This is a genomic window from Acinetobacter sp. V91_7 (assembly GCF_031799075.1).
In the GTDB taxonomy this organism is placed as follows: Bacteria; Pseudomonadota; Gammaproteobacteria; order Pseudomonadales; family Moraxellaceae; genus Acinetobacter; species Acinetobacter calcoaceticus.
In genome coordinates this window covers 403,699-461,369 of the sequence record NZ_JAVQNT010000043.1, presented here as the reverse complement: position 1 = coordinate 461,369, position 57,671 = coordinate 403,699, and the positions used below count along the sequence as shown (strand labels likewise).

General features: G+C 37.7%; 59 protein-coding genes (2 of these 59 only partly in view). 36 read left to right on the top strand and 23 right to left on the bottom strand.

Features of this window, described 5'->3' with window-relative positions; genetic code table 11:
* The 14 genes from putP to RMB03_RS17015 form a co-directional block, all read right to left on the bottom strand.
* On the bottom strand, positions 1-1,233 hold the 5' portion of the coding sequence (putP, locus tag RMB03_RS17080) for a sodium/proline symporter PutP (RefSeq protein ID WP_151744073.1). 258 nt of this gene lie to the left of the window's left edge; the window shows 1,233 of its 1,491 coding nt (coding positions 1-1,233); it begins with the start codon at positions 1,231-1,233; its stop codon lies off the left edge, out of view.
* A gap of 399 nt (positions 1,234-1,632) precedes the next feature.
* Positions 1,633-2,340, bottom strand: coding sequence for a Sir2 family NAD-dependent protein deacetylase (locus RMB03_RS17075; RefSeq protein ID WP_311077012.1), 708 nt, complete (start codon positions 2,338-2,340; stop codon positions 1,633-1,635).
* 99 nt (positions 2,341-2,439) lie between these two features.
* A complete protein-coding gene (gene gcvH / locus RMB03_RS17070; RefSeq protein WP_003651425.1) occupies positions 2,440-2,814 on the bottom strand; it encodes a glycine cleavage system protein GcvH in 375 nt (124 codons plus the stop codon).
* A 37-nt stretch (positions 2,815-2,851) separates the two neighbouring features.
* Entirely contained in the window at positions 2,852-3,877 is a 1,026-nt protein-coding gene (locus RMB03_RS17065) for an AraC family transcriptional regulator (protein ID WP_004642603.1), read from the bottom strand.
* A gap of 107 nt (positions 3,878-3,984) precedes the next feature.
* Positions 3,985-4,425: a MaoC family dehydratase gene (locus RMB03_RS17060; RefSeq protein WP_003651428.1), complete on the bottom strand. Its 441-nt coding sequence runs from the start codon at positions 4,423-4,425 to the stop codon at positions 3,985-3,987.
* Complete coding sequence (locus tag RMB03_RS17055; protein ID WP_005041140.1) at positions 4,425-6,272, bottom strand: ABC transporter ATP-binding protein; 1,848 nt, start codon at positions 6,270-6,272, stop codon at positions 4,425-4,427. Before RMB03_RS17055 ends, RMB03_RS17060 begins: the two co-directional genes overlap by 1 nt.
* Before the next feature lie 367 nt (positions 6,273-6,639).
* A complete protein-coding gene (locus RMB03_RS17050) occupies positions 6,640-7,176 on the bottom strand; it encodes a DUF2058 domain-containing protein (protein ID WP_056479590.1) in 537 nt (178 codons plus the stop codon).
* Between the two features lie 3 nt (positions 7,177-7,179).
* Positions 7,180-7,860, bottom strand: a complete 681-nt coding sequence (locus RMB03_RS17045) for a YoaK family protein (RefSeq protein WP_311077011.1) — start codon at positions 7,858-7,860, stop codon at positions 7,180-7,182.
* Between the two features lie 5 nt (positions 7,861-7,865).
* On the bottom strand, positions 7,866-9,068 hold the full coding sequence (gene sstT / locus RMB03_RS17040) for a serine/threonine transporter SstT (protein WP_311077010.1): 1,203 nt from the start codon (positions 9,066-9,068) through the stop codon (positions 7,866-7,868).
* 412 nt (positions 9,069-9,480) lie between these two features.
* Positions 9,481-9,792: a metalloregulator ArsR/SmtB family transcription factor gene (locus RMB03_RS17035; RefSeq protein ID WP_002121379.1), complete on the bottom strand. Its 312-nt coding sequence runs from the start codon at positions 9,790-9,792 to the stop codon at positions 9,481-9,483.
* Between the two features lie 466 nt (positions 9,793-10,258).
* Positions 10,259-10,822 (bottom strand): TetR/AcrR family transcriptional regulator, encoded by a 564-nt coding sequence (locus tag RMB03_RS17030; protein ID WP_017389486.1) that lies wholly within the window; start codon positions 10,820-10,822, stop codon positions 10,259-10,261.
* A 373-nt stretch (positions 10,823-11,195) separates the two neighbouring features.
* Positions 11,196-12,359: a cupin domain-containing protein gene (locus RMB03_RS17025; protein ID WP_311077009.1), complete on the bottom strand. Its 1,164-nt coding sequence runs from the start codon at positions 12,357-12,359 to the stop codon at positions 11,196-11,198.
* Positions 12,360-12,390: 31 nt separating this feature from the next.
* Positions 12,391-12,984, bottom strand: coding sequence for a Maf family protein (locus RMB03_RS17020; protein ID WP_311077008.1), 594 nt, complete (start codon positions 12,982-12,984; stop codon positions 12,391-12,393).
* Entirely contained in the window at positions 12,984-13,367 is a 384-nt protein-coding gene (locus RMB03_RS17015; RefSeq protein ID WP_003651438.1) for a DUF2237 family protein, read from the bottom strand. Before RMB03_RS17015 ends, RMB03_RS17020 begins: the two co-directional genes overlap by 1 nt.
* Positions 13,368-13,505: 138 nt before the next feature.
* On the opposite strand from RMB03_RS17015, the gene RMB03_RS17010 reads away from it, so the two are divergent.
* The 3 genes from RMB03_RS17010 (at position 13,506) to fba (ending at position 16,222) form a co-directional block, all read left to right on the top strand.
* Entirely contained in the window at positions 13,506-14,693 is a 1,188-nt protein-coding gene (locus RMB03_RS17010; RefSeq protein WP_311077007.1) for a phosphoglycerate kinase, read from the top strand.
* A gap of 124 nt (positions 14,694-14,817) precedes the next feature.
* On the top strand, positions 14,818-15,063 hold the full coding sequence (locus RMB03_RS17005; protein ID WP_311077006.1) for a hypothetical protein: 246 nt from the start codon (positions 14,818-14,820) through the stop codon (positions 15,061-15,063).
* Positions 15,064-15,184: 121 nt separating this feature from the next.
* Complete coding sequence (gene fba / locus RMB03_RS17000; RefSeq protein WP_003651441.1) at positions 15,185-16,222, top strand: class II fructose-bisphosphate aldolase; 1,038 nt, start codon at positions 15,185-15,187, stop codon at positions 16,220-16,222.
* A gap of 118 nt (positions 16,223-16,340) precedes the next feature.
* Here fba and RMB03_RS16995 read toward each other — a convergent pair whose 3' ends face one another.
* Together RMB03_RS16995 and RMB03_RS16990 are read right to left on the bottom strand one after the other, a co-directional pair.
* The gene (locus tag RMB03_RS16995) at positions 16,341-17,651 is read right to left on the bottom strand and encodes a peptidylprolyl isomerase (RefSeq protein WP_005041126.1); all 1,311 of its coding nucleotides are present in this window, start codon (positions 17,649-17,651) and stop codon (positions 16,341-16,343) included.
* On the bottom strand, positions 17,651-20,089 hold the full coding sequence (locus RMB03_RS16990) for an LPS-assembly protein LptD (RefSeq protein WP_231763541.1): 2,439 nt from the start codon (positions 20,087-20,089) through the stop codon (positions 17,651-17,653). The genes RMB03_RS16995 and RMB03_RS16990 overlap by 1 nt, the downstream gene beginning before the upstream one ends.
* 120 nt (positions 20,090-20,209) lie before the next feature.
* On the opposite strand from RMB03_RS16990, the gene RMB03_RS16985 reads away from it, so the two are divergent.
* From RMB03_RS16985 to pyrF, 28 genes are all read left to right on the top strand, one after another.
* Positions 20,210-21,223, top strand: a complete 1,014-nt coding sequence (locus tag RMB03_RS16985; RefSeq protein WP_311077005.1) for a phosphotransferase — start codon at positions 20,210-20,212, stop codon at positions 21,221-21,223.
* Entirely contained in the window at positions 21,223-21,912 is a 690-nt protein-coding gene (gene murU / locus RMB03_RS16980) for an N-acetylmuramate alpha-1-phosphate uridylyltransferase MurU (protein ID WP_017389492.1), read from the top strand. The genes RMB03_RS16985 and murU overlap by 1 nt, the downstream gene beginning before the upstream one ends.
* 87 nt (positions 21,913-21,999) lie before the next feature.
* Positions 22,000-22,632 (top strand): 16S rRNA (guanine(527)-N(7))-methyltransferase RsmG, encoded by a 633-nt coding sequence (rsmG, locus tag RMB03_RS16975; RefSeq protein WP_003651451.1) that lies wholly within the window; start codon positions 22,000-22,002, stop codon positions 22,630-22,632.
* A gap of 21 nt (positions 22,633-22,653) precedes the next feature.
* Positions 22,654-23,436 carry a ParA family protein gene (locus RMB03_RS16970; protein WP_003651453.1) on the top strand — a complete coding sequence of 261 codons (783 nt, stop codon included), beginning with the start codon at positions 22,654-22,656 and terminating at the stop codon, positions 23,434-23,436.
* Positions 23,433-24,320 (top strand): ParB/RepB/Spo0J family partition protein, encoded by an 888-nt coding sequence (locus RMB03_RS16965; protein ID WP_056479611.1) that lies wholly within the window; start codon positions 23,433-23,435, stop codon positions 24,318-24,320. The genes RMB03_RS16970 and RMB03_RS16965 overlap by 4 nt, the downstream gene beginning before the upstream one ends.
* Before the next feature lie 50 nt (positions 24,321-24,370).
* A complete protein-coding gene (locus tag RMB03_RS16960; protein WP_005041113.1) occupies positions 24,371-25,006 on the top strand; it encodes a MotA/TolQ/ExbB proton channel family protein in 636 nt (211 codons plus the stop codon).
* A gap of 14 nt (positions 25,007-25,020) precedes the next feature.
* Entirely contained in the window at positions 25,021-25,449 is a 429-nt protein-coding gene (locus tag RMB03_RS16955; protein WP_004642621.1) for a biopolymer transporter ExbD, read from the top strand.
* Positions 25,446-27,173, top strand: a complete 1,728-nt coding sequence (gene msbA / locus RMB03_RS16950; RefSeq protein WP_311077004.1) for a lipid A export permease/ATP-binding protein MsbA — start codon at positions 25,446-25,448, stop codon at positions 27,171-27,173. The genes RMB03_RS16955 and msbA overlap by 4 nt, the downstream gene beginning before the upstream one ends.
* 2 nt (positions 27,174-27,175) lie before the next feature.
* On the top strand, positions 27,176-28,186 hold the full coding sequence (gene lpxK, locus RMB03_RS16945; RefSeq protein WP_311077003.1) for a tetraacyldisaccharide 4'-kinase: 1,011 nt from the start codon (positions 27,176-27,178) through the stop codon (positions 28,184-28,186).
* A gap of 9 nt (positions 28,187-28,195) precedes the next feature.
* Entirely contained in the window at positions 28,196-28,957 is a 762-nt protein-coding gene (kdsB, locus tag RMB03_RS16940) for a 3-deoxy-manno-octulosonate cytidylyltransferase (RefSeq protein ID WP_311077002.1), read from the top strand.
* 13 nt (positions 28,958-28,970) lie between these two features.
* Positions 28,971-29,951, top strand: coding sequence for a DNA polymerase III subunit delta' (locus RMB03_RS16935; RefSeq protein WP_311077001.1), 981 nt, complete (start codon positions 28,971-28,973; stop codon positions 29,949-29,951).
* Between the two features lie 10 nt (positions 29,952-29,961).
* Positions 29,962-30,303: a PilZ domain-containing protein gene (locus RMB03_RS16930; protein WP_003651467.1), complete on the top strand. Its 342-nt coding sequence runs from the start codon at positions 29,962-29,964 to the stop codon at positions 30,301-30,303.
* A gap of 17 nt (positions 30,304-30,320) precedes the next feature.
* Complete coding sequence (locus RMB03_RS16925) at positions 30,321-31,094, top strand: TatD family hydrolase (protein ID WP_311077000.1); 774 nt, start codon at positions 30,321-30,323, stop codon at positions 31,092-31,094.
* Positions 31,095-31,130: 36 nt separating this feature from the next.
* On the top strand, positions 31,131-31,739 hold the full coding sequence (locus RMB03_RS16920) for a TetR/AcrR family transcriptional regulator (protein WP_004642629.1): 609 nt from the start codon (positions 31,131-31,133) through the stop codon (positions 31,737-31,739).
* A 9-nt stretch (positions 31,740-31,748) separates the two neighbouring features.
* Positions 31,749-32,303, top strand: a complete 555-nt coding sequence (locus RMB03_RS16915; RefSeq protein WP_004642630.1) for a type II secretion system protein — start codon at positions 31,749-31,751, stop codon at positions 32,301-32,303.
* Positions 32,293-32,673 carry a type II secretion system minor pseudopilin GspI gene (gene gspI, locus RMB03_RS16910; protein WP_004792732.1) on the top strand — a complete coding sequence of 127 codons (381 nt, stop codon included), beginning with the start codon at positions 32,293-32,295 and terminating at the stop codon, positions 32,671-32,673. The genes RMB03_RS16915 and gspI overlap by 11 nt, the downstream gene beginning before the upstream one ends.
* The gene (gspJ, locus tag RMB03_RS16905) at positions 32,673-33,488 is read left to right on the top strand and encodes a type II secretion system minor pseudopilin GspJ (RefSeq protein WP_311076999.1); all 816 of its coding nucleotides are present in this window, start codon (positions 32,673-32,675) and stop codon (positions 33,486-33,488) included. The genes gspI and gspJ overlap by 1 nt, the downstream gene beginning before the upstream one ends.
* A complete protein-coding gene (gene gspK, locus RMB03_RS16900) occupies positions 33,488-34,447 on the top strand; it encodes a type II secretion system minor pseudopilin GspK (protein WP_311076998.1) in 960 nt (319 codons plus the stop codon). The genes gspJ and gspK overlap by 1 nt, the downstream gene beginning before the upstream one ends.
* 229 nt (positions 34,448-34,676) lie before the next feature.
* On the top strand, positions 34,677-35,273 hold the full coding sequence (locus RMB03_RS16895) for a 6-carboxytetrahydropterin synthase (RefSeq protein WP_003651480.1): 597 nt from the start codon (positions 34,677-34,679) through the stop codon (positions 35,271-35,273).
* 49 nt (positions 35,274-35,322) lie between these two features.
* Positions 35,323-36,036, top strand: coding sequence for a uracil-DNA glycosylase (ung, locus tag RMB03_RS16890; RefSeq protein ID WP_311076997.1), 714 nt, complete (start codon positions 35,323-35,325; stop codon positions 36,034-36,036).
* Positions 36,033-37,157: an enoyl-CoA hydratase/isomerase family protein gene (locus tag RMB03_RS16885; protein WP_003651483.1), complete on the top strand. Its 1,125-nt coding sequence runs from the start codon at positions 36,033-36,035 to the stop codon at positions 37,155-37,157. The genes ung and RMB03_RS16885 overlap by 4 nt, the downstream gene beginning before the upstream one ends.
* Before the next feature lie 5 nt (positions 37,158-37,162).
* Positions 37,163-37,666, top strand: a complete 504-nt coding sequence (tadA, locus tag RMB03_RS16880) for a tRNA adenosine(34) deaminase TadA (RefSeq protein ID WP_004642637.1) — start codon at positions 37,163-37,165, stop codon at positions 37,664-37,666.
* Between the two features lie 70 nt (positions 37,667-37,736).
* The gene (locus RMB03_RS16875) at positions 37,737-38,177 is read left to right on the top strand and encodes an SRPBCC family protein (protein ID WP_311076996.1); all 441 of its coding nucleotides are present in this window, start codon (positions 37,737-37,739) and stop codon (positions 38,175-38,177) included.
* A gap of 10 nt (positions 38,178-38,187) precedes the next feature.
* Entirely contained in the window at positions 38,188-38,868 is a 681-nt protein-coding gene (gene cmk, locus RMB03_RS16870) for a (d)CMP kinase (RefSeq protein ID WP_045432697.1), read from the top strand.
* A 111-nt stretch (positions 38,869-38,979) separates the two neighbouring features.
* Positions 38,980-40,653, top strand: coding sequence for a 30S ribosomal protein S1 (rpsA, locus tag RMB03_RS16865; protein ID WP_005041073.1), 1,674 nt, complete (start codon positions 38,980-38,982; stop codon positions 40,651-40,653).
* A gap of 156 nt (positions 40,654-40,809) precedes the next feature.
* Complete coding sequence (locus RMB03_RS16860) at positions 40,810-41,112, top strand: integration host factor subunit beta (RefSeq protein ID WP_003651488.1); 303 nt, start codon at positions 40,810-40,812, stop codon at positions 41,110-41,112.
* Between the two features lie 25 nt (positions 41,113-41,137).
* Positions 41,138-41,503, top strand: coding sequence for a lipopolysaccharide assembly protein LapA domain-containing protein (locus RMB03_RS16855; RefSeq protein ID WP_005041071.1), 366 nt, complete (start codon positions 41,138-41,140; stop codon positions 41,501-41,503).
* A 185-nt stretch (positions 41,504-41,688) separates the two neighbouring features.
* The gene (pyrF, locus tag RMB03_RS16850) at positions 41,689-42,387 is read left to right on the top strand and encodes an orotidine-5'-phosphate decarboxylase (RefSeq protein ID WP_198495923.1); all 699 of its coding nucleotides are present in this window, start codon (positions 41,689-41,691) and stop codon (positions 42,385-42,387) included.
* Here pyrF and RMB03_RS16845 read toward each other — a convergent pair.
* Together RMB03_RS16845 and RMB03_RS16840 are read right to left on the bottom strand one after the other, a co-directional pair.
* On the bottom strand, positions 42,384-43,295 hold the full coding sequence (locus RMB03_RS16845) for a lysine exporter LysO family protein (protein WP_311076995.1): 912 nt from the start codon (positions 43,293-43,295) through the stop codon (positions 42,384-42,386). The genes pyrF and RMB03_RS16845 overlap by 4 nt on opposite strands.
* Positions 43,296-43,344: 49 nt before the next feature.
* A complete protein-coding gene (locus tag RMB03_RS16840; RefSeq protein ID WP_311076994.1) occupies positions 43,345-44,892 on the bottom strand; it encodes an NAD(P)/FAD-dependent oxidoreductase in 1,548 nt (515 codons plus the stop codon).
* A 121-nt stretch (positions 44,893-45,013) separates the two neighbouring features.
* Here RMB03_RS16840 and RMB03_RS16835 point away from each other — a divergent pair, with 121 nt between their 5' ends.
* The 4 genes from RMB03_RS16835 to RMB03_RS16820 all read left to right on the top strand — a co-directional run bounded on the left by RMB03_RS16835 (position 45,014) and on the right by RMB03_RS16820 (position 50,365).
* Entirely contained in the window at positions 45,014-46,036 is a 1,023-nt protein-coding gene (locus RMB03_RS16835) for a helix-turn-helix domain-containing protein (RefSeq protein WP_311076993.1), read from the top strand.
* Positions 46,037-46,113: 77 nt separating this feature from the next.
* A complete protein-coding gene (gene zapE / locus RMB03_RS16830; RefSeq protein ID WP_311076992.1) occupies positions 46,114-47,256 on the top strand; it encodes a cell division protein ZapE in 1,143 nt (380 codons plus the stop codon).
* Between the two features lie 367 nt (positions 47,257-47,623).
* Positions 47,624-49,789: a malate synthase G gene (locus tag RMB03_RS16825; protein WP_005041060.1), complete on the top strand. Its 2,166-nt coding sequence runs from the start codon at positions 47,624-47,626 to the stop codon at positions 49,787-49,789.
* A gap of 99 nt (positions 49,790-49,888) precedes the next feature.
* Entirely contained in the window at positions 49,889-50,365 is a 477-nt protein-coding gene (locus RMB03_RS16820; RefSeq protein ID WP_311076991.1) for a GNAT family N-acetyltransferase, read from the top strand.
* Between the two features lie 39 nt (positions 50,366-50,404).
* Here RMB03_RS16820 and RMB03_RS16815 read toward each other — a convergent pair whose 3' ends face one another.
* The 5 genes from RMB03_RS16815 to RMB03_RS16795 all read right to left on the bottom strand — a co-directional run bounded on the left by RMB03_RS16815 (position 50,405) and on the right by RMB03_RS16795 (position 55,733).
* Positions 50,405-50,818: a biopolymer transporter ExbD gene (locus RMB03_RS16815; protein ID WP_311076990.1), complete on the bottom strand. Its 414-nt coding sequence runs from the start codon at positions 50,816-50,818 to the stop codon at positions 50,405-50,407.
* Positions 50,819-50,837: 19 nt separating this feature from the next.
* Positions 50,838-51,260, bottom strand: coding sequence for a biopolymer transporter ExbD (locus RMB03_RS16810; protein WP_311076989.1), 423 nt, complete (start codon positions 51,258-51,260; stop codon positions 50,838-50,840).
* Between the two features lie 15 nt (positions 51,261-51,275).
* On the bottom strand, positions 51,276-52,154 hold the full coding sequence (locus RMB03_RS16805; protein WP_005041052.1) for a MotA/TolQ/ExbB proton channel family protein: 879 nt from the start codon (positions 52,152-52,154) through the stop codon (positions 51,276-51,278).
* 40 nt (positions 52,155-52,194) lie between these two features.
* Positions 52,195-52,908, bottom strand: coding sequence for an energy transducer TonB (locus RMB03_RS16800; protein ID WP_311076988.1), 714 nt, complete (start codon positions 52,906-52,908; stop codon positions 52,195-52,197).
* Positions 52,909-53,018: 110 nt separating this feature from the next.
* Complete coding sequence (locus RMB03_RS16795) at positions 53,019-55,733, bottom strand: TonB-dependent receptor (protein WP_056479662.1); 2,715 nt, start codon at positions 55,731-55,733, stop codon at positions 53,019-53,021.
* Between the two features lie 782 nt (positions 55,734-56,515).
* Here RMB03_RS16795 and RMB03_RS16790 point away from each other — a divergent pair.
* Positions 56,516-57,671 carry the 5' portion of an ABC transporter substrate-binding protein gene (locus RMB03_RS16790; protein WP_005041044.1) on the top strand. The gene runs 623 nt beyond the window's last position, so 1,156 of the gene's 1,779 nt are visible here — the first part of the coding sequence; the start codon lies at positions 56,516-56,518; its stop codon lies beyond the right edge, outside the window.

The following is a 57,671-nucleotide window of genomic DNA, read 5'->3' as shown; positions in this document are numbered from 1 at the left end:
CGCTGCACCGAAGCCAGCCCATGCATAAGCAACAAGACCAAGAACCTTACTATCTGGGTTACCTGCAAGAATAATTGCAAGAACAGCAATAACAAGAACCATTACACGGCCAACCCATACCAGCTCTTTTTGAGATGCATTTTTACGAAGGAAACCTTTGTATAAATCTTCAGTTAGAGCACTTGAACATACCAAAAGTTGACAGCTTAACGTGCTCATAACAGCAGCTAAAATTGCAGCCAAAATGATACCAACAATCCATGGATTGAATAAAATTTTAGTCAATTCCATAAATACAGTTTCAGGGTTTTTGCTCACAACTGCCGCTAATTCAGGGTGTTGCTCAAAATAAGCAATACCGAAGAAACCAGCACCTACAGCACCCATTAAGCATAAAATCATCCATGTCATACCGATACGACGAGCAGCAGGAATAGATTTTACTGAATCTGCTGCCATGAAACGTACAAGGATGTGTGGTTGACCAAAGTAACCAAGGCCCCATGCCATGGAGGATAAAACTGCTACCACACCAAAATCTGAGATGAGATTAAATGCATGCGGACGTGCAGTTTCAATGAGAGTAACAAAATGAGTTGTGTCCCCGATCGCAAGGTAAGTCACGATTGGCGTTAATATCAGGGCAAAAATCATCAATCCAGCTTGGAATGTATCAGTCCAGCTAATTGCTAAGAATCCACCGATACAAACATAACTGATGGTTGCAATAGCACTAAGCCAAATTGCAGTGTTGTATGACATACCGAATAAATTTTCAAATAAACGGGCGCCCGCCACCATGCCTGAAGCACAGTAAATAGCGAAGAAAACCAAGATGATAACGGCAGAGAAAATACGAAGTACTTTTTTCTGGTCATCAAAACGGCTTGTAAAATAATCTGGCAAAGTTAATGCATTGTTTTGAATTTCAGTATGAACGCGTAATCGACCAGCAACCAGTAGCCAGTTAAGCCAAGCACCGATAATAAGACCAATTGCAATCCACGCTTCAGATAGACCAGAAAGATAAATTGCTCCTGGTAAGCCCATGAGTAGCCAGCCACTCATGTCTGATGCGCCTGCGGATAACGCAGTAACGAAACTGCCTAAACTACGACCACCAAGAATATAATCTGAGAAGTCGCTTGTAGCACGGTAGGCAAATAAGCCAATAAGTACCATTGCTACGATGTACACCATAAACATGATGAGGGTGGGATCAAAATAACTCATGATGGATGTGTGTCCTTATATCCATAATCCGTGATTGTAACCTAATCCAGGTCGCTGTTTTCTTGTACGGCATTCAAGAGGTTGAGATTCAACCACAAAAGAATTTTTTTGCTCTGTTGTTTTTATATTGTATTTTTTGTAGTTTTGTGTAAATAAATATAATTGAAATTATAAATTTAAAAATATATTATTAATCATGTATTTATGATTTTTTAATATTTTATTTTTTTGAATTATCTTGAGAGAAATAAGTTTTTAAAAAAATAACTCTATATTTGGTTACAAAGTGAATGGAGAATAAAATTTTATTGCACGAAATTAGAACAAAGCTAGAAAATTTTGTCCCAAAAATAATAATTTTTATTCAAATTAAATTTATTTAGTACTTAAAAATAGCAGTCAATTGGTTAAATTCTTAAAAAGTTCATGCATTCCTTGAGTAGCTGACATCTTTAACAATTCATATTGTTGGGGAACACGCACATGATCTGCTTTGGGATCTATATAATAAGCTTTACATTGATCTGTAATTTCATGCACTAATCCTGCAACCGGATATACGCTTAATGTCGACCCGATTACAATAAAAACATCTGCACTTTGCACTAATCTAATTGCTTCTTCATAAGCCGGTACAGCTTCACCAAACCAGACTACATGTGGGCGAAGGGGATATCCATCTGGGCAAAGGTCGTGTTCTAAGTCTAATTTCCAACCCTTAATCTCATAAAACTGAGTTGTGAATTGTGCCTTTGGCCCCGAGCTTTTTGCTAACCGAATGTTTCCATGCAAATGTAAAACGTTGGAACTTCCTGCGCGTTCATGCAAATCATCAATGTTTTGAGTAATAACTTGTACTTCAAAATAGTCTTGTAGCTTGGAAATATATTGATGGGCTGAATTAGGTTGCGATTCTAAAATATTTTTGCGTCTTTCATTATAAAAGCGTTGAACTAAAGAAGGGTTCTTTTGCCATGCTTCAGCTGTGGCAACTTGCTGAATGTCATAATTTTCCCATAGACCATTACTGTCACGAAAAGTGCTAATTCCACTTTCGGCACTCATACCCGCGCCAGAGAATACAACAAGTTTTGTCATATAGGTCACCGAATCAGATAACTGATTTTAAATTAACTGCATAAACAAAGAAAAAAACCAGTCTAAATCTAAACTGGTTTTTATTAAATCTTGAAAACTATACCTATCTTATAGGCCAGCTTCATATTCCGCATTTGTTAAAAGTTTTTCAACATCTGCAATATTGTCTGGTTTGATTTTATAAATCCAGCCTTTGCCGTATGGATCATCATTTACAAAATCAGGATCATCTTCAAGGTCAGTATTTACTTCTACTACAGTGCCTGAAACAGGAGCATGGATGTCTGAAGCAGTTTTCACTGATTCAACAACTCCAGCTTGTTCGCCAGCTGTAACTTGACTACCAACTTCAGGAGTTTCGACATACACCAAATCGCCAAGCTCATCTTGTGCGTGGTCAGTAATCCCTGTAATAACAAGATCACCTTCAATTTTTACCCACTCATGTGTACGTGCATACTTCAGTTCCGAAGGGTGATTCATGGTAACTCCTTAAGCTTGTGTCCAATAGTTTTAAACATTATAAGTATGGGTCTTTACGCCAGTTGCTTGGGCTGCGGCCACTCCAGCGTTTAAAAGCACGGCTAAAATTTGCAACGTCCGAATAGCCAAGTTCATCTGCAATCTGTTCAAGACTATAATCTGTACGCGAAAGCAAAGATGTTGCATGTCGATAGCGTACTTCATCAACTAATGTAGAAAAGGAAGTTCCTTCTGCTGCCAATTGACGTTTAAGTGTGCGGTCCGACATATGTAGGCATTCTGCTACATTTTCTATGCTTAAATAATGTTGTTCAGAATTACTTAAAATATCACGAACTCGCATTGCTAAACGTCGGCGCTCACCCAAAGCGGAAAGTTCAGCTTCACATTGGTTAATCGCAACTTGACTTGCAATAGGGTCGGCGTTGACTAATTTAAGTCCTAAATATTTTTTATCAAAACTTGAAATTAAATGTGGTTGGTTAAAGCGAATTGTGCTGCTTAGTTTATTTTTATATTTGTCAAAACCTTCTGGCTCTGGAAAATCTAAGTCTACATCCCCAGCTAAATCTTCAATGCCAGTCATAGCTTTTGCCATGCTCATGATACCAATGGTTAAACCTAAAACGATTTCTGTACGTAAAGGCTCAAGTTCAATATCACACTGTAATTGTAAGGTCGCCTTGGGTCCAAATGTTGAGAAATATAATTGTAAAAAGGGCAAGCGTAGCTGAATAAAGCGTGCTGCAAGAGCAATTGCTTCTGTAATATCTTTGGCTGTCATAATTGCATAGCCAATGAAACCATGAATTGAAATACGCATTTGAGTACCAAGATGGTAACCCAAAGTCGTTTCACCAGTTAGTTTAAGAGCGTGTTTAACCAGTTCATTTGCTACTGGTGTAGAAATACGATAGTCAGGGTCAGCCAGTTGCTCGCTTGTAAGATGAAATGGAGCAAATAATGTTTCATCGTTGTATCCCCAACGTGAAACGACATCTAATAGCAATAGGCCATAGACACCCGGAATACCCTGATCTTGACGAGCTGAGGTAATTTTCATATGCGTTCCATTGCTCTCATCAATTTTTCACATGCATTTCTTACACATCTTGTCATGAAATATAATCTGAGTTTATAAAAACTGTTAGACAATCATATCAACCATTTTTAAACATTCTTTTTAAAGACAACAATTTTTGTTGTTGAAATAAGTAAGACATCCCCATGTTGATTTAAGGCTTGTGTAACGTAACTTACAATACCACGATCTAATTTTGTTTTGGATGGGGTGATAGCTGAAATTTCTGTTTCAACATGAATTCTATCACCCGGTCGAGTGGGGCGTGGCCACCGCAAACTAGATTCTGAACCTATCAAACCTCCATGAATAGGCATGCATTCGGTCCATAAACGCATAGTGATGGCAGAAGTGTGCCAACCACTGGCAGCAATCCCTTGAAAAATAGGATCATGCTTAGCTTGCTCTTCATCTATATGAAATGGTTGAGGGTCATAGGAGTTTGCAAATTTTTTGATTTCATCTAAGGTGATTTCATATTCACGACTAATAAAACGATCACCAATTTTCAAATCTTCTAAATAAAGCATTAATCTTGACCCTGTAAAACTTTTTGTTCAATTAGGAAGCCGCCTGTTTGACGTTTCCATAATTGTGCATATATTCCATTTTGCGCAATTAACTCTTCATGTGTTCCTTGCTCAGCAATTTGGCCTTCATCAAGAACAATTAAACGATCCATTTGTGCAATAGTAGATAATCGGTGTGCAATTGCAATAACAGTTTTATCAACCATAAGGTCATTTAAACTTGACTGGATAGCTGCTTCAACTTCTGAATCTAATGCACTAGTGGCTTCATCTAAAATGAGAATAGGGGCATCTTTTAAAAATACACGTGCAATAGCAATACGTTGTCTTTGACCACCAGAAAGTTTTACACCACGTTCACCTACTTGAGCGTCATATCCATTACGACCCTTTAAATCTACCAATTGAGGTATAAATTCGGCGGCTTTTGCTTTCTTTACAGCATTTTTCATATCGGCATCAGATGCATCTGGACGTCCATACTTAATATTTTCAGCGACTGAGCGATGTAATAAAGACGTATCTTGTGTTACCAAGGCAATATTAGCTCTTAGACTATCTTGAGTCACATCTTCAATATTTTGCCCATCAATTAAAATTGCACCTTGTTTAAGATGATAAAAATGTAAAAGCAACTGAATAAGCGTAGATTTGCCTGCTCCAGAACGTCCAACAATTCCTATCTTTTCACCAGCTTTAATTTTTAAGTTGAAGTGATTAATCACATTTTTATTGTTATAAGCAAAGCTAACATCTTTAAATACAATCTCACCTTGGCTTACTTCAAGTGTTTTTGCATCAGGTTTGTCTTGAATATTAATTTTTTTACCTAATGTTTGCATACCATCTTGAATGGTTCCAACATTTTCAAATAATGCGGACATATGCCACATCATAAACTCAGCCATACTATTAAGTTTTAAAATCATGGCAGTAGTCGCTGCAATTACACCTAATGCTGCTAAACCTTGAGTCCATAGCCAAACTGAGGTACCAATAACGCCAATAAATAAGACGGCTGATAGCATGTTGATACTTATTTCAAAAAGAGTGCCTAAACGCATCTGAGCATAGACTGTTGTCATAAACTCTTTCATTGATGCTTTTGCATATTGGCTCTCACGTCCAGCATGAGCAAATAATTTAACTGTTTGAATGTTGGTGTAAGCGTCGGTAACGCGACCAGTCATAATTGATCTAGCGTCGGCTTGCTGCTGAGATACTTTACTTAAACGTGGAATAAAGAACCACGCACTTAATAAGAATAAGGTTAACCAAACTAAAAGTGGTATTAGCAAAATTGTTGAAATTGAGCCCAGAACAATACTAACGGTAATAAAGTAAATAGCGACGTAAGCCAACATATCGCCCAAAATAATCCAGAATTCACGAATGGCTAGAGCCGTTTGCATAACTTTTGCAGAAAGTCGACCAGCAAAGTCGTTATGAAAAAAATCTAAGCTTTGTTTCAATAAAAGATTATGGAAACGCCAACGCAAACGCATTGGAAAAGTACTATATAAAATCTGATGTTTTACAATAGATTGAATATTTACAAAAAAGATATTGGTAAATAAAACACCAATTAAGAGTAGTAAATCAGTCGTGTGCTGACTTAAAAAACTTTCAGGGCGACTACTACTTAACCAATCTACGAGTTGTCCAATCTTTGAAAAAAGTAAGGCTTCAAAGCTTGCTGCACCTGCTGTAAAAAGAATAAGTAAGAATAAGTAAGGGCGTAAGCCTTCCGTTGCTTGCCAGACAAATGGAAAAAAACGAGTTGGTAAAGGTTCATCCAGACCTTTTGTTGGGTAGGGATCTACAAGTTTTTCAAACCACTTCAGCATGAATTACTACCTTTAAGACAAAAGCCACTTAATTAAGTCTTTGCAATTAAATTTACAAAAAAGTCAGTTAGATCAAGATCACTTCGGTTTTCGATCTTTTGAATATGCGCAAATACACATGAACTGATTATGTTGTACGTCATTCATTAGTACATGACGTAAATTTGGATGCCTGAAGAAATCTTCAAGAATGTCGCGAAGACTTAAAAAATTATGATTTATTATATCGGGATTAATAGATAAAGTGGTGAAGGAATTTATTCTTTAAGTATTTTTTCTTACTATTTTGAACATTTGTTAAATTAATACTTTTTAATCCCATTCGAAAAAGGCCTTTATATTTGCATCATAAAGGCCCTTGTATGTGTTACCACATTAAATCATCAGGAATAACATAGGCTGCATAAGGATCTTCTTCATTTGTGGTTTGTTCATTGGACTCCGCATTGTTCAATAAAATAAACCCTTTCATCTTCTGATCAATTTTTTCAGCTAATGCTTTAGGTAAGTAAGCATATTGATTTTGATCTTTAGCAATGAGCAAACTGCCTGAAACAAGGGCATTATATATTTGCTGAGAAATATATACCTTCTTGATTTTACCCTCATCAATAAATTGATAAACACTATCACCATCAGTATTTGAAATTTTATGATGCTTAATCATTTGAATGATTGATGCTTTTAGGGCTTTTTCCTCAAGTTGTTGTTGTTTTTCTAAGTTTAAAGCCTGGTCTTTAGCTAACTTTTCTTGTTGAGCTTTTTCAATATTTGCTTTGATTTCGGGCTCATTGCTTTGACCGATACGTTGTTCGTGATGAGCTTGTTTTGTTAATTTTTTTGCTTTTTTATTATCCACTAACCCTGCTTTTAGTAGCTGGGCTTGTAAGGCATTTTTAACCATGACTTAATCCTTATGTGAAGTTGAAGGGCTATAGAAGTAAACTACCCAGTAAGAAATACTTAAGACTAAGCTTAAAGTTGCTGGCAATAAAAATGCTTGTAACTTTAAATGTGGATATACCAGCGCGGCAAGAATTCCACCAAGCAGAAAACCTGCAAAAATAAGTAAGTGTAAAACTATACGCCGGTTTTCTACAGGTAAGCCTCTGGCTTTATATCCAAGTGCTAAACCAATATCTGTTAAAACGCCAGATAGATGGGTAGTTCGAATAATGGTTCCTTTATAATGGCTCACCATTGCATTTTGAAGGCCCATTGCTGTACAAGCCCATAATAATCCATAGCGTGGAAAATAAGGAAGTAATATCCAACAAAGAAAAATGAATAAAGCAACAAGACTCAAGGGTAAGCCATAGCGACGACCTAGTCGAAAATGGCTACTCCCTAAAATAAAACCACTATAAAATGAACCGCAAACATAACAAATGATCACCAGAAGCAGGAAAATGATATGTTCTGGTTGCCACTCTACCAAACTCATAGCTAGCATACTAACGTTGCCAGTCATATGTGAAATAGATTGATGCAAAAGGGTAATTAGCCCTAATACATTAATCATTCCAGCATTGAATGCCAGTAAAAAGGCCCCAAGTTGGAACCAGTTTGGTAGACGCTGAAATGGCATTTTGTTTAGGAAGTTTGTTTAGAACGAATATCTACAGCTGCGGTAAATAAAACGTCCGTAGAAGAGTTAAGAGCTGTTTCTGTAGAGTCTTGCAATACACTGATAATCATACCAATAGCCACTACTTGCATAGCAATTTCAGTTGAAATGCCAAATAAACTACAAGCTACTGGAATTAGAAGTAAAGAACCACCAGCTACACCAGAAGCACCGCAAGCTGAAATTGTAGCAACAACTGATAAGATGAGCATTGTTGCAAAATCAACATGAATTCCAAGCGTATGTACAGTTGCTAGTGTGAGTACAGTAATTGTCACTGCTGCACCAGCCATATTTACTGTCGCACCTAATGGAATAGAGACGCTTGCTGTTGATGGATTAACGCCTAAGCGCTCTGCCAGATCTAAGTTAACAGGAATATTGGCTGCTGAGCTTCGTGTAAAGAAAGCAGTAATCCCACTTTCTTTAAGACATTTAAATACGAGAGGGTATGGATTCCCACGTATAGTAAGTGCAACAAGAATTGGATTGATAACTAAAGCAACAAAGAACATCGTACCTAACAGTACTACTAATAATTGCGCATAACTTTCAAGCGTTGCGAGACCAGCATCTGCAAAAGTCACTGCAACCAAACCGAAAATACCGACAGGTGCAAAAGCAATTACTTTATGAATAATAGCACTAACAGCATGTGCAACATCCTGCATGACTTGTTTTGTGGTGTCTGAGCTATGGCGCATCGCTAAACCAAGGCCAATTGCCCACGCTAAAATACCAATAAAGTTTGCTTCACTAATGGCTTGAACAGGGTTGGCAATAAAGCTTAAAAGCAAGTTTTTCAGAATGTCAGCTAAACTTCCTGGTACTTGCAAATCATTGTGCGAAACAGTGTTGAGGAATAAAGTACTAGGAAAAGAAAGACTAACAATCATAGCTGTGAAAGCAGCAAGCAACATACCTACCACATATAAAATCATGATTGGACGTAAATTCGCACTATGACCCACCTGAAAGTTGGCAATAGAAGAAAGTACTAATACAAATACTAAAATAGGGGCAACAGACTTTAATGCTTTAATAAAAAGCTCACCAAATAAACTTAAATATGGCGTAATGTCTGGAAATAGTAATGCAACGCCAATACCTAAAATAATGGCGATAATAATCTTGGCTACCAAGCTTAATCGAGAAAGGAATTCAAGCATATAAAGACCTTATTAACCTATTCATGGCTAAAGGTTGAACAAGCGGAGTATTTTATACTTAAGTTATGGGAATCTTAAGCTTTTTTATGCAAACTAGAGGTTTTTATAGTAGATGGTAATATTAAGTCATTGTTTTAGTTTTGGTTAATTTTTAATTTTAACTTTTTTTATTGGAGGCTTTGCTTGTTAATTGTTCATCAAGAAAACGAATTATATCAAAAAGTGGTGAAAGTGCCGAAAGAACTCAAAAAGAAATGAATTGATAACAAAATAAATGGTATCGGTGAGGCTTTGGAAAAGCTACGCGAATTTTCAAAACTTTGTGCTTGGACTAAACTCTAAGCTTTCAAGCTGAAAAATCGCATATTTCAGGAAGTTACTAATATTATTATAAATTTATAATTTAAAGATATTATTTACTTGCACAGTACAGTTGGTGAAGCGTATTTAAAATTGAATGCATATTGTCATCCTTAATAGAATAAAAAATTTGCTTACCATCACGACGAGTTGATACAACATCACTTTTACGTAACATCATAAGTTGTTGTGAAAGAGTGGGCTGTGTAATTTGGGTCTTCTCTTCAATCTGTGAGACATTTAGCTCCTCGTAAGCTAAGTGACATAAAATTAATAAACGATCTGTATTAGCCAAAGATTTTAGAATTCCCACGACTGAATCAGCCGCATTTTTCATTTCTTCAATTTGGAGTCCATCTTTCATACTTTATACCTATATCAATATAGCGGGCATAGTATAGATTGATCTTGCAGAAATGAATGTAGCAAAACTAATCAATCCAATTGTTTTTGTTGAAAAGCAATATAAGGGGAACTGATAAATAAGTAGTATTTTTAATTAAAAACAGTTGTTTGTATTTCTTTTGTGTTTAAAGTGTTGCATTGTGTTATAAGTTTAATTGTTAAGTATAAGTGAATTGAAGCCAGCATCAAATAAGCCTTATTTCATTCCGATAAATAGTTAAATCTAATTTATCTTTGAATGAAACAAAAAAAATGATTGAGTTTTTATTTTTTAAATATATAATCTGTTTTGTACAGACAGGTCTGTATATTTTGGTTTAGTAAGGTCGAAAAAAACGTCTAATTTTGAACCAAAATGACTTTCAGACGCAGCGTGATAGATAAGAAGAATATTAATATAAGAAGAAGAATGTCACGCTTTATTTTTAAGCAGCTCTTTCAAAGTCGATTAATTTTTCAACTCGATTCCAATAATCATAAATTTTTATTGAGCCATGCTCGACCTGAGCTTGAATGGTCATACCTTCCAATATATTAACGAGTAGTAAAGATAAAGGACCAGGTTCTTTTACATCATATTGGTTGAGAAGGTCTTGCATGAGTTGAGTCAACCAAGCTTTATACAAAGTGGCAGGTTGATGTGTTGACGGATATTGTTTTAAAACCTCTTCCAAAGCTTTTTGAAACATACAGCCATTAAAATCTTCACTATTAAACCAGTCGGAATACCATAAAAATACTGCTTTAATTCTCGCAAGAGGGTCTAACTCATCATGTTTTGATAAGGCCGAGGTAAGAGAGTTCTGTAAAAGCGTGTTTCGTAGAAGTAGACATTCCTCAATTAATTTTTCTTTTGATGGAAAATGCTTGTAGAAAGTCATTTTTGCAACGCCAGATTCATTAATGATGCGATCCACACCTATAGAATTGTAGCTATACGAGTTAAAAAGTCTTAATGCGGTGTTAATAATGTCATCTTTCTTCGACATATTTTTAGCCTCTCACAAATGAATTGCTATTAGCTTGTGAACTGTGATCTGTATTAATGAAAATCTGGATCTTTAATTTTACAAGGTATTCTTTGTTATTGATAGAAAAAAGATATTATTTTTTTAAACTGTAACGTTTAAATTTTAAGGCAAAAGTAAGTAAGAAATATGTCGTTTTTTAATCATGACGCTTTTCTATTTTTAATTCTCATTTCAAGATTTCTTTAAAGTTTAATAATCTTAACTACATACTATTTAAGATTTTTTTAGATAAATTTAACGAATAATAATTGAATGTATTTTTGAGTTTGCTTGCTAATTTAAAAAAGTAGGTTTTCCACTTTCATGAAAAAACCTACTTTTATTAAAACATTTACTCTGCAGGGGGTAACAGCATCAGAATAGATTCATTTAATAAGTGAGCAACGTTTTCTAGTGTTTCGTCATCATTAAATTGGCTATCAAATGGCAGGCTCTCTCCATTGGCAATCGCTTTTAATTTTTGCACAAAGGGTTCAGCTATAAATAGGACTTCACCATTTCCCCAAAAGTTTAGGATTCCGTTTTGTTCTGTATAAAGTAGTCGAGACGCTGGCTCTAAAAGAACTTCGTATCCTTCGTGTAAAATTTCTTTTAAGTCATCTGCTTCGATTTCATCAGCTTCTGGAATATTATCCGGATATTTAGGTTCACTCATATAAGACATGATAGCGGCATCAAGTGCTGATGAGTCTTGTAATTGAGCTAGAACTAAGTCTTTTAGGTGGCTCAGTTCAGTTGCATTAATTTCACCAATTTGGCTAATCTGTTTGCGCGCAATATCTACAACAGGATTTTGTAGGAGTGTGTTTGCTGAAAATTGATCACTAATACGTTCCATCATTCCTGCAACGTTTGGCATGCGAAAGCCAAATGAGAAAGTTAAGCAATCATCTTCGGCAACGCCATAATGTGCCATTCCAGGCGGAACGTATAGTAAATCACCTGGTGTTAGAACTTCATCAAACTGCACGTCTATTTCTGGTAAAAGTTTTAATGGTTGATTAGGTGCAAATGCAGTATTTACATCGCACATTTGTCCTAATTGCCAACGTCTGTGTCCGTGACCTTGAACTAGAAACACATCATAAAAATCAAAATGTTTTCCAACCGAACCGCCTTTAGGTGCATAAGACACCATAATATCGTCACGGCGCCATTGAGGAATAAAAGGAAATTTTTTCCAAAGTTCAGAAAGGTCAAAAGAGTAGTGGTCTACCGCCTGTACTAAAAGCGTCCATAATTTTGGTAGCTTTTGAAAGTCGCCTTTGGTTAGAGGTGAAGACTTGACGTGCCATTCATTTGGATTTCTATCTTTTTGGCGAAGGAGTCGGGCACTCGCATGTTCTTCCAAAGCAAGTTCTTGCACATCTTGGGGCCCTAAAAGACCTACAATCTCTGGCAATCCGCTACGTACCAGCAAAGGTTTTTTCTGCCAATATTCTGCTAAAAATTGTTCGGCAGTAATACCGCCTAAAACTGCTAAAGGTTCTGTCATGGAAATAACCTATTTATAAAAATATCTAAAATTAAGGAATTTGTAGACCAAGCTGCCTTAAAATATGGCAAAGTTGAATCATGGGTAAACCCATAAGAGTCGTCTGGTCTTGGCCTGTCATTTTTTCGAACAAACTAATTCCCAAACTTTCACACTTAAAGCTACCAGCACAATGAAGTGGTTGATCTAATACAATATATCGTTCAATTTCGGCTTGATTCAAGGTTCGGAATTTAACTTGATAATGTTCAACAAGCGTTTGTTCAAAATTCCCGTCAAGCCATTGCACGCTGAGGGCGGTACTGAAGTAGACAGTTCGACCTGAATTTTCTGCTAACTGTAATTTGGCATTTTCAATGCTCATCGGTTTACCAATAAAGTCATTGGGAGCATGTTCTCGCCATGCGACTTGATCGGAACCAATAATAATTGCATATGGATTTTGTGCAGCAATCACTTGGGCTTTTGTGAAAGCCAGCCTTTTCGCAAGTTCATCGGCATGGGTTTCATTGCGAGGGCTCTCATCAATATCAGGACTCACACAGATATAGTTAATCCCTAAGCGATCCATTAAGGCTTTGCGTGTTTGACTGCTTGATGCCAAAATAATTTGTGGCTGTACCATTACACTGCAAATTCCATTAAAACGTCTAAAGGCACATAGCTTAATACAGCTTGATGACAGGCATGTATTTTAATGGGAGGGGCTTGACCCGCTTGATAAGCTTCTACCCAACGAGTTACACAGATACACCAGAAATCACCGGGCTTTAGGCCAGGGAAATCTACTTCTGGTAAAGGGGTAATAAGATCATTCCCAATTTTTTGTGAAAAATTTAAGAAATCAGAGGTCATTTGCGCACATACAGTATGCTGACCAAGGTCTGTGACTGCTGTGTGGCAAAAGCCATTTCTAAAATAGCCGGTAATAGGGTCGAAACAACAACTTGCTAAAGGTTCCCCTAAAACATTTAAACGATTGATTTGTGGATCTGGATGAATAGACATAATGGATGAAATATCAAATGACTATCTCTATCATAATCAAAACTCGGGCTTTCTACAGCTTTTATGCAAAAAAACTAACCTTTTTTGATGTAATCATTTAAAATTGGCGCGTTTTTAAAATCATAAAGAGAGCTTTACATGAATTTTCAGCGTATGACTGACCTTAACTTAACAGGTAAACGTGTCCTTATTCGTGAAGATTTAAACGTTCCTGTCAAGAATGGTGTGATTACTAGCGATGCTCGCTTGCGCGCGGCATTACCAACTATTAAAGCTGCTTTAGAAAAAGGTGCAGCTGTGATGGTGTTTTCGCATCTAGGTCGTCCTGTTGAAGGTGAACCAAAGCCAGAACAATCACTTGCGCCAGTTGCTGCTTATTTAACAGAAGTATTGGGCCAAGAAGTTAAATTGTTAACAGATTACCTTGATGGCGTAGAAGTTGAAGCTGGTCAAGTCGTACTGCTTGAGAATGTGCGCTTTAACCATGGTGAAAAGAAAAATAATCCAGACCTTGCACAAAAATATGCTGCATTATGCGATGTATTTGTTATGGATGCATTTGGTACTGCTCACCGTGCAGAAGCATCTACTGAAGGTGTAGCTCGTTTTGCTCCTGTTGCAGCAGCTGGTCCTTTATTGGCAGCTGAATTAGATGCACTTGGCCGTGCAATGCAAACTCCTGAAAAACCAATGGTTGCAATTGTTGCAGGTTCTAAAGTTTCAACTAAACTTGATGTTTTAAACTCACTTTCTAGTATTTGTGATCAACTTATCGTTGGTGGCGGTATTGCAAATACATTCTTGGCAGCTGCTGGTTTTAATGTTGGTAAATCATTATACGAAGCTGATTTGGTTGAAACTGCAAAACAAATTGCTACGAAAGTAAGTGTTCCACTGCCTACAGATGTTGTGGTTGCCGATGCATCGCAAATTAATTTTGACGATTTCTTAGGTTCGTTAGCAGCAGCGCAAGCAGTTGTGAAGAAAGTAGAAGATGTAACATCAAATGATATGATTTTAGATGTTGGTCCGGAAACAGCTAAAGCATTTGCAAATATTTTAACAACATCAAAAACGATTCTTTGGAATGGTCCTGTAGGCGTATTTGAAGTTGATCAGTTTGGTGAGGGTACTAAAGCACTTTCTTTAGCTGTTGCTCAATCTGCTGGTTTCTCGATTGCTGGTGGTGGAGATACTTTAGCCGCGATTGATAAATATAACGTTGCTGATCAAATTGGTTATATTTCTACTGGTGGCGGTGCATTCCTTGAGTTTGTTGAAGGCAAGACTTTGCCAGCAGTCGCTGTTTTACTTGAGCGTGCTTAATACTGCTATATAAAAATAAGAAGGGATTGGGTTACCAGTCCCTTTTTTCATGGATAGGTCATTAAACTGTCATATATCTGCAATAAAATAGCGAGCATTAAATCACCAACTGTGGATAATAGTGATGAATTTAAAGCTTACATTTGCTGCTTTGTTAATTGTACCGATGATGTTGAATGCTTGTGCTAAGAAAGATGAAGCATCTCAGGCTGGACAAGAATCGGCAGCTTCTACTGCTGTTTCTGAAAAAGTAACACCTGAGCAACAAGCAGCAATTGATGCGATTGATAAGCCAGTTTTAGATGAAAAGAATACCGATGTGGTTGAAGGTAGTGCACCAAGTGAGGCTGCTGCTTCAGAAACACATTAATTTGTTGTTTTTTGTTAAAAAATCCCTGCATATGCGGGGATTTTTTTTGAAATACTGTGATTTGTTGCTGAATTGAAATAAATGAAAGGGTAGAATAACCCGCACTACCTGGGAGGATATTATGGCACTCATTTCAATGCGCCAGCTCTTGGATCACGCTGCTGAACATAACTACGGCGTACCAGCATTTAACGTAAATAACTTAGAACAAATGCGCGCAATCATGCTTGCCGCGGATGCAACCAATTCACCTGTAATTGTTCAAGCATCAGCTGGAGCTCGCAAATATGCAGGCGCTCCATTCTTACGCCATCTTATTTTGGCTGCAATTGAAGAATGGCCACATATTCCAGTGGTAATGCACCAAGACCATGGTACAAGCCCTGATATTTGTCAGCGTTCAATTCAGCTTGGCTTTAGCTCAGTGATGATGGACGGTTCATTAGGTGTAGATGGTAAAACACCTACATCTTATGAATACAATGTTGATGTAACTCGTAATGTTGTTGCTTTGGCACACGCATGTGGTGTTTCTGTCGAAGGTGAGATTGGCTGTTTAGGTAGCCTTGAAACTGGTATGGCTGGTGAAGAAGATGGTGTGGGTGCGGAAGGTGTACTTGACCACTCACAACTTTTAACTTCTGTTGAAGAAGCGACTCAGTTCGTTGCTGATACAAATGTTGATGCACTAGCAATTGCAGTTGGTACTTCACACGGTGCGTATAAATTTACGCGTCCACCTACAGGCGATATCTTGGCAATTGACCGCATTAAAGAAATTCATGCGGCATTACCAAATACTCACCTTGTAATGCATGGTTCGAGTTCTGTTCCGCAAGAATGGTTAAAGGTAATCAATGAGTTCGGCGGTAATATCGGCGAAACTTATGGTGTACCTGTTGAGCAGCTTGTAGAAGCAATTAAACACGGCGTACGTAAAATCAACATTGATACTGATTTGCGTTTAGCTTCAACTGGTGCGATTCGTCAGTTTATGGCTGAGAATCCATCTGAGTTTGATCCACGCAAATACTTTGCTAAAACAGTTGATACAATGAAGCAAATTTGTATCGATCGTTACGAAGCGTTTGGTACAGCTGGAAATGCTGACAAGATCCGCCCAATTTCTTTAGAGAAAATGGTTGATCGTTATAAATAATTCCCGTTAGGGTTTAATTTATAGAAACCGGTTATTTATATAACCGGTTTTTTATTAGTTAAATTTTATTCATAAAAAAACCTGTGATAAACACAGGTTTTGATGACGATAAAAGAACTTATTTCTGTAAGTTCTTTTTGTCTAGACTTGGATCTTTTATTTCTACATATGCATTTGCACGTACTTCACGCAACCAGCTATCGATTTCAGTGTTAAATTGGCGTTCACCTAAAATTTGACGTGCCATGCGCTCTTGATATTCGTGAGTCATATCTTTTTCACGTTTTTCAGTTACTTGTAAGATATGCCAACCGAATTGAGTCTGGAATGGTTCGCTGATTTCACCTACAGGAATTTCCTGCATTTTCTTATCAAATTCAGGCACCATCATACCAGGAGTTACCCAGCCTAAGCTACCGCCATCGCGCGCTGAACCCGTATCATTAGAATAGGTAGCTGCAAGTGTTGCAAAATCATCGCCAGCTTTTAAGCGTTTATAGATGTTGTCAATAATTTGCTTGGCATTTTCAAGGCTGACCACTTCAGATGGTTGAATGAGAATGTGGCGAGTTTGAAATTGAGGTACTAAAGCTTTTTGCTCATTTTGTTTGCGCTCAATAAGCTTTAAAACATGTACACCATCACGTACTGAAATTAAGTCGGTTGTTTGGCCGTCTTGTAATGGAGTAATACGTGCTGCAAGTTCAGCAGGAATGTCTGAAAGTGGACGGAACCCCATGTCAGCACCATCAACTTTTACATTTGCAGTTGAAAGTTTTTTCAATGCGTTTATATCATTACTTTGTGCAAGCTTTGAACGTACTTCTTGAGCCACAGATTGAACTTCCTGTGGATTATCACCGGCAATACGCATATGGATTACATGTGCTTGGTTGCCTAAAGCAGCTTGTCCCTGAGGTGATTTTAAAAAGTTTTCTACATCTTGATCACTAATTTTAATACGAGACATGACTTGTTGTTGGCGCAAACGACTAATTGCTAAATCTTCAGCGATTCGACCGCGTAAACTTTCATAAGTCCCTGGTGCCATAGCATCTAACTTTTGCTGGAAGGCTTCTAAACTTTTAGTTCCAGATTGACTTGCTACTTTTAATACAGCTTCATTTAAGCTTTTTTCATCAGGTTTGATACCATATTTCTTAACTTGCTCAAGTTGTGCCTGACGCAAGATTAATTGATCTAACACCTGAAATTGTAAATATTGCTGAGGTGGAACCTCTTTTTTTTGTGCTTGTAGTTCGTGAGCAGCTTCTGCCATCCCTTGTTGAAGATCGCTTTTTAAAATTACGCTATTGTCCACAATTGCCACAACTTCATCAGCGGGTTGGGCAAAACTATGCATTGATGAAGAGATTAGGGCAGCAAGGGTAGTTGCTTTAAAAAACTGTTTAAGATGCTTTGTCTTCATTAACGTTGTGTCCAAGATTGATTAATTTTGTTAAAACCTAAAACGCGATTTTCAAGTAAAGACGCGAGTTTATTGTTTAAACCACCTAAACCTTTTAGTGTAATTTCGGCCATAATGGCACGTTTTTCACTAACATCTGGAGATTTTGGATCATCTAGGTCGTTGTAGTATGAGCGGCCATAGACTGAAATACCCCAGCAACATGATTCATAGTTAACGCCTAATAAAAGTTCACGCGCAACATCGTTATCCATGTCGTATTGTACGTGGCCCATAATACGCCAATTGTCTTTAATTGGTTGTATAAACGATGCAACAACCTGATCGTAGGTATCTTGACGGCCAGCAATATCTTTACGATAGAAATAGCCTAAGTTATATAGATTTCCTTTATCTCCAGTATAATAAACCTGAAAATCACGCTGAGCGTTGTCACCATTCGACATCCATGCTGAGTTGGCTGCGATAGTGAAGTTTTGATTTAACTGGCTTGTTAAACTTACAACCGGACCAGTATTGCGTTCGGTATCAATCTCGTCTTGTTGCTTTAATGTCACACGACGATCTTCAAAATAATAACTTTGACCAACACTTGCACGTAAACGTTCTAAGCCTACTGTGTCAAAAAGACTGTAGCTTACGCCAAGTGATAGAAAGTTGTTGTCTTCAAGACGGTCATGTCCGTAGAAGCGGTAAGGGTTAAATAATTGATCGTAACTTACTGATGCTGAAGTTGAGTCAAAGTTTGGATAGTTGTCTTGGTTTTTGTATGGAGCATATGCATAAAATGCACGAGGGGTAAGCGTTTGTAAGTACTTGCCCTCACGTTCAAAATTCAGTCCAGTATCTAACGTAAATTGAGGTACAACTACTGATTTATTTTCAGAACCGCCATCTAGACCTTGAGATGCGATACTGTCTTTATCATAGAATGTTTGAATAGAACGTACGGAAACTTCGGGGATCACAAATGCTGCTGGTGTGCGATAGTTGTAGCGTGTTGCAAACTGGTTGTAGATACGTGTACCACTACTTTCCTGAGCAGAATCATCAGTAATTGATTTCTTGAAGTATGCAGTATCATTATTGAATTCGTATTGTAAGCCTAATGGATTGCCTGTGACATAATTCAATAAGAATTGTGGTAAACGCGCATAAGGCTTATCGACATCCGCAATTTCCGGATCAAGTGTCTGGAAATCTTCGACTTTAAGTTGAGCTTTTAAACCCGGAATACCATGTTGATAGTTAAGTTCCCATGCTCTACGTAAGTTTAGGTCTGTTTTAGAGTTAGGGCTGCTATCTAAATCTGAAAAATAGTCTTTATCTGAAGCGTAGTTATATTCAAGATTAGTTGACCATTGATCGTTGATATCCCAGTTATGTAAGAAATGGAAATCTTTACGATCTTTATCATCGTATTCTTTGTCAGATGGCAACATGCCACCCCACATTTCACCCGCACCAAAACCATCGGTTAAATATCTAAAGTCACCTTTTAGCATTGCACCGCGGTCTGCTAAATAACGCGGAGTCAGTGTTAGATCATAGTTAGGTGCAAGGTTTAAATAAACTGGAACAGAAAGCTCAATACCACCATCGTTTGAGAAACCAAACTGTGGGTTGAGAATACCTGTAGTTCGGCGATCATCAATCGGGAAGTTAAAGTAAGGAACTGCTAGAACAGGAACGTCTTTAACATACAGTTTTGTCCCGCGAGTTACACCACGCCCAGTTTCTTGATTTAACTCAATTTTATTTGCCTGAATTTTCCAACCCGGTTTTTGGCCTGGCGGGCAAGTCGTATAGGTTGCATCGTTAAGAACCATAACATTTGGTGATGTTCTTTCGATTTTTCCTGCATGACCATGGGCATGTTGTTGTTCAGAAATATAAAAACTGTTGTCTAAATTACCAGTCTGATTTTTTAGGTTGTAATTAATTTCGTCACTCTGTGAAAGTAACCCGCCTTGAGCGAGTTGTACTCGGCCTTGTGCATGTGCAAAGGTTTGGGTCTTATCAATCGTAACCTTGTCAGCACGAACTGTGCGTCCTTCCTGATCAATAACCACGTCGCCTTCTAAAACAGAGTCACCGGCAGGATTATAATGTCCATAATTTGCCGTAACGACAGAAGTCGTTTTGTCGGCATCTAGTGCTTTGGTATTCGGGTTAATCGGTGTAACCCATGTACCCTGGCAAAATGCCGAGCTTAAATATTTATTGTCACGAAGCTGTGCCTCAGGTGCCGATTTATCAACATAATACTGTTGAAAGAATTCTTGACCCGGGTAGGCTTCTTTGATGCTCGCTTTAAGTTGATTATTGTCTATATTGGAGACAACATCAGCTGACTCAGCATAACTTGATTGTATGGAGCCACATAAGAGCGTAAAAATAGCTGTCGCTAAAGGATTAAATTTAAACTGATGCTTCATTGTCTCATTAACCAAGTATGCTAATTCACAATTAATTATTGTCGCATCATAGAGAAAAAGTTTATAAGTGGCTACACTTAACCCTTCAAAAATCTCAGCTTGTTTTAGATTTTATTGCAAATGAATACACAACGTGAACAATTGATATATACATGGCTTACATCTGTTCTTGAAAATGATCAATTTAAGATCGCTTTTTTGGCAGGTGATGCAAGCTTCCGCCGTTATGCGCGTATCCAGTTACAAAATAAAACGTATATGCTCATGGATGCCCCTCCAGAAAAAGAAGACTGTGTTCCGTTTGTGACCATTGACGAATTTTTTGCAGGCCATGGGGTACGCGTCCCTCAGATCGTCGCGAAAGATTTAGCTCAAGGTTTTCTGTTATTGGAAGATTTTGGTGATGTGCTGTTGTCGACATTATTAAATGATGAAACAGTCGATAAATATTATGAACAAAGCTTTAAACAGCTGATTCATTTGCAGTCTGTGAATGGTCAGGAGCAGTTTCCAGCATATTCCTATGAGAAATTGTTAACTGAAATGAAGCTGTTGACTGACTGGATGCTGCCATCTTTGCAGATTACTCCGAATGCGAACCAGCAACAGGTAATTGATGATGCTTTCGATGTGTTAGCAAAAACTGCATTGGCTCAGCCGCAAGTGATTGTACATCGTGATTTTCACAGTCGTAATTTGATGAAGATTGCAAATGAACCCGAGCTTGGGGTTATTGATTTTCAGGATGCGGTGATTGGTGCAGATACTTATGATCTAATCTCGATTACTCGTGATGCTTATGTTCAGTGGAATGCAGAGCGTGTGTATCAATGGTTTAAAGTCTTTTATGACTTATTACCTGATTCTGCCAAACAGAACCGCAGTTTTGAACAGTTCAAACGTGATGCAGATTTAATGGCTATTCAGCGTCATATTAAAATTCTGGGCATTTTTGTGCGTCTGTTTGAGCGCGATGGTAAATCAGGTTATTTAAAAGATTTACCACGTGTAATGTGGTATTTGATCGAAGAAAGCCGTGGTTATTCTGAACTTGATGAGTTTATGTTATTCATAAATGACATAGTTATGCCGAAGTTTATCGAGAAATATGGTAACTACGAGGTAGCAGCATAATGAAAGCAATGATTCTTGCTGCTGGTTTGGGTAATCGTATGCGTCCACTTACGCTATATACACCAAAGCCTTTGCTTGAGGTAGGTGGTAAGGCGCTTATTGTGTGGCATATTGAAAAACTTAAGAAAATTGGTGTGACCGAAATTGTCATCAATTCTGCATGGTTGGCCGATAAACTCATCAGCAGCTTAGGCGATGGCTCTCAATTTGGTGTTGATATCCGTTGGACACGAGAGGATGAAGGGCTAGAAACAGCTGGTGGAATTATTAATGCTTTGCCACTGCTTGGAACAGATCCGTTTATTCTGGTGAATGGAGATGTATGGACCACAATGGATTTTGAAGCCCTACGCCATATTAAGCTAAATGATGATTTAGCACATCTTGTGTTGGTTGATAATCCTAAACAGCATCCTGAAGGCGACTTTACATTGTTCGATGGACGCACTTTTACATTTGATCAAGATGTGACGGGTGAGAACCTCACTTTTAGTGGTGTGTCTGTTATCCATCCTAAGCTTTTTGATGGATTGGAACCTGGTAAGCGTCCTTTAGCTCCACTGTTGAAGCAAGCCATGCACAATCAAAAAATATCTGGTGAAAAGCTTAAAGGTGCATGGGTAGATGTGGGAACGCCTGAGCGTTTAATGGAGCTAGATTTGCAAATTCGTGAAGGCTTCTACGATTAACTGTGTAATCCCTAATCGTTAACTAGTGTTCCACGATGCATAAATGGGTATACTTTGTTTTAAATTTTACTTAGATGTTATCTGTTTATGCATCCGTTTTTTCAAGAGTTACAACAGGGTAGTCAAAAATTAGGTTTATCGCTTAGCGATGAAGCTTTGGCATTATTGTTAAAGTATCAAGATGCTTTGGTACTTTGGAATAAAGCATATAATCTGACAGCAATTCGTGATCCGAAAGAAATGTTAGTGAAGCATTTGTTGGATAGTCTAAGTATTTTAAATGACTTACCTGAAGGTAGACTGCTTGATGTGGGTACAGGTGGTGGTATGCCTGGCATGATTATTGCTCTTTGTCAGCCACAACGCCAATGTGTTCTTTTAGATTCTAATGGTAAAAAAATTCGTTTTTTGAAGCAATTTATTGCTGATCTTAAATTGAGTAACGTTGTGGCAGTGCAAACACGTGTTGAGAATCAAGATACAATTGATGAGCTTGGCCAGTTTGACGTCATAACAAGTCGAGCTTTTGCTTCTTTAACGGACTTTGTAGATGCGGCTCAGCCATACCTTCATCAGAGCAGTATAATCGCAGCGATGAAAGGTGTAGTGCCAGTTGAGGAAATTGAGCAGCTCAAGCAGGACTTTTCATGTAAAGTGATTGAACTGCGCGTACCAAGACTTGATGAACAACGTCATTTACTTTTACTTCAACGTATCTAAATAAAAAGTATTAAGGTTACCATGGCTCAAATTATTGCGATTGCAAACCAAAAGGGTGGTGTTGGTAAAACAACGACTGCAGTAAATCTTGCAGCGTCTCTAGCTGTATTAAAAAAACGTGTATTACTTGTAGATATGGACTCACAAGGTAATGCTACGATGGGGTCTGGTATTCAAAAGAACGATCTTTTGTATTCAATTACAGATGTTCTTCTTGGCGAAGTTCCAATTGAAACAGCCATTCAAAAAGCAGAAGTTGGATATAAAGTTCTAGGCTCTAATCGTGAGCTTTCAGGTGTAGAGCTTGCTATTGCAGAGCAAGAAGGTCGTGAATTCATTCTAAAGAATGCTTTGAATGAAATCAGAAACTCATTTGACTATATCATTGTGGATTGTGCTCCAAGCTTGAGCTTGATTACTGTCAATGCTTTGGCAGCTGTAGATAGTGTAATTATTCCAATGCAATGCGAATATTATGCGCTAGAGGGTTTAGCTGATTTAACTCAGACCATTGATCGTATTCAAAAAGCACTCAATCCCGATTTAGAGATTATTGGTGTACTGCGTACGATGTATGATGCACGAAATGCTTTAACACGTGATGTATCTGCAGAACTAGAGCAATATTTCGGCAAAAAACTTTATGATACTGTTGTTCCACGAAATGTTCGCTTAGCAGAAGCACCAGCACATGGTTTACCTGTTATCTATTTCGAAAAAAGTTCTAAAGGTGCAGTTGCATACTTAAATCTTGCGGCTGAGATGTTAAAGAGAAGTAAAGTGAAGAAAGGAAGTAAAGTATGAGCATCAAAAAACGCGGATTGGCTAAAGGACGTGGTTTAGATGCATTACTTGGTTCAATTCAAAAAGAAAAACTACAACTTGAAGCACAGGCGTTAGACCACGGACAGTTAAAACAAGTTGATGTGAATTTACTAAAACGTGGTGAATATCAACCACGTCGTTTTATTCATGAGCATGATTTACAAGAGTTGGCATCGTCTATTGAAAAACATGGGGTGATGCAGCCTATTGTCATCCGTCCAGTTGATGATGAAACTCATCCATTTGAAATCATTGCGGGTGAACGTCGTTGGCGTGCAGCACAAATTGCGGGCTTAACTGAAATTCCAGCAATTGTTCGAGATTTGAATGATCAGGTTGCGATTGCTTTAGCGTTAATTGAAAACATTCAGCGTCAAGATCTAAATCCAATTGATCAAGCAATCGCTTTACAGCGCTTTCATGATGAATTTGGTCTAAGTCATCAGGAAATTGCTGACACGGTAGGGAAAGCACGTACTACTGTGAGTAATTTATTGCGATTATTGAGTTTAGCTGATGACATTAAAGATTTTATGCAGCAAGGCCAGCTTGATATGGGGCATGCTCGAGCAATTTTGACATTGAAAGGTAAAGATCAATTAGAAGTTGCTAAAATTGTAATTGAGAAAGGATTGTCAGTTCGTCAAACAGAGCAATTGGTGCGTGATAGAAGTGAGCCTAAGCAGGAGAAAGAAAAAGCGCCTGTAGCACCAGATATTGAGCAATTGACACAAAAATTATCAGAGCGTTTTGGCGCTAATGTAAAAATTGATCATAACCAAAAAGGTAAGGGTAAACTTGTTATTCATTATCATACCTTGGATGAGTTAGATGGCATTTTAAATATTTGTTTGCCAGAATAATTTGCAGTTGGGTCATGTATTTCTAATTTTATATTCTTGGGGAAGAACATATGTGGGAACTTGTGAGAGCGGGTGGCTGGTTGATGCTGCCTTTAATTCTATGCTCGATTTTAACTGTTGCGATCAGTATTGAACGTTTTGTTCGGTTAAGACGTTCACAAGTTCTACCCGAAGCATTAAGCGGTAAGGGCTCTTTAAGAGCTGAAGATATCGTGGAAAGTTTAGAGCAAAATGTAGAAGCGCAAAGTAGCGCATTGGGACACATTTTAAAAGCAGGTTTTGAGCATCGCGAGCATGGTGAGCAATTTGCTCGTGCGCAAATGGAAGTAGCAGCTTCTCAAGAAATTTCTTATTTGGAAAAAAATATTAATTTTTTGGGTACTCTAAGTGCCGTAGCGCCGCTGCTAGGGTTGCTTGGTACTGTAGTGGGGATTATTGAGTCATTTCTTGTTATTGATTTTGGATCGGCTGGTAGTCCAAGTTTAATGATCCCTGGTATCTCTAAAGCACTCATTACCACGGCTGTGGGAATGTTAATTGCGATTCCTGCTTTAATTGCTTATCGCTACTTTCAAAGAGTAGTGCAAGATTATATTGCTGAATTAGAACAGCAATCGACGTTATTTCATGCCTCATTGTTCTATAAGCGTTCTTCGTCTGTAGCTGAACACCGCCGTGTTGGTTAGGAGGTGAAAGCCAGATGAAATTTAAACGTTCTCAGGTTGAAGACATTCATATCAATTTAACGCCTATGATTGACTGTTTGCTGTTCATTTTGGTCTTTTTATTGCTGTCGACCACTTTTAATCAGCCAAGTCGCATCAATCTAACATTACCAGATGCACAAGGTGTTCCACCAAAACAGTACGATCATAAAATTGAAGTCGTGGTAGACTCTGCTGGTCATTATGCTGTGAATGGTCAAGCACTTTCATCTAAAGAGGTTGCTGATCTGAGTACTGCGATTAAGCAAGTTGCTCAAGAGCACCGTGATTTTATGTTCATCATTGCTGCGGATGCCAAAGCATCTCATCAGGATGTAATTCGCGTTATGGATGTGGCAGGACAACTCGGTTTTGTTAACATCAATATTAGTACCAAAGTTCCTTCTAGAGGTTTTTCTGAGTGAATCAAGATTTTAAGGTTTATACGCGTCTCATAGCCTATTTAAAACCTTATTGGGGCGTGGCCTTATTAGTACTTATCGGGTTCGGTATTAACTCAGCAACAGAAGTTTCCGTTGCTAAATTGATTAAATTTATTATTGATGCAATCCAAAACAACAGTAGAGCTGATTTGGATTGGTTCCCGTTATTAATTATTTTATTAGTATTCTTTCGCGGCTTAGGCCTATTTATGGGCGGCTACTATACTGCGGTGATTTCACGCAGTTTGGTTTTTAGTATTCGCCAGGAAGTTTATGCGAAACTTTTAAAACTCCCAGCACAATATTACTTAGATAATTCATCTGGTCATATTACTGCCAAAATTATGTATAACGTTGAACAGCTTACGGCTGCTTCTTCTGAGTCATTGAGAACCATCGTTAGGGATGGGATGATTACTCTCGGATTATTAGGCTATCTGTTTTATACCAATTGGCGTCTTACTTTATGTATTTTTGTATTTTTACCTGTGATTGGCGTATTGGTACGTAAAGCTTCGAAACGAATGCGTAAACTTTCATTACAGGTACAAGATACTATGGGTGATGTGAACCACGTCGTCCAAGAAAGTATTAATGGTAATGCTGTGGTAAAAAGTTTTGCTGGTGAAGAATCTGAACAAAAACGTTTCTATAAGTCATCGGAAGAGAACTTAAAACGCGGCTTAAAAATGGTAATTGTACAAAACCTGAATAGTCCGGTTGTTCAGGTGGTAATGGCTTGTGCAATGGCCCTTATTGTATGGTTAGCTTTACGACCTCAGATTTTGGGTACTACAAGTGCTGGTGAATTTGTAGCTTACCTTACAGCAGCTGGCCTGTTAGCAAAACCAGTTAAAAGTTTGACTGATGTTAATGAAAAGTTACAACGTGGTTTAGCAGCAGCTCATTCTGTTTTTGAATTACTAGATTTACCTGAAGAGCAGAATAGTGGTCAACTGAAACCTAAATTAAATGGGGCAATTCGTTTTGATCATGTGACATTGAATTATGCTGATGGCGTAGCAGCTATTAAAGATTTTTCTTTAGATATCCGTCCAGGTCAAACTGTGGCATTGGTTGGTCGTTCAGGGGCGGGTAAAAGTTCATTAGTCAATATGTTGGTACGTTTTCAAGAAGTATCGAGTGGGCAAATTTATTTAGATGATTTGCCAATTAATGATATTGAACTTTCTTGTCTGCGTACACAAATTGCAATGGTAAATCAACAGGTTATATTGTTTAACCGTACTGTTCGTGAAAATATCGCATATGGTCAGTTGGAAGGTGCATCAGATGAAGAAATCTATGCTGCGGCCAAAGCAGCCTATGCACATGACTTCATTATGAATTTACCAAACGGTTATGACACTGTTTTAGGGGCACAAGGCCTAAACCTATCAGGTGGTCAACGTCAGCGAATTGCAATTGCTCGAGCAATTTTAAAGAATGCTCCAATTCTAATTTTAGATGAAGCTACAAGTGCTCTTGATAATGAATCTGAACATTTTATTCAGCAAGCATTTGATGAAGCAATGCAAGATCGAACAACAATTGTTATTGCTCATCGGTTGTCAACAATTGAAAATGCTGATCGTATTGTGGTGATGGATCACGGGGAAATTGTTGAGCAAGGTACTCATCAAGAGCTTCTTGAAAAACATGGTGCTTATTATCAATTACATCAGCGTAATTTTGAGGATAACTAAGCATGTCATTGGCCCAGCTGATCCAGAATGCATGGAATAAGCAATCGAGTTGGTTGATTGCTTTACGTCCATTATCTTGTTTGTATCGTGCTGGGTTTCTATTAAATCGTATTTTTTATACTGCGGGTTTAAAGAAAGTCTATAAAGCACCTGTACCTGTCATGGTGATTGGCAATATTACGGTGGGTGGCAGTGGAAAAACTCCATTATTAATACAACTGGTGAATTATCTACAACAGCATAATGTCAAAGTTGGGGTAATTAGTCGGGGGTATGGTGGTACTGGTCCTTTTCCAATGTTGGTTACTTCGGGTGCTCAAGCAACTCAGGTCGGAGATGAGCCTGCATTAATTGTTCAATCGACAAATGCACCAATGGCGGTGGGTCCTAATAGGCAGGCTGCAATAGAGCTCTTAATTGCATCAACACCACTAGATTTAATTATTAGTGATGATGGCTTACAGCATTGGGCTTTGGGACGACAAATCGAGTGGATTGTGCTCGATCAAAATCGCGGCTTAGGAAATCAAAAACTATTACCAGAAGGATATTTGAGAGAGCCAGTTGAGCGTTTAGAAACTGGAACAGTAATTGAACATGCGTATAAACCAGCTACAGAATTAAATATGCATCTCGATACAGGGCAGCCATATTTACTCAATCCATCCTCAATGGCCGAACACGATTTCAATCCTCAAAGTAACTATCATGCTGTAGTGGGTATTGGCTTTCCACAGCGTTTTTATCAAACACTTAAAGATTTAGGCCTGAAACAATTTCAAGAGCATGCATTTCGTGACCATCATGATTACTCAATCAATGATTTAATTTTTAATGATGAATTGCCACTTATTACAACTGAAAAAGATGCAGTTAAATTATTGCCATTGCTTGAAAAAAATCCGGAATTTAAACAGCCTATTTGGGTTGTTCCTGTTACAGCTATCCTGTCTATAGAGTGTTATCAGGTTTTAAAGCAGCAACTGCAGCAACTTGATATCCAATTATCTTAGGAAGAAAAAATGAAACACATCGTCATTCCAGCACGCTTCTCAAGTTCGCGTTTGCCAGGTAAACCATTGTTGCTTATTCATGACCGTCCTATGATTTTGCGTGTTGTGGATCAAGCAAAAAAAGTCGAGGGCTTTGATGATCTATGTGTGGCAACAGATGATGAGCGTATTGCTGAGATTTGCCGTGCAGATGGTGTGGACGTTGTGCTTACGAGTCCTGATCATCCGTCAGGAACAGACCGATTAAGCGAAGTTGCTCGTATTAAGGGGTGGGCAGCAGATGATATTATTGTGAATGTTCAGGGGGATGAACCTTTATTGCCAGCTCAACTTGTTCAACAAGTTGCAAAACTCTTGGTTGATAAACCAAATTGTTCAATGTCTACGTTGTGCGAGCCTATTCATACCTTAGATGAATTTCAGCGTAATAGTATTGTAAAAGTAGTCATGTCTAAGCAAAATGAAGCGTTATATTTTAGCCGGGCAACCATTCCGTACGACCGCGATGGGGCTGCGCAGGCAGAGCCAAGTTTACATAACCAAGCATTTCGCCATTTAGGTTTATATGCCTATCGAGTGAACTTATTACAAGAATATGTGACTTGGGATATGGGTAAGCTTGAAAAGTTAGAAAGTCTTGAACAATTACGTGTTTTAGAAAATGGACATCGCATTGCGATTGGTGTCGCTCAAGCAAATTTACCTCCTGGTGTAGACACTCAAGCTGATCTTGATCGCTTAAATAAAATGCCTGTCGAATCTTTTGAATAAGCGTTAATTTTTAATGAATCCGAATGTAACCTCAAAGGTTTATCCATGGCAAAAAACAACATGGGATATCTTAACAACAAGGTTTCCCAATATTGGACATGGCCTATTATTTTATGGCAAGCAAGGTTGTGGGAAACATGCTTTTGCTAAGCACTTTTTGGCATGGGTGCTTTGCCTTAATAAGCAGCCTCATGGCGCTTGTGGTGAGTGTAGCAGCTGTCAATGGTTAAAATCAGACACTCATCCCAATTATGTCCATATCACAACAGATGAAGAAAATAAAAAGCAGAATGCAAAAATAAAAATCGAAAAGATCCGAGATTTACTGCCTTTCGTGCAACAAACGGGAGAAGGCTGGCGCGTTATTCTTATTGAGCCTGCTGAAGCTCTTAACTTGGCATCATCGAATGCGCTACTAAAGACTTTAGAAGAACCCGGTGAACGTGTTGTTTTAATTTTATTGGCTGATCATTATCTTAAATTACCAGCCACTATTCGTAGCCGATTGCAGCATTTTGCTTTAGATCGTATTTCATATGAACAGGCTACTTCATATTTGGATGAGCATTTATCTGAACTTGCAGAAGTACAACCTGATTTATTACTTGGCCTATCTAATGATATGCCTTTGCAAGCAATAGAAATTGCAAAAAGTGATTGGTTTGCTAAACGACAGATTTTCTTAAATGACTGGCTAAAAATTGTAGCTCAAAAAAATATGCCTCTATTTTTCTCAGGAAAATGGCAAAAAGAATTAAGTTTTAATGATTTTATCGTACTTTTTGAATACTTGTTGGGAGATTTAATTTGTGTCAAGCTAAATCAGCCACAAAAAAATACTGATTTAGATTTTGATCAATTAATTCCATATTACGATTTAGAAAGCTTATTTAATATTTATAGTGAAGTACAACAAGCAAAAAAGCTTGTTGAGCAAAATGTACAAAGTCAACTTATTATAGATCAATTGTTTATAACGTTAATGAATATTTAAGGGGAAGATTATGCAACCGCAAATGGGGGGGATTATTCAGGTAAATATTCCTGATAGAGCTACTTTGCAAGCAAGCTATATGGGATATGTGCAAGGTGGAGGCCTATTTGTACCATCAAAACAAAAGGTAAAGATGGGACAAGAAATTTTCATTTTAGCTACTTTGCCTGAACAGTCTCAAAAAATTCCTCTCACTGGTAAGGTAATTTGGATATCACACAAGCAAAGTGGATTTAAACCTCAAGGTTTTGCTATTCAATTAAGTGGAGATAAGGGAATTTACTATAAAGCTGAGGCAGAAAGAGTCTTGGCTGGTAGTATGTCTCTAGATCGTCCAAGTTATACCATGTAATCAAATAGGATAGAAAAGTGTTTGTTGATACGCATTGCCATTTAACGATGTTAGATTTAACGCCTTATAACGGTGATCTGGACCTTGCGCTCGCTGCAGCGCGAGCAGAAGGAGTGTCTAAGTTTATGGCAATTTCTGTTGATCTTGATGACCATATTGCACTAGCAGAAATTGCAAATAGGCATGAAGACGTTGGTTATACGGTAGGTGTGCATCCTTGTGAAGATGTAGATACGATGGCACGTGCAACGACCGAGTACTTGATTGAATTAGCTCAGTCGGAAAAAGTATGGGCTCTGGGTGAAACTGGACTGGACTATTATCACAGTACAGATTTTATTGAAGAGCAAAAGGCATGTTTTGCAAGACATATCCAAGCTTCGAAAATTGTAAAAAAACCAGTCGTCGTTCATACGCGTTCAGCAAAGCATGATACGGTAGATATTATCCGTGCTGAACATTCCACGCATGGAATTCTGCATTGTTTTACTGAAGATTGGGAAACAGCTAAGGCTGTACTGGATTGTGGTTATTACATTTCTTTTTCAGGTATTGTGTCATTTAAAAATGCACAAGACTTGCGTGATGTAGCTAAACAAGTTCCGCTAGATCGACTTTTAATTGAAACAGATAGCCCTTATTTAGCCCCTGTTCCATACCGCGGTAAAACAAATGAACCAAAATATGTGCCTTATGTAGCCAAAGCGCTCAGTGATGTATATGATAAATCGGTTGAGGAAATTGCAATGATCACCTCACAAAATTTTGAGAACTTGCTAAAAGCGATTTAAGTTATAGAAACTATATAAGAGAGTAATTGCGTGAAGATGGATCGTCAGGCTCAGTTCCGAGCAAGAGAAGTATTAATATTTCAGGTTGCGGAGCAATTATTGCTAGAAAATGGCGAAGCCGGAATGACACTTGATGTCTTGGCTGCGGAGCTTGATTTAGCAAAAGGAACTTTGTACAAACACTTTCAAAGTAAAGATGAATTGTACATGCTATTGATTATTCGTAATGAACGTATGTTACTAGAAATGGTTCAAGATACTGAAAAGGCCTTTCCAGAACATTTGGCCTTTTTCATGTTGCATCATTTACATCATCCTGAGCGGACAGTTTTATTTCATCAAATTGAGGAAAAACTTTCGATTACAGCTCAAGGCGTACATCACCTTTTTAATGAACTTTATCAGGTGCGTAAACAGCGATTACGAATTATTATTCGCATGACAGATCACTATTTAGAATCTATTCAAAGCAATATGCCTACTCGAGATTATTTGGCATCTATTTGGTCATTAACTCATGGTGCAGCAGCTATTCTTAACTCAAGTTTTTACCAACGGTATTTAGGTTCAAGGGACACGTTAAGAGTGGCTTATATTGATCAGGCATTAGCCTTACCTAAACAAGCTGTTGAACAATATGCTTAATAGGTCGATATGAAATCTCCATCACCATCTAAATCACAAAAAGGTTTTACCCTCATTGAAGTGATGGTGGTGATTGTTATTATGACGATTATGACCTCTCTGGTTGTACTCAACATAGGTGGGGTTGACCAAAAGAAAGCGATGCAAGCAAGAGAGTTATTTTTGCTTGATGTACATAAAATTGGTAAAGAGTCACTTGATCAGTCTCGTGTTTTAGCTTTATCTACTCTGAGTGAAACTGACGTTTCTCCATTTTCTTATGAGCTGTATGAATACCACGATCAGAGTAAATTACAGGTCCAAGATTTAAAAAACCGTTGGCAGAAATACCCAGAATTTACTACGCGTCAATTGCCTAAACATGTATCGTTTACAGTACAACCTCTAGATGGTCAAACCTATTCAAAAGCTACGAATACAGATTTAGTTGGCGGGCAGGCTCCGCAGTTAATCTGGTTTGGAAATGGTGAAGCTAAAACAGTTAAAATACAGTTTTACTTTGAACAAAAACCAATTGGTTCAGAAATACAAATTGATCATTTGGGTAAAATAAATGAAATCTAAAGGCTTTACTCTATTAGAAGTAATGGTAGCTTTAGCAATTTTTGCGGTAGCTGCCGTCGCATTAACTAAAGTGGCCATGCAATATACCCAATCTACCTCAAATGCAATTCTTAGAACAAAAGCTCAGTTTGTGGCTATGAATGAAGTTGCCTTAATGGAGATAAATCAAGAATGGCTTCAAGGTACTCAAAGTAAGCAAGTTACTTCTCAAGGTGAAACCTGGCAGATTGATAAATCTGCTGAATCTACAGTCAGCCCGAATGTTCAGAAAGTAGATTTGCAAATTAGCTTATATGATTCTGATAAAGGGAAAGTTCAAAATGGTATTACCCACTTGGTATTTTTTAATTATCCAATGAAAGCAAAATAATGATAAAAAATAAATATCTTCGCTCTCAAAGGCCAGCTTCACATCTTGCGGCACGATCGGAGCAGATGATGAAGGGTTACTCCGAGCAAAGCTCTTCGTCTTGCGCTCAGACAAAGCGTTGCTTTAAAGACTTCCACACTCGAAACACAGTTTCTCGTCTTACGGCACGATCGAGCAGTGCTCGATTAACTCGTGCCTCAGGATTTACTTTAGTTGAGCTTTTAGTCGCAATTGCAATTTTTGCTGTTTTATCTTTGTTAGGTTGGAAGATTTTTGATTATTTATTAAAAGTCCGTGATCGTAATGCTCAACATGAAGTGCAGCTATTTGAATTACAAGATGCGTATCAACAAGTTTTGCGAGATACATTACAAATTATACCTTTATCGGCAAATCAAGGGGGACAGCTTCATCCAGCATTAGAACTTGATAACCAAGTACTCTATTTTAGTAAGGCTGGTGTTACTGATCCATTAAAACAAGGGTTATCACCTTTTGAGCGTATTGAATATCGATATGATCCTGATCAAAAAAAGCTTTATCGTCTTAAATATAGTAATTTAAATACTTCAAACCGAGAGCAACCTTTATCTAGTACTTTGTTGAGTCAAGTTGAACAGTTTCAAATTATGGTGTTAACGCCGCAAGAAGTGACAAAGTGGCCAGAAATTAATATTGATCCCACAAAGCCAGAAGAGTTTAGAAAACTACCGAAAGGAATAAAAATACAACTCACAGTTGCTGGTGTAAGTTATGAGTGGATTTATAGCTTAAACCAAGGGAATTTATCGCTCTCCAAACAAGGAGAAGCATAATGTTGCACTATAAAAAGAGCCAGCAAGGTGTAGCTTTGCTCACAATTTTGATTATGGTTGCATTGGCTACAATTTTAGCTGCCTCTATTGCAAAGCATCAAACCAATACGATGGAAAACACTGGTTATTTAATGCGTCAAAATCAGTCATTATTATATGCCAAAAGTGCAGAAGCTTTTTTTTCTGAGTTATTAATTCAAGATGCAAACAATGCGGGGGGGATTGATCATTTAAAGGAAACATGGGCACAGCCAATGCCACCTTTTCCAATAGAAGATGGATCTGTGTCGGGGCGTTTAATCGACGAGTCGGGGAAATTTAACTTAAACAATTTAACAACCAATGAAGGTAAGGTAAATGAAGCTGCCAAAAACTGGTTTGAGCGCTTACTTGTACGTGTAGGCTTGCCAGCAGAGTTAAGTCAAGCAGTTATCGATTGGCAAGATCCAGATGAAGAACCATCTGGACCTATGGGAGCAGAAAGTAGCTATTATGAAGGCCTTGATCCTAGCTATTTAGCTTCAAACGCTAAATTTCATCGCATTGAAGAGTTGAAATTAGTAAGAGGTTTTGATGGCAAGAAATATGATTTAATCGCACCGTATATTTCTGCATTACCTGAAAATACAAAAGTGAATATTAATACTGCTTCTCCATTAGTCTTAGCGAGTATTGATGAAAAATTAGATGTAGGGGCGGTAGAAAAAGAACTTCAAATGCGCCAACAAAATTTAAAATTCTTTCAAAATGTTGATGAATTATGGCAATTGAATGCTTTTTCAACAGTCGATACTCAAAAGAGAACTGAGGTGAATAGCCTGTTAGATGTAAAGTCGAGTTTTTTTCAAGCACAAATTGAGGTAGTGCTTAATAATAGAAAAAGACAATTTACAAGTGCACTCATGCGTAATGATAAGCAGGTTTATGTTTATTCTAGAAATATGTCACCATTTAACTAGTTGAAAAATTGTAATTTATTTGTTTGGGTCATATCCTTGAAAAGTCGTTTTTATGAATTTCTCTAATCGACATAATAGAATAAATATAAATTTTCCATATGCTTATCTTCAATATTTCTTCACAAGTCTTATCATACTTTTCGCTAATTGTTTCTAATTGAAAAGTGGTGCGAAGTTTTTGTCTTTTGCTTTATAATAATGTTCTTAGAAGGAATGATCGATTTGGCACATGTTAATTCGCAAGTTATTTAAGTTTGAAAATGCACATGTTGTACGTAACTGTACATCGGATCGTTGTAAGCGATCAATTCATGGACATAGCTATAAAGTCGAATTATTGCTTAAAGCTTCGAAATTAGATCATGGACAAATGGTTTATGATTTTGGGCTTTTAAAAGGGGTAATAAAAGACCTTATCGATAGCTTTGATCATGCAATCTGTTTTTGGGAAAAAGATGATTCTCAATATATTGATGCTTGTCAGACTTTTAGTGCTCGCTGGATTTCTTTACCGGTTTCACCCTCAGCTGAACAGTTCTCTCGTATTTTCTTTTATCTAGCTCAGCAAGTTTTGCAATCAACAATCACTCAAAATGGGGAAGGTGATGTTGAGGTTTATTCAGTTATTGTTCATGAGACCGATACTGGATATGCTCAAAGCTTTATTGAAGATATTCAAAACGAACAAATGGGTATCTTAAGTCTTGATGGAATTGTTTTTTCAGAACAAATTCAGATAGAGTGGGCAAATCCGCAAATGTATGAAGACTTGAAAAAAGGGATGAAATTTAATAATCCTCAAGTTGATTTGCAAGTCGAAGTGTAAATCGAATTACTCTATTTGTAGAATTGAAAATTGATCTAGGATGACATTAATGCAATTAACTGAGCAACAGCAAGATAAACTCAGTAAAGTTCAATTAGAAGAAAGCTGGAAAATATCTTTAGCACCTTTTTTGTTAAGTCCTCAAATGGATAATTTGCGCGATTTCTTATTTCAAGAGAAGCAAGCACAAAAAATAATATATCCACCGAGTAAACAAATCTTTAGTGCTCTAAATACGACACCATTGGCTGATGTGAAGGTCGTTATTCTGGGACAAGATCCATATCATGGACCGAACCAAGCGAATGGATTGAGTTTCTCTGTTCAAAAAGGTATTGCATTACCACCATCTTTACGTAATATTTTTCATGAATTGCATACAGATTTGGGTATTCCAGCTCCTCGCCATGGTGACTTAACGAAATGGGCTAAACAAGGGGTGCTTTTACTGAACAGCGTGCTTACTGTTGAAGCTGGGCAGCCAACTTCACATCAAAAGCAAGGTTGGGAAGCATTTACTGATGAAGTCATTGATGTTTTGAATGAGCAAAGAGAACATGTGGTATTTATTTTGTGGGGTGCTTATGCACAGCGCAAAGGACAACGTATAAATAGAGATAGACACTTGGTTTTAACCGCCGCACATCCATCACCTCTTGCTGCAAATAGAGGTGGTTTTTTTGGATGCAAAGTGTTCTCAAAAACAAATCAATATTTGAAACAATATGGCATTGAGCCCATAGACTGGCAATTGGACGCATGATGAACTCTCCCAATGTAAATAACTATCACCCGGACTTGGTGGTTGAAGAAGCAAAAAACGGCTGGCGTATAGTACGTTTGAATCGTCCTAAATCATTGCATGCTTTAGATGAATCAATCGTAACGGCATTATTACGTGTATTTGAAGATTTTCGTGATGATGAGAGCGTTAAAGCAATTTGGTTAGATTCAACTACACCAAAAGCTTTTTGTGCAGGTGGCGACGTTAGAAAATTGCGTCAACTTGTTATAAATCAAGAAGTAGATACTGCGAATAAATTTTTTCAGCAAGAATATGCTTTAGACTTACTCTTACATAATTATGCTAAACCTGTGGTTGTTTGGGGTGAAGGCTATGTTATGGGTGGTGGTTTGGGCTTGTTTATGGCAGCACCATTCCGTCTAGTAACCCCATATTCTCGTTTGGCAATGCCTGAGATTAATATTGGTTTATATCCAGATGTCGGGGCGAGCCGTTTCCTGGCAGATCGTGGTCCAGTAGGTTTGTTTACTGGTTTAACTGGTTCAATCATGACAGCCGCTGGAGCATATAGCATCGGTTGGGCAACACATATTTGTGAAGCACAGCGTGATAATGTTTTGCAAAAAGTTTTAAATATTAATTGGGCTCATTATCCTGCAGGGGATTTCCGCGCAATTGATGATACTTTAAATAGTTTGCATCGTCCTGTTGCGGCAGGTCCGTTGCAAAACTCGCTAGATGTGATTCATAGCGTTTGTCGTGGTTTTAATTTTGAACAAGATTACCAAGCTATTGTTAGCTTGCGTGATGCCAGCAGTGATTGGCTCCGCCAAGCGAGTGAGAACTTGCAAAAAGGATCTCCTAGTACTGCGGCAATTACTTGGTTGCTATGGCAATGGGGTAAACAAATACATTCTTGGGATGAGGTCTTTGATTTAGAAGCTCAGATTTCTGAGTGGAAAATTCGTCATCCTGACTTTGTAGAAGGTGTCCGTGCACGCTTGGTTGATAAAGATTTATCACCAGAATGGAAACCATGTGAAGACCTAAGCCTAAGAGGTATATTAGCTGATTGTCCACCAGTTACCTCAATAGATAGCTGGAATGCTTTGCTTAGACAACATGGTGTGATCACCTAAAATACATGACTGAATATAGTGATGAATATTGGATGCAGCTTGCTTACGAGCAAGCTGAATTAGCCGCTCAGCAGGGTGAGATCCCAGTTGGAGCGGTTGTGGTGAGCCAAAATAGAGTGATTGGATCGGGATATAATGCTCCAATTAGTTTGTTAGATCCAACTGCACATGCAGAAATTCAGGCTATTCGTGCAGCGTGTTTATCATTAGAAAATTATCGATTACCTGAAGATGCAACTTTATATGTCACTCTTGAGCCGTGCACAATGTGTGTAGGCGCATTAGTACATGCAAGAATCAAACATGTGGTTTTTGGTACAACAGAACCTAAAGCAGGTTCATTGGTAAGCGCTCGTCAATTACTACAACATGGTTATTACAATCACAGATTTACCTTTCAGCATGGTTGTTTACAAGAAAAATGTGCCCAACAACTCAGTCATTTTTTTAAACAAAGACGTGAGCAAAAGAAACTAGAAAAACAACAAAAAACGTCCTTAAATGATTAAAAAGTAACATGAGCTTATGGCAAACTAACGCGATTTTACTGCCATGATTCTATTTAATAAGGAATATTCAATGCGTAATGTAATTACCGTAAGAAAAGAATTTAATGCTCCACTTGATGATGTATTTAACTTGCTCTCTAAACATTCAACTTATAATACTGCTTTTGCACCGTTACAAGTTGTACGTGTAAAAGACTCAGCAGATTCTAAAAGACCTGATGGTTTAGGCTCAGTTCGTCGTATGGGATTTGGTCCAATCAAGCCGCTTAAAGAAGAAATTACATTGCTTGAAGAAAATAAAAGCATTGAATATAAATTAATAGACAATCCGTTGATTAAACACCATTTAGGTCGAATCGAGTTTTCCGAAATTACCCCCTATATAACTTTAGTTACATACCGCATCGAGTTAACAGCAAAAGCTCCAGTGGTAAGTAAATTAATCCTTGCACAGCTAAAACTAGCCATTACACTAGGCTTTTCGAGATTAGCTAAAGCAATTGCTTCTTAGTGAGAGTTCAATGACAGTTCAAATTATTACTATTGATGGTCCGAGTGGTTCGGGTAAAGGAACATTGGCCGCAAAACTTGCAGCACATTATCAATATCATTTACTCGATTCTGGTGCCTTATATCGTTTATTAGGGTTGTCATTACATAAACACGATTTATTAGAGAAATTAGACAGTCAGCTTGATAAATGCGTTCAATATGCACGTCAACTGGATATTAAATTTGAAACTTCCGCAGCAGGGATTTTAGTTTTTCTAGATGGTGAAGATGTATCTCAAACAATTCGTACAGAACGGGTTGGTGAATATGCATCGAAAGTTGCAGCAATTCCAGAGCTTAGACAGGCATTATTTGAGCGACAAAGAGCTTTTGCACAAAATCCAGGCTTAGTTGCAGACGGCCGTGACATGGCAACAGCTATTTTTCCTGAAGCAAATGCGAAAATTTATCTAACAGCTTCAGCGGAGTCGCGTGCCGAGCGAAGAGTAAAACAGTTGCAGGGCATGGGCCTAGATGCTAAAATAAACGACATTTTAGCTAATATACAGGCGCGTGACAAAAGAGATATGGAGCGAGAAGTTGCTCCACTCAAGCCAGCCGAAGACGCTTATATCATTGATAGTTCGGAATTAACGATCGATCAGGTATTTAAGTTGATGGTTGAGTATGTCGATAGCCGTACCATTTAGCAAATAGAATTATCAGTTGACGCATAGCTTGATCAGTTTATAAAGACTATGTTGATACTTAACTAAACCGGCCTTGTCTGATCCAAGACCGCTGAATTTATCAGGTATATCATGACCGAATCTTTTGCAGCCCTCTTTGAAGAAAGTGAATTAAACCTCAACGTTGAAAAGGGTGCAGTCATCCAAGGTGTTGTTGTAAACATCGATAGCGACTGGGTAACTGTTGACACTGGCCTAAAGTCTGAAGGCATTGTTGACCGTGCTGAATTTTTAAATGAACAACGTGAACTTGAAGTTCAAGTTGGTGATACTGTTGACGTAGTTGTTGAAGCTCTTGACAACGGTATGGGTCAAACAGTTTTATCACGTGAAAAAGCTAAGCGTGCTGAAACTTGGACTAAACTTGAAAAAATCTTTGAAGATGGCGAAATCGTTACTGGTGTTATCTCTGGTAAAGTTAAAGGCGGTTTCACTGTTGACATCGGTCCTGTTCGTGCATTCTTACCAGGTTCATTAGTTGACACTCGTCCTATTCGTGACACTACTCACCTTGAAGGTAAAGAGTTAGAGTTTAAAGTAATCAAACTTGATGCTAAACGTAATAACGTTGTTGTATCTCGTCGTGCTGTTATGGAAGCAGAATCTTCTGCTGACCGTGAAGCATTACTTGCTCAACTTGAAGAAGGTCAAACAGTTACAGGTACAATCAAAAACCTTACTGATTACGGCGCATTCGTTGATCTTGGTGGTATTGATGGTCTTCTCCATATCACAGATATGGCTTGGAAACGTATCAAGCACCCTTCAGAAGTTGTTGAAGTTGGTCAAGAAGTTACTGTTAAAGTACTTAAATTTGACCGTGAGCGTAACCGCGTATCTTTAGGCCTTAAACAATTAGGCGAAGATCCATGGTTAGCGATCATGAGCCGTTACCCTAAAGGTTCTATCGTTAAAGCTCGTGTAACTAACTTAACTGACTACGGTTGTTTCGCTGAAATCGCTGAAGGCGTTGAAGGTTTAGTTCATGTTTCTGAAATGGACCACACTAACAAAAACATCCACCCATCTAAAGTTGTTCAGATTGGTGATGAAGTTGATGTTATGGTTCTTGAAGTTGATGAAGAACGTCGTCGTATCAGCCTTGGTATCAAACAAACTCGTGCTAACCCATGGGAAGAGTTTGCTAAAGCTCATGAGAAAGGCGAAAAAGTATCTGGTACTATCAAGTCTATCACTGACTTTGGTATCTTCATCGGCTTGAACGGCGGTATCGACGGTTTAGTACACTTGTCTGATATTTCTTGGAACGAGCAAGGCGAAGAAGCTATTCGTCGTTACAAGAAAGGTGACACTGTTGAAGCTGTTATCTTGTCTGTAGACGCTGAAGGTAACCGTATCAGCCTTGGTATCAAGCAATTGAACAGCGATCCGTTCAATGATTTCTTAGCTGCTAACGAACGCGGTGCTTTAGTTAAAGGTACTGTAACTGCAGTTGATGCTCGTGGTGCAACTGTTAAGTTAGCTGACGAAGTAGAAGCTACTCTTAAAGCTTCTGAAATCAACCGTGACCGCGTTGAAGATGCAACTAAATTCTTAGAAGTTGGTCAAGAAGTTGAAGCGAAAATCATCAACGTTGATCGTAAATCTCGCTCTATCAACTTGTCTGTTAAAGCAAAAGACGAAGCTGAAGAGAAAGAAGCAGTTGCTACTTTACGTACAGCAACAACAAGTCAAGAAAATGGTCCTAAGACTATTGGTGACTTGATTAAAGCACAAATGAAGTAATAGGTTAATAAAGTACAGTTTCATGTAACGGAATTGTACTTTTTATACAAATTACTGTAAACGGTAGCCTAGTATTCAACATACTGCGCTACCGTTTTGTATTTAAACAGGTTATTATCAGACGACATAGAGTAGCAATAAATAACGAGGTCGTAGATGACTACTGAAGCTCTTAATAAGTCTGATTTGATTGAACGCATTGCGCTAAAAAACCCACACTTAGCTGAACCTTTGGTGGAAGAGGCGGTTAAAATTATGATTGATCAAATGATAGAAGCACTATCAACTGATAATCGAATTGAAATCCGTGGTTTTGGTAGCTTTGCTTTACACCACCGTGATCCAAGAGTTGGTCGCAATCCTAAAACAGGAAGATCAGTTGAAGTGGCAGCTAAAGCTGTTCCGCATTTCAAACCCGGGAAAGCACTGCGTGATGCAGTCAATGAATCCGGAAAATAAATAAAAATTTATAAGTGGGGTGCCTATGCGTTATATTTTAATTGCATTGCTTATCGTTGTATTTGGTTATTCTTTAGCCCTTGTATTGCAAAACCCAACAGAGCTGTCTGTTGATTTGCTATTTACTCAAGTTCCAGCTATGCGATTAGGCTTATTATTGCTACTCACATTAGTGCTTGGAACGGTGGTCGGTCTTTTGCTAGGTGTTCAGGTTTTCAGAGTGTTTCAACAAAGCTGGGAAATTAAACGTCTTCGTAAAGATATTGACCATTTGAGAAAAGAACAGATTCAAAGTGCTCAATTAGCAGCAGCAGAAGCCGCTGCAAATGTAAGACATGAAAAAACCGTTTTAGATGTTTATCCTCAAGATAAAAACTCTACTCCGCTATAATTCGAAAACTACTCTTTATTCTCGAATAAAGAGTAGTATATTCCTCAATTTATCACTGTTTTCTTCTTTTTATTTTTCTAAAAATTAGTCCCCGTGACATTATTGTCTCTAAATTTGAAAGCCTTCCTTATACATTCCTTTATTACTTGATGACTTGTCTATTATAATGACGCTGATTTTATGTGATGGAAGAAAGTCTCTTGAGTATCATTGTTGCGTTAGATGCAAAAAGCCAATATGACGCTTTAAAAATTGTTGAACAACTTGATCCTACTTTATGCCGTGTAAAAGTGGGTAAAGAGCTTTTTACTCATGAAGGCCCATCTGTTGTAAAAAAACTTCAAGAACAAAATTTTGAAGTTTTTCTTGATCTTAAATTTCATGATATTCCAAATACTACCGCTCAGGCTGTTTGTGCAGCAGCTGATTTAGGAGTGTGGATGGTAAATGTTCACGCTTCAGGTGGCCGTAAAATGATGGAAACCTGTGTGGAGCGTTTAAAAGCAGGTAACTATCAAACCCAGCTTATTGCTGTGACAGTACTCACATCAATGGGTCGAGAAGATCTAAAAGATATTGGTCTAGATGTTGAACCTGTAGAGCATGTAAAGCGCTTAGCTAAACTCACTAAAGAAAGTGGCTTGGATGGGGTAGTTTGTTCTGCTCAAGAAGCTAAGATTCTTCGTGAATTAATTGGGCAAGACTTCTCTTTGGTAACACCCGGTATTCGTCCAGAGGGTTCTAATGCAGACGACCAAAAACGTATTGTAACTCCAAAGCAGGCTATGCTTGATGGTTCTACACATCTGGTCATTGGTCGACCGATTACTAAAGCAGAAGATCCAACAGAAATGTTGAAGTCTATTCTTACTTCAATTGCTTAAAAGTTTAGAAATAAGCTAATTAATAACGGGGCGAGTAGGCTTAATAATAAGCCACTCATCATGGCATGTGGTACATAATGTGTACCGCATGACTGTTTTACCATTGCTAAGGTAACATCCATTGACGTTGCGCCAGCACTTGAGATAGCAGGGCGAGGAAAACGCCATCCCATTGTATACATTAAAAATATAGCAACAATTTCTCTAAATAAATCAGTCAATAGCGCGATGCCACCTAGTTCTGCCGAATGTAATTGCGTAAATAAGATCCCTGACATTGAGTACCAGCCATAACCTTGTGCTAATGCTAATGTTTCGTTCAGTGCAAAATGCTTGTTAAGCAAAAAGTAGTTGAAGAAGCCAGCAATACATGACCCTATAAAAGCAGCTAAAGGTACAATTAAAACCTTCCAGCTTAACCACGTACGGTTGAAATGAGTGAAGGCAAGTTCAATACCAATTAAGAAAATAAATAGTAATAATAAATACCAACTATTAAATGCCATATGTGAATTGAATTGAGTGATAATAGCTCCCAATAGAACACCGACACCTAAGGCAAGAAAGGCTTTTGCAATATTCTTTAAAGCATTTACAAAAAGTTGAAGTGAGATTTTTCCTTTTACACTTTGTTTATCAAAAACTGTATAAGCCAATAAACATGTAAAAAAAGAACCAAAAGATGTGGTAAGTGCAATGATTATAGCTGGTGGAAGTATCGCAGAAGGGTTCTCAATTTGATCAAGTGCTAGTGTTAATTCTAAAGCCACACTTGCTAAGAGAATATAAGAAAAATAGGGTAGTATTTTAAAAATAAACTGTCGGATATTTAGAGATAGTCTAGGTGCTAGAAAATAGCCGAAAGCAAGTGCTAAAAAAATTTGAATGATAAGATAAAAGGATTGCATATAATAATAGGTGGATTGTTTTTAACCCACCTATTATGTCTTGAACATTTTAAGCTGCATAGCTCTGTGAGCTTTTATTTAAGAGTAAGTAATCTTTAGGATTAACTTTACGCGTCTCTAACCAATACTTCCATGTATAGGTGGGCCATAACGAAAAGTTTTTTCCATCGGCAGATTGATACCAGCTACTACAGCCTCCAGCTTGCCACACAGTCCCTTGAAGCTGAGTTTGAACCCGCTCGTTAAAAGCATCTTGAACTTCTGGTTTGATCTCAATTGCTTTTTGGCCAGATTTCTCTACGAGTTGAATCAGTTGTAAAATGTAATTTACTTGAGATTCAATCATAAAAATAACTGAATTATGACCTAATACTGTATTAGGGCCGACTAATTGAAATAAGTTAGGAAAGTTTTTAGTCATAATGCCATAATAACTTTCTGCACCATCTTTCCATGCCTGTTTTAACTCGATTTGATTGCGTCCAATACAAGTGAAATGTTTTAAGTAAATACGTGGGTCAGTTATAAAACCTGTGCCGTAAATTAAGCAATCAATAGGCCGTTCTTTACCATCTTTAGTAACAATACTGTTTTCTTTAATTTCTTGAATGCTATCTGTTATTAGCTCAACATTTTTACGGTTAAATGTAGGGAGGTATTTATTTGAAATAAGAATACGTTTACATCCCATCACAAAGTTCGGTGTGAGTTTCTTAGCCACTTCCTTGTCTTTAACTTGGAAGCGAATGAAAGCTTCTGCCAATTTTTGACCATATTTCATAATTTGAGGTTGAACAATCGGTACAACACGTGACTCATTGCTCCAATAAAGACGACTACGATGAATTTGGCGATAAATATTGGAAGATTTGAATAATGCTTTACTCAAACCTGAGTATTTGCGTTCATCTCGTGGTATTACCCATGCTGCCGTTCTTTGAAATACATAGAGCTGCTTAACATCTCCAGCTATTTCCGGAATATATTGAATTGCGCTACCACCTGTACCAATAGATGCAACTGATTTACCATTCAAATTATAGTCATGTTCCCATTGTGATGAATGGAAAACTTTCCCTTTAAATTTTTCGATACCCTGAATATGTGGAATTTGCGGGATATGCAACGGGCCTGATGCAAAAACTACAAATTGAGTTTCGATCGAAGGCTGATTTTTAAAGTCTAGAGTCCATGTATGACGTGCTTCATCATATTGGATATTACTCACATCATGGTTAAACTTGCAGTAATTTTTAATCTTGTATTTTTTTGTAATATCTTGAATATATTGAAAAATCTCTGGAGCTTCAGCATAGCGTTTTGACCAGTCTGTTTTTGGTGCAAAAGAGAGAGAATACATATGAGATTGAACATCACATGCTGCACCTGGGTAGCGATTTTCCCGCCAAGTCCCGCCAACATCATTTGATTTTTCTAAAATAACAAAGTCTTGCTGTTGATTTTGCAGTAAACGGATTGCCATTCCTAGGCCACCAAATCCAGCACCAATAATAGCGATTTTAGTTTTTTGAATAGCATCTTGCTTTGCGTTTAGCATTGGAAACCCTGCATAAGCTAAAAGGAGGATTGCAGGCAAGACTAACGTTTTTTAACCAGTTTAAACATGATTGTATCGACGTGAAAATTGATAGATTCGGCAATTAATTTTCTTTCTTGTTTATAGTAAAACATTTGAGTCTAGGGAAATTGATAGAAGAATGAAACGGTCGATACTTGGTTTAATGTATTTAATTCAAGGAATGCGCAATGCAGGCATTGATGTCGACTCACGTTTGGCTGGTATAGGAATTAAGGTTGATGCTTTAGATCCGAGCTCCACAATTCATGATCGCCTAGAATGGGATATTCAGCAAATTATTAGTGAAAATGTTGAGCCTGAAAAGGGCCTATTTATTGGACAGCATTATGCTTTAGCCGGTTACGGACCACTGCTTATGTTGCTGGTCACAAGTAATGATGTTCAAACTGCATTAAATAAAGGGATAAAGTATCAAAAACTTACTCATTTATTTGGTGCTTTAGGCCTATATGAAACTGATGAGCGTACAATTTTAAGTTATTTGCCTGTTGATTTGAAAACACAAATTGGCAAGTTGCGGGCCCAATGTGAAGTTTCAGGAACTTATAAATTTATTCAAGATATTTATACGATGATGGGATTACAAATGCCCGCTATGCGTATAGAACTTCCGTTTGAAAAACCAACTGACTCAGATATTTTATCTCGCTATTTTGCATACTATGGCGATGATGTGCACTTTAATGGTAAATATGCAGCATTTAGCCTAAGTAAGGATGTGCTTGAAATTAAGATTCCTTCAGCGGATATCATTACACATCGTATTTATGAATCAAAATGTATTACAGAAATAACAAGATTAAATCAACAAGATCACCAAACACCACATATCATACAATGTGTGCAAGATTATCTTGAGTTGCAACAAGGTATTATCCCGAGCATGGCGGAAACTGCTTTTGCATTGAAAATGCCTGAAAGGACACTAAGGCATCAATTGCAACAGTTAAATACGAGTTATAAGCAAATTCGTGAACAAATTATCAAGAATAAGGCATTAAAGCTTATGGAATATAGAGAATACTCAATAGAAGTTATTGCTGAATTGCTCGGTTATTCTGAACCAGCGGCGTTTAATCATGCATTTAAACGATGGTTTGGACAGAGTCCTCGACAATATGGCAAAGAGTCATCGTCGTAATTCTTGATGCTAAAAGCTAATGTGGTTGAACAAAATGTTCGCTATACTCCTATCAGTTAAAATTGAAATAAAACGATATGTTAAATTTAAAACCTTCTCATAGTACTGCATTCTCACCTTCTTCCCCAGCAGAACGCTATGCTGAGGCTTTAGCTTCAGGCCAGTTTATGGCAGATGAAGCGCAAGCACAGGCAGTGCAAGAATTAGATCGCGTATGGAAAGAACTTTTAAACCGTTATAAAGCCTCTAAAAAAGCTTTCCGTCGTTTTCGCCGCCAAACATCACCTAAAGGTGTCTATATGTGGGGTGGAGTAGGTCGTGGAAAAACTTGGCTTATGGATCAATTTTATGAGTCAGTGCCGTTTCGTCGTAAAACACGTATGCATTTTCATCATTTCATGCAACATGTTCATAAAGAGCTAAATAAGCTTTCAGGCCAACGTAATCCACTTGAAATCGTGGCTGACCAAATTTATAAAGATGCAGTCGTTATTTGTTTTGATGAGTTCTTTGTGTCAAACGTAACAGATGCAATGATTCTAAGTGATTTATTTCAAAAATTGTTTGTTCGTGGTGTGACATTAATTGCAACATCAAACATTGCACCAGATGGTTTATATAAAAACGGTATTCATCGTGACCGCTTTTTACCAACAATTGAAATGGTTAAAAAGAACTGCGCTATTTTAAATGTAGATGCAGGTGTGGATTATCGTTTACGCGTATTAAAACAAGCTCAATTATTTAAATCACCATTAAGTAATGAAGTCCAAAACTGGATGTCGGAACGTTTTAGTGCATTAACTCATACACAAGCTCATTCTCAAGAGCCTATTGTAATCAATAATCGTATTGTTGAGACTCTAGGGCATACAGAAGATGTGTTGTGGTGTGAGTTTTCTGAACTCTGCTTTAAACCACGTAGCCCAGCAGATTTTATTGAAATTGCAAATATCTATAATACGGTTCTGGTGAGTAATGTTCCTCATTTAACAGATTTCTTGTCTGAAGGCACACGTCGTTTTATTTATCTAGTCGATGAGTTTTATGACCGTGGAGTAAAATTACTTTTAACTTCTCAAGATAGTATTATTGATATTTATCAAGGTGAAAAGTTAGCATTTGAAATTGAGCGTACTCGTTCGCGTTTATTAGAAATGCAATCTGATGAATATTTGCATTCAGAACATCGCCATATTGATGAAGCTAAAAACGCATAAAAAATAGATATGAAAAGCGCTCTATATAGGGCGCTTTTTTTTACAACAAAAATAGATAAATTTCGTTAAATAGTGCTTTTTCAAGCTGCAAAGTTTGATATAACTAAATACGCTTTAGAAAAATAAGATAGTGAAATTTTTTGTCTGTTAACAAAAAGTCTAGTTTCAGTATCTTTAAATATTGAATAAATTGTTGGGAATCCTAGTTAGAATTTTAATATTTTCTATATAGAAAAATTTATCTTTGTCAATAGTTTTACAAGGGAAAATGCTTACTATTTAGGAATGTGATATTAGTATTCAGCTTAATTTAAATCGGTATACTAGGATTCTCTTGGTATAAAAAGTAGCAACTTCAGGAAAGACAATGACTGCACGTATTCAAAAAGGCAAGTTAGCGATTGCTAAAGAACTTTACGATTTTATCGAAAATGAAGCTTTACCAGGTTCTGGTTTAGATAGTGAAACTTACTGGAAGAACTTTGAGCAAGTTGTTGTCGATCTTAGCCCAAAAAATAAAGCATTATTGGCTAAGCGTGATGAATTACAAGCAAAAATTGATGAATGGCACCGTAACAACAAATTTGAATTAGGTGCTTATAAGGCGTTCTTAACTGAAATTGGTTATTTATTGCCAGAAGTTGAAGATTTTCAAATTACAACTGAAAATGTTGATGAAGAAATCGCATTATTGGCAGGACCGCAGTTAGTTGTGCCTGTACGTAATGCACGTTATAGCTTAAATGCAGCAAATGCTCGTTGGGGTTCTTTATATGATGCACTTTACGGCTTCGATGTAATTTCTGAAGAAGGCGGGGCTGAAAAAGGTAAAGGATATAATCCTGTACGTGGTGCAAAAGTTATCGAGTTCGCTAAAAATTTCTTAAATGAAGTTTTTCCGCTTGCGCAAGGTTCGCATGCCGATGCAACAAAATATGCGATTGAGCAAAATAAACTTGTTGTAACTTTGAAAGATGGTTCAAAAACAGGTTTAGCTCATGAAGCTCAGTTCGTTGGTTTCAATGGTGAAGAAGCTAATCCTACAGAAGTTGTACTTCTAAGTAATGGCCTTCATGTCATTATCGAAATTGATGCATCTAGCCCAATTGGTCAAACTGATTTAGCTGGTGTTAAAGATTTAACATTTGAAGCAGCTGTAACTACAATTCAGGATTTAGAAGATTCTGTTGCTGCTGTAGATGCTGAAGAAAAAGTTGAAGGCTATCGTAACTGGTTAGGTTTAATGAAGGGTACGCTTCAAGAATCTATCGAGAAAAATGGTAAAACGATTGTTCGTGATTTAAATAAAGACCGCGAAATTAAAAACTTAATTGGTGGCACAACAAAACTTCATGGTCGTTCACTTATGTTACTTCGTAACGTAGGTCATTTAATGACTAACCCAGCTATTTTAGTAGATGGGGAAGAAATTTTCGAAGGAATTATGGATGCACTGGTAACACCATTGTTGTCAGTTGCAGACATCCGTAGTGAAAACGAAAATAAGAACTCTCGTAAAGGTTCTATGTATATTGTTAAACCAAAAATGCATGGTCCAGAAGAAGTTGCATTTGCTGTAGAGTTATTTGAACGTGCTGAACAGGCGATTGGATTACCAGCGAAGTCATTAAAAATCGGTATTATGGATGAAGAACGTCGTACATCTGTAAACTTGAAAAACTGTATCGCTGCTGCAAAAGACCGTACTATCTTTATTAATACTGGTTTCATGGACCGTACTGGCGATGAAATTCATACGTCAATGGAAGCTGCACCAGTTGTTCGTAAAGAAGCTGTAAAAACACAAAAATGGATTGCTGCTTACGAAAACCGTAACGTTGCAATTGGTTTGAAGACTGGTTTACAAGGTAAAGCACAAATTGGTAAAGGCATGTGGCCAAAACCAGATAGCATGAAAGATATGTTAGCAACTAAAGCTGCACATCCAAATGCGGGTGCATCATGTGCTTGGGTTCCATCTCCGGCAGGTGCGGTACTTCATGCAATGCATTATCATCAAGTTAATGTAAAAGCGCGTCAAGATCAGTTAAAAGCTGAAGAAATGTTGTCATTAGACGACTTGTTGACTCCGCCGTTTGCACCAGAAACAAATTGGTCAGCAGAAGAGATCAACAACGAACTTGAAAATAACTGCCAAGGTATTTTGGGTTATGTAGTTCGTTGGGTTGATTTAGGTGTGGGTTGTTCGAAAGTTCCTGATATTAACAACGTGGGCTTGATGGAAGACCGTGCAACATTACGTATTTCTTCTCAACACGTTGCGAACTGGTTACGTCACGGTATTGTGACTCGTGAACAAGTTGAAGAAGTGCTTAAACGCATGGCAAAAATTGTTGATGAGCAAAACGCGAATGACCCATTGTACAAACCAATGGCAGCTAACTTTGAAACCAATATTGCTTTCCAAGCAGCTTCTGACCTCATCTTTAAAGGTTGTGAACAGCCTTCAGGTTATACTGAGCCGTTACTTCATGCTGCTCGTTTAAAGTTAAAAGGTTATACAGGTGACTAATTTTAACCTGTCATAAAAAAAGCCTCTTCGGAGGCTTTTTTTATTTTCGGTATATTTTGTGCTTATAGAAAGTAGATTTATAGCTAAAAGGTTTTAAATTTGATTAATTTAAAAAATCTCAATCGAGAGAATTGGATTCAATGTGCAAGATTATCATTGGATGAATCTCAAAAAGATTATATTGCGCCAAATGTATATTCTATTGCTGAGTCTAAAGTGGAGGAACATTACTGTCCACGAGTGATCTGTTTTGATGATGAAGTCGTTGGTTTCTTAATGTATTGTGTCGAAATTGATCCACCTGATGAGACATTGTTTTGGTTGTTTCGCTTTATGATTGATGCAAATAATCAAGCCAAAGGTTATGGTACCGCAGCTTTGCAAATGGCGATTGATGAAATATTCACAAAAGGAGCTAAACGCATTCGAACGATGTATAAATCATCTAATCACGTTGCTAATAAACTTTATAAAAAAATGGGTTTTATAGAAACTGGGGAATATGATGAATGCGGCGATATTATTTTAGAATTGAATATTTCCCTTCAAAAAACGCTAACTGAAGATTCAAGTTAGCGCAGGAGTTAATAGAATTAAATAGCTTTAAAAGCAATATTAGTTACTGCTCACAATTCCAATTTTAGTGACACCTAAACGCTGTGCTGTAGCCATGACCATTGCTACGCTTTTATATTCAGCCATTTGGTCAGGTTTAAGTTTGATCTGGTCTTGATCCTTTTTGGCAACAACACTTTGAAATAAAGTCTCTAGTGCGGTGCGGTCAGAAACCTGTTGATTATTCCAAAATACTTTGCCTGCGGCATCAATACGAACATCAATGACTTCAGGTGGCTTTTCATTTGTTGGTGGCGGTGTGCCATTGGGCAAATTAATATTAATCGCGTTGTTTGGCGCAGGTATGGTAATAATAAACATAATAATGAGTACCAGCATGACATCAATAAGAGGTGTCATGTTGACTTCCAACATCACGTCATCATCATTATTTGAGCCGACATTCATACCCATAAAATTCTCCTTAAGTTAATTACGGGGAGGCTGGAGGGCTAGTAACAAAGGCAATTTTGCCAATACCGGCTTGTTTGGTGGTGCTAATCACCTGATCTATTGCCTCAAAATGGGTAAGCTGATCTCCACGAATGTGTACCTCTGGCTGAGGTCTTTTTTGTGCAACTGCTTGGAGTTTTGATAACAATATTTCTGTATTAGGCACATAGCTTTCATTCCAAAAAATATCTCCTTGCTTGTTCACAGACAGTTGAATATTTTCAGGCGTGGTTGCGTACGGAGTATTTTTTTCTTCTGGCAGTTTCACTGGAACCGTATGTGTAACTACCGGTATCGTAATAAGAAAAATAATAAGTAAAACCAACATGACATCCACGAGAGGCGTCGTGTTAATTGTGCCAATCATTTCATCATCATCTTCAGAGCCAACACTCATACCCATAATGTTTACTCCTGATTATTTAATGCTGCGGTTAATGGAGTTATTGGTATTAATTTCTCCGCTTAATAAAACCGCATGCAAATCTGAACCAAACGAACGGACATTTTCCATAACTGCTTTATTACGGCGAGTTAGCCAGTTGTAACCAAGTACAGCAGGTACTGCGACTGCGAGGCCAATAGCTGTCATAATTAAAGCTTCACCGACAGGACCAGCAACTTTATCAATAGATGCCTGACCTGAAATGCCGATAGCTGTTAATGCGTGATAAATTCCCCAAACCGTACCAAAAAGACCCACAAATGGTGCCGTTGATCCAACTGTTGCCAAGAAAGCTAAACCACCACCTAAGTGATTTTGTATTTTTTCAATTGCGCGTTGAATTGAAATGCTTACCCATGTATTAAAGTCAATACGTTCAAGTAAAGAGCCGCCGTGTGATTTAGTTGAATTAATGCCTTTTTCTGCAATAAAGCGGTATGCACTACTTTGCTCTAGATTGTCGGCTGCATTATCTAGTGAAGTTGCTTCCCAAAAACTTTTCTCTGCTTCTTTACCTTGGCGCTTTACTTTAGCTTGCTGTAAGAATTTAGAAATAATGATGTACCACGTACCAATCGACATGAGTACTAATATAAATAAAGTAGATTTAGCAACTAAATCTCCCTCACGCCAAAGCGCTTCTAGACCATAAGGATTTTTAACAGTTTCACTTGTTGCTGGCTTTGGTGGTGGAGTAGGAGTTGCAGCATTTGAAGTTGTCTCAGCAGTTGCTGTTGCAACTGGAGTATTCGTTTCTTCTGCAAAAACCGAGCTTAATGGAAGTAAAGAGCATGCTGCGATTAAACTTGCAGAAGCGAAGCGTACTAGGTGTTGAGTTGGTTTTTTCATCATATTATCTCCAATATTTTTAATTTCTTGCTAATTCAGTTGTTTATTCAATTACAAATGGATATTCAATTTCATACCAGTCTTGCTGAGGCACGCCATCTTTCATTGCTGGTTTGAACGTACATAAGCTGTAAGCTTTAGTTGCCGCCTTATCTAAAATTTTGCTGCCACTCGATTTTTTTACTTTGGCATCAATAACTTTGCCGGATGTATCAACCAGAACACGTATACGCACTGTCCCTTGTTCTTCATTCATAAGTGCTTCACGTGGATATTCTGGTTTTTCACAGCCAGCAGAACCCTCTGAAACACCACGACTTACACCAGCTGGTTTGGGTGCCGGCGCAGCAGCCACTGGAGCAGGTGCGGCAACAGGGCTTGGTGATGGGGTACTAGGTGCAGCAGGAGCGGGAGTAGCCACTTTAGTTGGTTGAGCTACCGGTGTCGTTTTTTGTACCGGTGTTGCTACTTTCTCTACTTGTTTAGGCGGCTCAGGTAATTTGGCTACCTTTTCTACCATTTTAGGTGGCTCAGGCGGTTTTTCCTTAGGCTTGGGCTCCTCTGGTTTTGGAGTAGGTGGTGGCTTAATATCCTGAATAATTTGTAATTCCACAGGTTTTTCTGCTGGTTTTTGAATATTGTTTGCTAAACCTGACATTAGAATATAGGCAACAATAAGATGCAGAAAAAGCACTGCGGCAATACCAATAAGGCGCTTTGCAGATTTATTTTCTATGTCTGTAAAAGTCATGCCCATAGTTACTCCTGAAACTGTAGACAAACAATTTTTTTAAATGACTGTTTGGCTAAGAATGGGTATTTGTTCTGCAAACTAACTGTTGAGAGTTATATTTGCAGAACAACCATTTAGAACTTATATGTACCTCGTACAAAGTACGTACGTCCTAAAGGATCTGCGTAACGTGGGTCATATCCCATTTGGAAGTTGTCGCCAACATTTGAAGCTGGAGGATCTTCATCAAAAATATTTTTAATTCCTGCGGTGACTTCTAGATTTTTAAAGCCTTTGTAAGTACCTGAAATATTATAAATTGTATAGTCGCTCACTTTATGGTTTTCATAACCTGCTTTGACAGTGGAGCTTGAATTTTGGTCATCATAACCGCGAGTGAATTGTTGTTGGAAATTTACACCCCAGTTTTGGTAATTCCAGTATAAATTAGCAGTATGTTTCCAACGAATAATTGGGGCATCTCCAACATATGTGCCTAAACTACTAATCCAGTCTCCATCTTTTTCATTTTGATATTTATATTTAATGACATAAGTTCCATCGATTCCAAAGCCAAATCGACCTGTTGCTGTCATTGGGGTTATATAATTCAGACTTACATCGACACCAGAGGTTTTTAAATCACCCATATTGTCTTGAGTAGTAATGATATGGTTAAGCGTTCCATCTGAGTTGCGTACGAACTTGTCTGCATATTTTGTTGGATTGTTAAAAATATCACTCTCAGATAATGCAGCAATTTGATTTTCAACTTCAATATTAAAATAATCTAAGGTTAGAACTAAATTCTTAATTGGTTCTAGAACTAGACCAGCAGTAAATGATTTTGATTCTTCAGGGTCGAGATCTTTATTTCCTCCATTTTTCCGATCAAATTGGGTTTCGCAATCACGACTGGCAACACCACCAGGTGGAAGAGTATCTCCCGGTTTTTTAGGAGGGCCATTCGGACAAAGTACAGGGTCATTATGGTAGGCTGAAGTATTTGTTATAGAGTTAGGAGCATTTACTTCCCATAAAGTTGGTGCTCGGAATCCTGTACTATAAGAGGTACGGAACATTAATTGTTTAATTGGTTCCCAGCGAAGTGCGAATTTAGGATTAAACGTATCGCCAAAGTCACTGTAATCATCGTAACGAGCAGCAAGTTGAGCTTCTAAAGTTTTATGTAAGGGAATATGCAGTTCAGTAAAGACTGCTTTGATCTCTCTTTTTCCTTTATTCGTAGGTTCATTTGGATCAACTCCTGTACTTGGTGCTTGACTAGCCACTTCTGATACTACGTTTGAGGTCCATTCATCGTGGCGGTAGCTAGTTCCAATTGCAAAACCAACGTCACCGGCAGGTAATTTAAATATAGGTCGACTGGCGGTGAAATCAACAGTAGTTGAGTCAACGTCTGCTTTTAAATAAGCACCAGTTACACCTAGTGTATCCCATAAGCCTGTATCTTCTGGTGCTTGTGGACCGAATGGGTTTAAAATACCATTATTTAAAGCCTCTTGAGTTTTGTTGTAGTTAAGATACCCACTGTTTAACCGATCTTCCGCTTCGCTATGAGCATAAGTAACACCAGTATTAATATCCCAACCGAATGCTTCACCCTCTAGACCACCGAATACTCGATGTGACTCATTAATACTAGAACTAACACGATTACCAGCTTGAGAACGAATATAAAGTTCAAGTGGACCGCTCACATTATTCATTCCAGGTGTAATACCATTACCTGGATAATATTTGCTATCAGGATTTAATGTTAAATCAAAGAAAACATCTGGAGCCACAGAGGTAGTAATTTCATTACGCGCGTAGACGTATTCTGCTACAGCATTTAAATTATCATTGAGTTTAAAAGTAGCACGCCCTAGTGCTGAGATATCTTCAGTTTTTGGAACAATTCCAATCACTGCCTGACTGTTGTAACGGCAGGATCCATTCTGTACGTAAACGAGCGGGTTACTGCCACAGCCTGTGGCTGCATATGGGTTTCCTTCGGCACCAGTTTCCTTGTCATAAAAATTAGCGGGAAAACTACCGCTACTCCCTTTTGTAATACCTAGTTCTGGTATTAATCCTCCACGTTTACTAACTTTACGATCTTTTGCCATAACATCGTTACCATGTCGGTAATCGATGACACCAAAGATATTAAATCCATTTTCATCAAGATCACCATAACCACCAAATACGCTTACATCTTGTGTATCACCTCCATTTTGCTCTGGTTGTGTCAAACCTCCACTGATGTTTAAACCAGTAAATTGTTTTTTAGTAATGAAGTTAATTACACCACCAATTGCATCTGTACCGTAAATTGCTGATGCTCCATCTCGTAATACTTCAATGCGATCTAACATTGCGAGTGGAATAATATTTAAATTAGTGACACCGCTATCATAGGCATTTGCAGCTAAACGACGACCATTAAGTAAGATTAAAGTTTTATTGGCACCAATTCCTCGCAGGTCTGCTGCTGAGCCTACGGTTCCGCTAGCACCTACATTTTGCGCAGTAACAAAACTCGATTGGTTTGCACTAATCTTTGCTAAAGCCTCTTCGGTTGTTGTTACCCCTTGTTTTAAAATTTCATCAACTTTCACGATAGTAATGGGTGAAGCACTTTGCGCTGCAACACCTTTGATTGAAGAACCTGTAACGGCAACTTTGACGACTTTTGTTGGTTTATCATCATTACTTGATGGTTCAGTTTCTGCTGCTTGTGCCAGGGTAAGACACATCATGCTTAAACTAAGGGTGCTTAATTTAAGAATTGTTTTGCCGATCTTGGGGGTTACCTGAGATCGAACATTGTATTTTTTTTTCATCGTGGATTTGATCCCTTTTTGTTGTAGTTAGCGATATTGCTGAAAAGTGTTTAAGCAAAGCAAGTGCCAACTATATATTTTTCTTTTTTTAGTTTATGCAAAATATTGATAAATATTGATTTTATTATGGTTGCGGCTGTAATTCAGAGGGTAGAATCAAACAAATTATTTTTCTATTTGGAAAAAAATAATGAGTTGGCGAAAAGTTTCAAATTTATTTGTATAAAAAATAATCATTGTTTGAATCTTCATGTAATACATATCCCTTTCTGTATCTTTTTAGAACTTTGTTAAATGTAACTGTATAGCGTAACATTATGATAATTTCATATACTTTTACTTATAAATCAAATGGTTGGTCTGTTATTTTTTGTGAAAAATAACGATTTTTTCTGAACTAGAATGAAGCATTTGTGACTTTTAATTGTGCAATATAGGTTAATGGTGGATAGGTTATATAAATATAATATTTGGCAAAAACTTACTTTTATTTATATAGTCCCAAAAGTTTTAAGTGCCTAATAAAAATGTAAATTTTAAATATTTTTATATGGATTATTCTTGATCACAAAATATGGCATGAAATTCGCTTTATATTAGATAGTTACAGCTTTCTAATTTTATTGTTAGCTTTTTCCATTTGATCAAATAAAAGATTGAATAAAACGGTTAGTAATTTACAAAGAAGAAAGTAGTCCGCTGAGAAAGAACTTTTCTTATGCGGATTTAGATGTTACTCAAAAGGATAATATCTTTAAAATATTAATTAAGTAGGTAGGAACTTGAAATTAAAAATTTTTAAGCTCGCCATTTTAAGTCTGGCTATTACATCAGTTTCTTGTGCTTTCGCCCAAACGCCTGCACAACCAAACAAAATATTACATGTTGCTTATGAAGCGCCTGATGATGGTTTTGACATGGTTAAAACCACCAATTTTTATAGTGGTAGTATTGTGGAAGCTATTTTCGAGCCTTTACTCAAATATGATTATTTAGCTCGTCCAGTACAGTTAGTTCCTTATACGGCTGAAAGCCTGCCTAAGGTGGAACAAGACGGTAAAGTTTATACATTTAAAATTAGGCCAGGTATTTATTTTACCAATGATCCTGCTTTTAAAGGTAAACGCCGTGAGCTGGTAGCCGAAGACTACGTCTATACAATTAAACGCATTTTAGATCCTGAAAATAGGGCACCTTCTGTTTCATTCATTGATGGGAAATTGTTAGGTGCCGATGTGGTTGTAGCTAAGGCAAAGAAAACTGGAAAATTTGATTACGCCGCACCCATTGCAGGAGTGAAAGCGCTTGATCGATATACTCTACAATTCACTTTGACACGTCAAGACTATAATTTTCCTTATATTCTTGCCTATATTGCATTTGGTGGTGTTGCTAAGGAGGTTGTTGATTATTACGGTGATCGTATTGGCATGCATCCAGTAGGTACTGGACCTTACATGTTAAGTAAATATGTTCCAAGAAGTAAGGTCGAGTTGGTTGCTAATCCTGATTATCGGGGGTTCGTGTGGAACTTTAAGTCGACAGGAACACCTTGGGATAACCAGCTTGTTAAAGAAATGAGCGGTAAGAAAATGCCGCAAATTGGTAAAGTTGTAGTCAGTATTATTGAAGAACAACAGTCACGATGGTTAGCTTTTCAGTCTGGTCAATTGGATTTTGATAGACTTACTGCGAATGCAGTTCCTCAAGCTTTAGATAAGGGACAACTTAAAGCATCTTTTCAAAAAAAGGGAATTAAGCATTTCCCTAATAAAGAACCTGAAATTACCTATACGATGATGAACATGCGTGATCCGGTGATTGGCGGTTTTAGCCCAGACAAGATAGCTCTTCGTCGAGCAATTACTTTGGCATATGATCAAAAAGAAAGTATAAGACAAGCTTACAAAGGGCAAGCTGTTAGAGCAGAAATGTTTA

Excerpts from the sequence above, each read along its gene's own strand:
- gcvH (WP_003651425.1), bottom strand. The coding sequence starts at position 2,814 with ATGAATCACCCTTCGGAACTGAAGTATGCACGTACACATGAGTGGGTA.
- RMB03_RS17065 (WP_004642603.1), bottom strand. The coding sequence starts at position 3,877 with ATGAAAATTACCTCAGCTCGTCAAGATCAGGGTATTCCGGGTGTCTAT.
- RMB03_RS17060 (WP_003651428.1), bottom strand. The coding sequence starts at position 4,425 with ATGCTTTATTTAGAAGATTTGAAAATTGGTGATCGTTTTATTAGTCGT.
- RMB03_RS17055 (WP_005041140.1), bottom strand. The coding sequence starts at position 6,272 with ATGCTGAAGTGGTTTGAAAAACTTGTAGATCCCTACCCAACAAAAGGT.
- RMB03_RS17050 (WP_056479590.1), bottom strand. The coding sequence starts at position 7,176 with ATGGTTAAAAATGCCTTACAAGCCCAGCTACTAAAAGCAGGGTTAGTG.
- RMB03_RS17045 (WP_311077011.1), bottom strand. The coding sequence starts at position 7,860 with ATGCCATTTCAGCGTCTACCAAACTGGTTCCAACTTGGGGCCTTTTTA.
- sstT (WP_311077010.1), bottom strand. The coding sequence starts at position 9,068 with ATGCTTGAATTCCTTTCTCGATTAAGCTTGGTAGCCAAGATTATTATC.
- RMB03_RS17035 (WP_002121379.1), bottom strand. The coding sequence starts at position 9,792 with ATGAAAGATGGACTCCAAATTGAAGAAATGAAAAATGCGGCTGATTCA.
- RMB03_RS17030 (WP_017389486.1), bottom strand. The coding sequence starts at position 10,822 with ATGTCGAAGAAAGATGACATTATTAACACCGCATTAAGACTTTTTAAC.
- RMB03_RS17025 (WP_311077009.1), bottom strand. The coding sequence starts at position 12,359 with ATGACAGAACCTTTAGCAGTTTTAGGCGGTATTACTGCCGAACAATTT.
- RMB03_RS17020 (WP_311077008.1), bottom strand. The coding sequence starts at position 12,984 with ATGGTACAGCCACAAATTATTTTGGCATCAAGCAGTCAAACACGCAAA.
- RMB03_RS17015 (WP_003651438.1), bottom strand. The coding sequence starts at position 13,367 with ATGTCTATTCATCCAGATCCACAAATCAATCGTTTAAATGTTTTAGGG.
- RMB03_RS17010 (WP_311077007.1), top strand. The coding sequence starts at position 13,506 with ATGAATTTTCAGCGTATGACTGACCTTAACTTAACAGGTAAACGTGTC.
- RMB03_RS17005 (WP_311077006.1), top strand. The coding sequence starts at position 14,818 with ATGAATTTAAAGCTTACATTTGCTGCTTTGTTAATTGTACCGATGATG.
- fba (WP_003651441.1), top strand. The coding sequence starts at position 15,185 with ATGGCACTCATTTCAATGCGCCAGCTCTTGGATCACGCTGCTGAACAT.
- RMB03_RS16995 (WP_005041126.1), bottom strand. The coding sequence starts at position 17,651 with ATGAAGACAAAGCATCTTAAACAGTTTTTTAAAGCAACTACCCTTGCT.
- RMB03_RS16990 (WP_231763541.1), bottom strand. The coding sequence starts at position 20,089 with ATGAAGCATCAGTTTAAATTTAATCCTTTAGCGACAGCTATTTTTACG.
- RMB03_RS16985 (WP_311077005.1), top strand. The coding sequence starts at position 20,210 with ATGAATACACAACGTGAACAATTGATATATACATGGCTTACATCTGTT.
- murU (WP_017389492.1), top strand. The coding sequence starts at position 21,223 with ATGAAAGCAATGATTCTTGCTGCTGGTTTGGGTAATCGTATGCGTCCA.
- rsmG (WP_003651451.1), top strand. The coding sequence starts at position 22,000 with ATGCATCCGTTTTTTCAAGAGTTACAACAGGGTAGTCAAAAATTAGGT.
- RMB03_RS16970 (WP_003651453.1), top strand. The coding sequence starts at position 22,654 with ATGGCTCAAATTATTGCGATTGCAAACCAAAAGGGTGGTGTTGGTAAA.
- RMB03_RS16965 (WP_056479611.1), top strand. The coding sequence starts at position 23,433 with ATGAGCATCAAAAAACGCGGATTGGCTAAAGGACGTGGTTTAGATGCA.
- RMB03_RS16960 (WP_005041113.1), top strand. The coding sequence starts at position 24,371 with ATGTGGGAACTTGTGAGAGCGGGTGGCTGGTTGATGCTGCCTTTAATT.
- RMB03_RS16955 (WP_004642621.1), top strand. The coding sequence starts at position 25,021 with ATGAAATTTAAACGTTCTCAGGTTGAAGACATTCATATCAATTTAACG.
- lpxK (WP_311077003.1), top strand. The coding sequence starts at position 27,176 with ATGTCATTGGCCCAGCTGATCCAGAATGCATGGAATAAGCAATCGAGT.
- kdsB (WP_311077002.1), top strand. The coding sequence starts at position 28,196 with ATGAAACACATCGTCATTCCAGCACGCTTCTCAAGTTCGCGTTTGCCA.
- RMB03_RS16935 (WP_311077001.1), top strand. The coding sequence starts at position 28,971 with ATGAATCCGAATGTAACCTCAAAGGTTTATCCATGGCAAAAAACAACA.
- RMB03_RS16930 (WP_003651467.1), top strand. The coding sequence starts at position 29,962 with ATGCAACCGCAAATGGGGGGGATTATTCAGGTAAATATTCCTGATAGA.
- RMB03_RS16920 (WP_004642629.1), top strand. The coding sequence starts at position 31,131 with ATGGATCGTCAGGCTCAGTTCCGAGCAAGAGAAGTATTAATATTTCAG.
- RMB03_RS16915 (WP_004642630.1), top strand. The coding sequence starts at position 31,749 with ATGAAATCTCCATCACCATCTAAATCACAAAAAGGTTTTACCCTCATT.
- gspI (WP_004792732.1), top strand. The coding sequence starts at position 32,293 with ATGAAATCTAAAGGCTTTACTCTATTAGAAGTAATGGTAGCTTTAGCA.
- gspJ (WP_311076999.1), top strand. The coding sequence starts at position 32,673 with ATGATAAAAAATAAATATCTTCGCTCTCAAAGGCCAGCTTCACATCTT.
- gspK (WP_311076998.1), top strand. The coding sequence starts at position 33,488 with ATGTTGCACTATAAAAAGAGCCAGCAAGGTGTAGCTTTGCTCACAATT.
- RMB03_RS16895 (WP_003651480.1), top strand. The coding sequence starts at position 34,677 with ATGTTAATTCGCAAGTTATTTAAGTTTGAAAATGCACATGTTGTACGT.
- ung (WP_311076997.1), top strand. The coding sequence starts at position 35,323 with ATGCAATTAACTGAGCAACAGCAAGATAAACTCAGTAAAGTTCAATTA.
- RMB03_RS16885 (WP_003651483.1), top strand. The coding sequence starts at position 36,033 with ATGATGAACTCTCCCAATGTAAATAACTATCACCCGGACTTGGTGGTT.
- tadA (WP_004642637.1), top strand. The coding sequence starts at position 37,163 with ATGACTGAATATAGTGATGAATATTGGATGCAGCTTGCTTACGAGCAA.
- RMB03_RS16875 (WP_311076996.1), top strand. The coding sequence starts at position 37,737 with ATGCGTAATGTAATTACCGTAAGAAAAGAATTTAATGCTCCACTTGAT.
- cmk (WP_045432697.1), top strand. The coding sequence starts at position 38,188 with ATGACAGTTCAAATTATTACTATTGATGGTCCGAGTGGTTCGGGTAAA.
- rpsA (WP_005041073.1), top strand. The coding sequence starts at position 38,980 with ATGACCGAATCTTTTGCAGCCCTCTTTGAAGAAAGTGAATTAAACCTC.
- RMB03_RS16860 (WP_003651488.1), top strand. The coding sequence starts at position 40,810 with ATGACTACTGAAGCTCTTAATAAGTCTGATTTGATTGAACGCATTGCG.
- RMB03_RS16855 (WP_005041071.1), top strand. The coding sequence starts at position 41,138 with ATGCGTTATATTTTAATTGCATTGCTTATCGTTGTATTTGGTTATTCT.
- pyrF (WP_198495923.1), top strand. The coding sequence starts at position 41,689 with ATGGAAGAAAGTCTCTTGAGTATCATTGTTGCGTTAGATGCAAAAAGC.
- RMB03_RS16845 (WP_311076995.1), bottom strand. The coding sequence starts at position 43,295 with ATGCAATCCTTTTATCTTATCATTCAAATTTTTTTAGCACTTGCTTTC.
- RMB03_RS16835 (WP_311076993.1), top strand. The coding sequence starts at position 45,014 with ATGAAACGGTCGATACTTGGTTTAATGTATTTAATTCAAGGAATGCGC.
- zapE (WP_311076992.1), top strand. The coding sequence starts at position 46,114 with ATGTTAAATTTAAAACCTTCTCATAGTACTGCATTCTCACCTTCTTCC.
- RMB03_RS16825 (WP_005041060.1), top strand. The coding sequence starts at position 47,624 with ATGACTGCACGTATTCAAAAAGGCAAGTTAGCGATTGCTAAAGAACTT.
- RMB03_RS16815 (WP_311076990.1), bottom strand. The coding sequence starts at position 50,818 with ATGGGTATGAATGTCGGCTCAAATAATGATGATGACGTGATGTTGGAA.
- RMB03_RS16810 (WP_311076989.1), bottom strand. The coding sequence starts at position 51,260 with ATGGGTATGAGTGTTGGCTCTGAAGATGATGATGAAATGATTGGCACA.
- RMB03_RS16805 (WP_005041052.1), bottom strand. The coding sequence starts at position 52,154 with ATGATGAAAAAACCAACTCAACACCTAGTACGCTTCGCTTCTGCAAGT.
- RMB03_RS16800 (WP_311076988.1), bottom strand. The coding sequence starts at position 52,908 with ATGGGCATGACTTTTACAGACATAGAAAATAAATCTGCAAAGCGCCTT.
- RMB03_RS16795 (WP_056479662.1), bottom strand. The coding sequence starts at position 55,733 with ATGAAAAAAAAATACAATGTTCGATCTCAGGTAACCCCCAAGATCGGC.